Here is a 55,981-nt window from a genome sequence, read left to right on the forward strand (position 1 = left end):
CCCGGCTTCCACAAGGCCGAGGCGGCGTCCCGCGAACGCGCCACGGAACTGCTGGAGTTCGTCGGCCTCGGGGCCAAGGCCGACCACCTCGCGCGCAACCTGCCCTACGGCGAGCAGCGCAAGCTCGAGATCGCCCGCGCCCTCGCCAGCGAACCCGGACTGCTGCTCCTCGACGAGCCCACCGCCGGTATGAACCCCCAGGAGACCCGGGCGGCCGAGGAACTCATCTTCGCCATCCGCGACCGCGGGACCGCCGTCCTCGTCATCGAGCACGACATGCGGTTCATCTTCAACCTCTGCGACCGCGTAGCCGTCCTCGTCCAGGGCCAGAAGCTCGTCGAGGGCGACGCCGCCACCGTCCAGGGCGACGAGCGCGTCATCGCCGCCTACATCGGTGAACCCCTGGAGAACGACCCCGGCGCCGCCGAGGCCGCCGAAGTCGAGGCCGCCGAAGCCGCCGCCGAGGCCACCACGGACGCCGCGCCCGGCAAGGAGAACGACCGATGACCGCACTCCTCGAAGTCGAGGACCTCAAAGTCGCCTACGGGAAGATCCAGGCCGTCAAGGGCATCTCGTTCAAGGTCGAGGCCGGCGAGGTGGTCACCCTCATCGGCACCAACGGCGCCGGCAAGACCACCACGCTGCGTACGCTCTCCGGGCTCCTCAAGCCCGTCGGCGGCCAGATCAGGTTCAACGGCAAGTCGCTGAAGAAGATCCCCGCCCACAAGATCGTCTCCCTGGGGCTGGCCCACTCGCCCGAGGGCCGGCACATCTTCCCCCGCATGACCATCGAGGACAACCTCCGCCTCGGTGCCTTCCTGCGCAGCGACCGGGCGGGCATCGAGAGGGACATCCAGCGCGCCTACGACCTCTTCCCGATCCTCGGGGAGCGCCGCAAGCAGGCCGCGGGCACCCTCTCGGGCGGTGAGCAGCAGATGCTCGCCATGGGCCGCGCACTGATGTCCCAGCCCAAGCTGCTCATGCTGGACGAGCCCTCCATGGGCCTCTCGCCGATCATGATGCAGAAAATCATGGCGACCATCGCGGAGCTGAAGTCGCAGGGCACCACCATCCTGCTCGTCGAGCAGAACGCCCAGGCCGCCCTCTCCCTGGCCGACCACGGGCACGTCATGGAGGTCGGCAACATCGTCCTGTCCGGCAGCGGCCGGGACCTGCTCCACGACGAGTCGGTCCGCAAGGCCTACCTCGGCGAGGACTGACGCGACCGGCGGACCGTGCACACGGCTGAGGCCCGCGCCCCCGGACCGGGGACGCGGGCCTCACTCGTACGCCCGGGGACGGACCGGGGACCTGCCCTGGTTCAGTCCTGGATCAGCCCTTGGCCGCCTTCTTCTCCTCGGCGTCCTGGATGACCGCCTCGGCCACCTGCTGCATCGACATCCGACGGTCCATCGAGGTCTTCTGGATCCACCGGAAGGCGGCCGGCTCGGTCAGCCCGTACTCCGTCTGCAGCACGGACTTGGCGCGGTCCACCAGCTTGCGGGTCTCCAGCCGCTGGCTGAGGTCGGCGACCTCCTTCTCCAGCGCCTTCAGCTCCGTGAACCGCGACACGGCCATCTCGATCGCCGGCACGACGTCGCTCTTGCTGAACGGCTTCACGAGGTACGCCATGGCCCCGGCGTCCCGGGCCCGCTCCACCAGGTCGCGCTGCGAGAAGGCGGTCAGCATCAGCACCGGCGCGATGCTCTCCTCGGCGATCTTCTCGGCCGCGGAGATGCCGTCCAGCTTGGGCATCTTCACGTCCAGGATCACGAGGTCGGGCTTGTGCTCCCGGGCCAGCTCGACCGCCTGCTCCCCGTCACCGGCCTCACCGACGACGGAGTACCCCTCCTCCTCCAGCATCTCTTTGAGATCCAGCCGGATGAGCGCCTCGTCCTCGGCGATGACGACTCGGGTCGTCAGCGGAGGAACGTGCGACTGGTCGTCGTCGGTCACGTCGGCGGGCTGGGGCGACTCGGGGGCGGTCACGTGGGCTCCTCGTTCGGGGCAGGGGTACTGCTGACAAGAGCCTACCTAGCTCCTGTATGTTTGAGTCACCGAGGGGCTACACTGACCTTCGGTTCGAAGAGGCTCCGGTAGTCCAATCGGCAGAGACGATGCCCTCAAAAGGCATTCAGTGTGGGTTCGAGTCCCACCCGGGGCACTTTCGCCTTCGTTTCGAAGGCCCCCAGCGCGCAGAACGGTGACACCCGTTCAGCCGTCGTCCTCCCCGATGTGGTGGACCCGCACCAGATTGGTCGTGCCGGACACCCCCGGCGGGGAGCCTGCCGTGATCACCACGACGTCGCCCTTCTCGCAGCGGCCGTACCGCGTGAGCAGCTCGTCCACCTGATCCACCATCGCGTCCGTGGAGTCCGCGTGCGGGCCGAGGAAGGTCTCCACTCCCCAGGTCAGGCTGAGTTGCGAGCGGGTCGCCGGTTCCGGCGTGAAGGCGAGCAGCGGAATGGGCGAGCGGTAGCGGGACAGACGGCGCACGGTGTCGCCGGACTGGGTGAAGGCGACCAGGAACTTCGCACCGAGGAAGTCGCCGATCTCGGCGGCGGCACGGGCGACGGCACCGCCCTGGGTGCGGGGCTTGTTGCGTGCGGTCAGCGGGGGCAGCCCCTTGGCGAGGACGTCCTCCTCGGCCGCTTCGACGATCCGGGCCATGGTGCGCACGGTGTCGGTCGCGTGCTTGCCGACGCTGGTCTCGCCGGAGAGCATCACGGCGTCCGTGCCGTCGATGACCGCGTTGGCGACGTCGGAGGCCTCCGCGCGGGTGGGGCGGGCGTTGTCGATCATCGAGTCGAGCATCTGGGTGGCGACGATGACCGGCTTGGCGTTGCGCCGGGCGAGCTTGATGGCGCGCTTCTGGACGATCGGCACCTGCTCCAGGGGCATCTCGACGCCGAGGTCGCCCCGGGCGACCATGATGCCGTCGAAGGCGGCGACGATGTCCTCGATGTTCTCCACCGCCTGGGGCTTCTCGACCTTGGCGATGACCGGCAGCCGGCGGCCCTCCTCGTCCATGATGCGGTGGACGTCGAGGACGTCGCGCCCGCTGCGGACGAAGGAGAGGGCGACGACATCGAAGCCGTTGCGAAGCGCCCAGCGCAGGTCGTCCTCGTCCTTCTTCGACAGGGCGGGCACGGACACCGCGACGCCGGGGAGGTTCAGACCCTTGTGGTCGGAGACCATGCCGCCCTCGATCACCCTGGTGCGCACCCGGGGTCCGTCGACGCCGGTCACCTCCAGGCAGACCTTGCCGTCGTCGACGAGGACGCGTTCGCCCGGGGTGACGTCCTCGGCCAGCCCCGCGTAGGTGGTGCCGCAGACGTGGCGGTCGCCCTCGACGCCCTCCTCGACGGTGATGGTGAAGCTGTCGCCGCGTTCGAGGAGTACGGGTCCCTCACCGAAATGGCCGAGGCGGATCTTCGGACCCTGAAGGTCGGCGAGGGTGCCGACGCTGCGTCCGGTCTCGTCGGACGCCTTGCGGACCCGGCGGTAGCGCTCCTCGTGCTCGGCATGGGAGCCGTGGCTGAAATTGAAGCGGGCGATGTCCATGCCGGCGTCGACCAGGTCCTTGATCTGGTCGTACGAATCGGTGGCGGGACCAAGGGTGCAGACGATCTTTGCTCGGCGCATGGACCGAGCCTATGACTTACTGCCGGGTAGCGAACTGGCCACGCGTGACCACTCAACGACCTTTGAGTAAAGGGGTATTGACAAGTGTTGAAGTGTGCACCCGGCCGCTCCGATGAGCATGCGGCGAGCCCGTGTGGGCCGTCCGGGGGACCCGTGCGTCGGCCGTCGCCTCTTGACACGCGGCATGTTCAGGACAGAATCTACGCGCGTTGCCACTGTCTGCACGGGTCACCGAGGAGAGTCAGTCATGCCGTTGAACCGCCGCACCTTCCTGAGCAGGTCCGCCGTGACGGGAGCGGGGGTCGCGCTGGCCGGCGCCGCCGCGGCTCCGGCGGCCGAGGCGGCGGCCCCCGCGGCCCAGGGGCACCCGGGCGGGAAGCAGAAGCGGTACGCGCTGACCGTGCTCGGCACCACCGACCTGCACGGGCACGTCTTCAACTGGGACTACTTCAAGGACGCCGAGTACACGGACGCGGCGGGCAACGCCCAGGGCCTCGGCCGGATCTCCACCCTGGTGAACCAGGTGCGCGAGGAGAAGGGCCGCCACAACACCCTGCTGGTGGACGCGGGCGACACCATCCAGGGCACCCCGCTGACGTACTACTACGCCAAGGTCGACCCGATCACCGCCGAGGGCGGGCCGGTGCACCCGATGGCGCAGGCGATGAACGCCATCGGCTACGACGCCGTGGCGCTCGGCAACCACGAGTTCAACTACGGCATCGAGACGCTGCGCACGTTCGAGAAGCAGTGCGACTTCCCGCTGCTCGGTGCGAACGCGGTCGACGCGAAGACCCTGAAGCCCGCCTTCCCGCCCCACTTCATGAAGACGTTCCACGTGAAGGGCGCGCGGCCGGTGAAGGTGGCCGTGCTGGGGCTGACCAACCCGGGCATCGCGATCTGGGACAAGGCGTACGTGCAGGGGAAGCTGGCCTTCCCGGGGCTCGAGGAGCAGGCGGCCAAGTGGGTGCCGAAGCTGCGTTCCATGGGCGCGGACGTGGTGGTCGTCTCGGCGCACTCGGGCTCGTCGGGCACGTCCTCCTACGGTGACCAGGTGCCCTACGTCGAGAACGCGGCGGCCAACGTGGCGCGGCAGGTGCCGGGCATCGACGCGATCCTCGTCGGACACGCGCACGAGGAGATCGCGGAGCTGAAGGTCGTCAACGAGAAGACCGGGAAGACCGTCGTCCTGTCGGAGCCGCTGTGCTTCGCCGAGCGGCTCAGCGTGTTCGACTTCGAGCTGGTCTTCGAGCGGGGCCGCTGGCACGTGGAGTCGGTCAGGGCGTCGCTGCGCGACTCCAGCACGGTCGCCGACGACCCGGAGATCACGAAGCTGCTGGCGGACGAGCACGCGAAGGTCGTGGCGTACGTCAACCAGGTCGTCGGCACGGCCACCGAGACGCTGACGACGGTCGAGGCGCGGTACAAGGACGCCCCGATCATCGACCTGATCACCAAGGTGCAGGAGGACGTGGTCAAGGAGGCGCTGGCGGGCACGGAGTACGCCGGGCTGCCGGTCCTGGCGCAGGCCTCGCCGTTCTCCCGGACCTCCCAGATCCCGGCGGGCGACGTGACGATCCGGGACCTGTCGAGCCTGTACGTCTACGACAACACGCTGGTGGCGAAGCTGCTGACGGGTGCCCAGGTGCGGGCGTACCTGGAGTACTCGGCGGAGTACTACGTGCGGACGGCCGCCGGCGCGCCGGTGGACGTGGACAAGCTGACCAACGCGAACGGCCGCCCGGACTACAACTACGACTACGTGTCGGGGCTCGCCTACGAGATCGACATCGCGCAGGCCGCCGGGTCGCGGATCAGGAACCTCACGTACGGCGGTGCTCCGCTGGACGACGCGCAGCAGTTCGTGCTGGCGGTGAACAACTACCGGGCCAACGGCGGCGGCGCCTTCCCGCACGTGGCCTCGGCGAAGGAGCTGTGGTCGGAGTCGACGGAGATCCGCACCCGGATCGCGGAGTGGGCGACGGCCAAGGGCGTGCTGGACCCGAAGGACTTCGCGTCCGTGGACTGGTCGCTGACGCGCGACGGCGTGCCCGTGTTCTGATCCGCGTCCGCGGGCGTCCACGGCGTGTGCGGCGGGCGTGGCGGCCTCAGATCCCGTCCGCCAGCGGGGTGAGTTCCCGGTGGTGGTGTGCGGACGGGACCTGGGGCCGCCCGCTTTCCAGGCCGAAGGTGGTGAAGGCGGTGCGCCCGGGCAGCGGGTACGGCTCCTGCCCGGTGAGGTCGTTGAGGATGGTCGCGCTGCGCCAGGCGGCGAGGCCGAGGTCGGGGGTGCCCACGCCGTGGGTGTGCGTCTCGGCGTTCTGCACGTAGACGTTGCCGGTGACGCAGGGGTCGAGGACGAGACGGTGGCGGTCGTCGATGCGGGGGCGTTCCCGGCCGTCGCGCCGCATGTAGGGGTCGAGACCGGCGAGGAGGCGGCCGAGGGGGCGTTCGCGCTGGCCGGTGGCGAGGACGACGGCGTCGGTGGTGAGGCGGGAGCGGGTCTTCTGCTGTTCGTGTTCGAGGTGCAGCTCGACCCGGGTGGCGCCGATACGGCCGGCGGTGCGCACGTGGACGCCGGGGGTGACGGTGGTGTCGGGCCAGCCGCCGTCGAGGGTGCGGCGGTACAGCTCGTCGTGGATGGCGGCGGTGGTGTCGGCGTCGATGCCCTTGTGGAGCTGCCACTGGGCGGCGACGAGGCGGTCGCGCACCGGTTCGGCCAGGCCGTGGAAGTAGCGGGTGTAGTCGGGGGTGAAGTGCTCCAGGCCGAGCTTGGAGTACTCCATGGGGGCGAGGGCCCCGGTGCGGCCGATCCAGTGCAGCCGTTCGCGGCCGGCGGGGCGCCGGCGGAGCAGGTCGAGGAAGATCTCGGCGCCGGACTGGCCGGTGCCGATGACGGTGACGTGCCCGGCGGCCAGGAGCGTGTCGCGGTGGCCGAGGTAGTCGGCGGCGTGGACGACGGGGACGGCGGGGTCCTCGGCGAGCGGTCTGAACGGGTCGGGGACATGGGGCTCGGTGCCGACGCCGAGGACGACGTTGCGGGTGTGGGTGCGGCCGAGGGCCTCGGCCTCCCCGTCGGCGTCGAGCTGGGTGTAGTCGACCTCGAAGAGGCCGCGTTCGGGGTTCCAGCGCACCGCGTCGACCTGGTGGTGGAAGCGCAGGGCGGGCAGGTTCTCCGCGACCCAGCGGCAGTAGGCGTCGTACTCGGCGCGCTCGATGTGGAAGCGTTCGGCGAAGTAGAAGGGGAAGAGGCGTTCTCTGGCCCTGAGGTGGCTGAGGAAGGACCAGGGGCTGGCCGGGTCGACGAGGGTGACGAGGTCGGCGAGGAAGGGCACCTGGACGCGGGCGCCGTCGATGAGCAGGCCGGGGTGCCAGCGGAAGTCGGGGCGCTGTTCGTAGAAGACGGTGTCGAGGCCGGTGAGGGGGTCGGCGAGGGCCGCGAGGGAGAGGTTGAAGGGGCCGATGCCGATGCCGACGAGGTCGCGGGGCGTGTGCGGGGTGGCGTTCATCGGGGGGTGTGTCCTTCCACGAGGGTCAGGAGGGCGGCGAGGTCGTCCGGCCCGGTGCGGGGGTTCAGGAGGGTCGCCTTGAGCCAGAGCCGGCCGTCGGCGCGGGCACGGCCGAGGACGGCGCGGCCGGTGCCGAGCAGCGCGCGGCGTACGGCGGCGACGGCGTCGTCGGTGGCACCGGCGGGCCGGAACAGGACCGTGCTGATGGCGGGCGGGGCGTGCAGCTCGAACCCGGGGTGTGCGTCGACCAGGCCGGCGAACGCGTGGGCGAGGGAGCAGACCGCGTCGACGAGCGCGCCCAGTCCGCCGCGGCCCAGGGTCTTGAGGGTGACGGCGGCTTTGAGGACGTCGGGGCGGCGGCTGGTGCGCGGGGAGCGGTGGAGGAGGTCGGGCAGTCCCGCGTCGGTGTCGTCGTCGGCGTTGAGGTAGTCGGCGCGGTGGTGGAGGGCGGCGAGGTCGTCGGTGTCGCTGACGGTGAGGAGGCCGGCGGGGATCGGCTGCCAGCCGAGCTTGTGCAGGTCCAGGGCGACGGTGTCGGCGCCCTCCAGCCCCGCCAGCCGCGGACGGTGCCGGTCGCTGAAGAGGAGGCCCGCGCCGTAGGCGGCGTCGACGTGGAGGCGGGCGGCGTGGGCGCTGCAGCGGCCGGCGATCTCGGGGAGCGGGTCGATGAGCCCGGCGTCGGTGGTGCCGGCGGTGGCGGCGACGAGGTGGGGGCCGGGGACCTGGGTGAGCGCCTCGTCGAGGGCGGCGGGGTCGAGGGTGCCGGCGGGGGCGGGCACGACGACGGGTTCGGGCAGCCCGAGAAGCCAGGCGGCACGGGGCAGGGAGTGGTGGGCGTTCTCCCCGTGGACCAGCCGCAGGCTCGCGCCGTGCTTCTCCCGGGCGAGCAGGACGGCGAGTTGGTTGGACTCGGTGCCGCCGGTGGTGACGAGGGCGTCGACGGCGCCGGTCTCGCGGGCGAGGGCGCGGGTGACGAGGGCTTCCAGGGCGGAGGCGGCGGGGGCCTGGTCCCAGGAGTCGAGGGAGGGGTTGAGGACGCTCGCGGCGAGGTCGGCGGCGGCCGCGACGGCCAGCGGCGGGGCGTGCAGGTGCGCGGCGCACAGGGGGTGGGCGGGGTCGGCGGCGCCTTCGGCGAGGGCGGTGACCAGGACGCGCAGCGCCTCGGGGTCGCCCCGGTCGGGCAGGATGTCGCCGGCAGCGTCGGCCACCCGGGCGGCGACGGCGTCGGGACCGCCCGGGGGCAGTGGGCCGCCGCGGGCGGCGGTGCCGGCGCGCAGGGCGTCGAGCACGGTGTCGAGCAGGGGTCGCAGGGCGTCGGTGCCGTGCGGGCCCGAGGCGAGGGGCGGCAGGCCCATGAGCCGTCCTTGGGGCACGGGGACTGGGGTTCCAGCTTGTACGCACGGGTGCGCGTACGCCCGGACAGCTCAGTGATCCAACCCGAAAGGGGTATCCCGGCCGCCTTCCCACCGGCCCCACGGGCCCCGCGGCCGGTCCTCCCCCGCCCCGCCGGGTCCCGCGGCCGGCCCTCTCCCGCCCCGCCGGGTCCCGCGGCCGGCCCTCTCCCGCCCCGCCGGGGAGGACCGGCCGCGTTCGGGCTCAGTCGGTGTTCGCCTCCCGTACCCGCAGTGCGCGCGCCAGGTCGTCGAGCTGGTCGGTGAGCTTGCGGCGCAGGGCGGGGAGCGGGTCGGCGCCGGCGAGGCACTCCCGGCCCAGGCGGAGGGTGTCGGCGTCGACGGCGTGGGCGGGGAAGGCCCAGCGTCCGGCGGCGTCGGCGATGGCGGGGCCGCGGCGGGCGGCGAGGGCCACGGCCTCGGTGTAGTAGCGCGGTACGTAGTCGCGCACGAGGTCGGCCTGTTCGGGCTGCCAGAAGCCCTGGGCGGTGGCGGTGAACAGGTAGTTGGACAGGTCGTCGGCGGCGAACATGGCCTCCCAGGCGCGGGCCTTGGCCCCGGCGTCCGGCAGCGCGGCGCGGCAGCGGGCGGCGCCCTCCTGGCCGGTGGCGCTCGGGTCGTTCGCCAGCTCGGCGGCGATGGCGGCCTCGTCGGTGGCGCCGAGGACGGCGAGGCGGGTGAGGATGCGCCAGCGCAGCTCGGGGTCGAGTTCGGGGCCGCCGGGCACGGTGCCGTCGGCGAGCCAGGCGGCGATGGTGTCGGGGTGGGCGGCGGTGGAGATGCGGTGGCGTACGGCGATCAGGCGCAGGCCGGGGTGGTCGCCGTCCTCGGTGCGGCGGATGAGGTCGCGGCACAGTTCGGCGAGGGTGTTCAGGGCGGCGGGCCGCTGCTCGGGGGTGACGTAGCGGTCGGCGACCTGGCCGGCCGCGAAGGCGAGGACGCCGTCGACGAGCGCGAGGTCGGTCTCGTGCGGGAGGTGGGTGCGGGCGATGTCGAGGTAGGCCGCGGCCGGGAGTTCGCCGTCGCGGACGGCGTCCCTGAGGGCGTTCCAGACGACGGCCCGGGTGAGCGGGTCGGGCAGGCCGGACAGGCTCGCGCGCAGGGTGCGGAAGGAGTCGGCGTCGAAGCGGATCTTGGCGTAGCTCAGGTCGCCGTCGTTGAGGACGACCAGGGCGGGGAGCTTGCCGATGGGCCGGGGCGCGGTCTGGGGGACGTCGATGTCGAGGCGTTCGCGCGGGGTGAGGCGGCCCTCCTCGCCGGGGTCCTGGTCGTAGAGGCCGACGGCGATGCGGTGGGGGCGCTCGCCGGCGCGGTGGACGGTGAGGGCGCGGCTGCCGTTGTCGCCGGTGACGGCCGGGGTGAGGGTGTCGACGCCGGTGGTGCGCAGCCAGGCGTCGGCCCAGGCGTGGACGTCGCGGTCGGTGGCGGCGGCGAGGGAGTCGATGAAGTCGGCGAGGGAGGCGTTGGCGAACTTGTGCCGCTCGAAGTGGAGGTTGATGCCGGCCAGGAAGTCCTTCTCGCCGAGCCAGGCGACGAGCTGGCGCAGGGCGGAGGCGCCCTTGGCGTAGGAGATGCCGTCGAAGTTGAGCAGGGCGGAGGCGGTGTCCCGCACGTCCTCGGGGGCGACGGGGTGGGTGGAGGGGCGCTGGTCGGCGTCGTAGCCCCAGGCCTTGCGGGTGACGCCGAAGTCGGTCCAGGTGTCGGTGAAGCGGGTGGCCTCGGCGGTGGTCTGGTAGCCCATGTACTCGGCGAAGGACTCGTTCAGCCAGATGTCGTCCCACCAGCGCAGGGTGACGAGGTCGCCGAACCACATGTGGGCCATCTCGTGGGCGACGACCATGGCGCGGGTCTGGCGCTGGGTCTCGGTGACGGCGGAGCGGAAGACGAACTCGTCGCGGAAGGTGACCAGTCCGGGGTTCTCCATGGCGCCGGCGTTGAACTCGGGGACGAACGCCTGGTCGTAGGAGTCGAAGGGGTAGGGCTCGGTGAACTTCTCGTGGTAGCGGTCGAAGCAGGCCCGGGTGACGTCGAGGAGTTCGTCGGCGTCGGCGTCCAGGTGCGGGGCGAGCGAGCGGCGGCAGTGGAGGCCGAAGGGCAGGCCGCGGTGTTCGGTGCGCACGGAGTGCCAGGGGCCGGCGGCGACGGCGACGAGGTAGGTGGAGATCAGCGGGGTGGTGGCGGCCTTCCAGCGGCCGTCGCCGGTGTGCTCGGTGACGCCGTTGGCGAGGACGGTCCAGCCCTCGGGTGCGGTCACGGCGAGGTCGAAGACGGCCTTGAGGTCGGGCTGGTCGAAGGCGGCGTAGACGCGCTGGACGTCGTCGAGGAAGAGCTGGGTGTAGACGTAGGTCTCACCGTCGCTGGGGTCGGTGAAGCGGTGCATGCCCTCGCCCGTGCGGGAGTACCGCATGGCGGCCTCGACGCGCAGCTCGTGCTCGCCGGGGGCGAGGTTCTCCAGGGCGAGCCGGTTCCCGTCGAGGGCGGCCGGGTCGAGGGGGTGTCCGTCCAGGGTGACGGTGCGCAGTTCGGCGGGCTTGACCTCGACGAAGGTGTCCGCGGTGTCCGTCTCGCCGCGGACGGTGAAGCGGATGACGGTGCGGGAGTCGAAGGTCTCGTCCCCACGGGTGAGATCGAGGTCGATCGCGTAGTGGTGGACGTCGAGGAGCCGGGAACGGGTCTGCGCTTCGTCGCGCGTCAGTACGGACATGCACGACATGCTGCCTGATGCGGTGGGCGGGGCACAGCGGCGGTTCGCTACGCGCGGTATGTCCGGTCCGACCCGCCGGCCGCCGGACTCCCCCGGCGTGCGCCCCCGCGGACGGGGGCGCGGCCCGGCTCAGCCGGAGGACGGGACGCCGTCGGCGCCGTTGCCCTCGGCGATGCGCTCGTGGTGGTGGATCACCTCGGCGACGATGAAGTTGAGGAACTTCTCGGCGAACGCGGGGTCGAGCTTGGCGCTCTCGGCGAGGGCGCGCAGCCGGGCGATCTGCTGGGCCTCCCGGGCCGGGTCGGCGGGCGGCAGCCGGTGGCGGGCCTTGAGGTGGCCGACCTGCTGAGTGCACTTGAAGCGCTCGGCGAGCATGTGGACGACGGCCGCGTCGATGTTGTCGATGCTGTCCCGCAGCCGGGCCAGCTCCTCGCGGGCGGCGGGTTCGACGGCACCGGTACCGGTGTTGCTGGTGGTCATGGGCGCACACCCTACGGGCGCGGGCCGGGGCACCGCAGACCGTCTCAGGCGCTGAACGCCGTACGGTCCCCGTGCGGCTCCTACAGTGGGAGCAGGGCCCGGGAGACGGGGCTCGGGGAGCAGGGTCTGAGGCGTCTTGGGGGTAGGACGTGGCGAACGGCGGACCGGTCGAGCACGGGTTCCCGCACCTGGAGACGGTGCGGGAGGCGGTCACGGCGCTGTACCGGCGGCTGTCGTACGACACCGTCCAGACCTTCTCGGCCAGTGTGGCCCCGGTGGACGTGGCGTTCTGCGACACGGACGACCTGTACCTGGGCGCGCAGCGGGTGGCCCGCGAACTGGTGCGGCACTACCGGCTGCCCGACGCCCGCATGGTCGTCTCCTTCCGCGAGATGACCCACGCGGCCAACGTGGAACTGACGGCGGGACCGGAGTACTTCGTCGAGCTGAACGACCGCTTCCGCACCCACCGCCGGGACATCGGCGCGGCTCTCGCGCACGAGGTGATGCACGTCTACCTGCACCGGCTCGACCTGTCCTTCCCCTCCACCCGGGCCAACGAGATCCTCACCGACACGGCGGCGGCGTACCTGGGCGCGGGCTGGCTGCTCCTGGACGCCTACCGGGAGGACGGGGCGTCCTCGCAGAAGCTCGGGTACCTGACGCCGGAGGAGTTCGGTTACGTGCTGGCCAAGCGGGCGCTGCTGTTCGGCGAGGACCCCTCGGTGTGGTTCACGAGCCCGCAGGCGTACACGGCGTACGGCAAGGGGCTGGCCCGGGCGCGGCGGGACGCGCAGCAGCCGCCGCTCACGGCGGCCGGCTGGGCGGGCCGCCGCCGCTACGCCCGGGACCGCCGCCACGCGCAGGACCCGCACGCGGCCGGGCCGGAAGCGGACGGCCCGTACGCCTTCACGGCCCCGGCGCCGGGGCAGCTTCGGGTGTCGTTCCCCTGCCCGACCTGCCACCAGCGGATCAGGGTGCCGGTGCGGGGGCGGGTCCGGGCGCGGTGCGGGCTGTGCCGGACGGTGCTGGAGTGCGACACCTGAGGCGGGGCGCCGGGCGCGGGGACGCTGCTTCAATGCCCGTATGACACAGGCCGTGGAAGAACCCTGGGGCATCAGTGTGTTCGGCTCGGGCACGGTGCGGGCCGAGCCGTCGTTGGCGCGGGTGCGGCCGGCCGTGGACGTTCTGGAACCGTCGCCGGAGCAGGCCTTCCAGCGGGCCGGGGAGGCCGTGGTCCGGCTGCGGGAGGTGCTGCGGCGGCACGGGGTGCCGGACGCCTCGGTCTCGGGCTCCCGGCTCGGCCTCAGCTCGGAGTACGACGGTCACGGCGGTCGCCGGACGATGCTCGGGTACCGGTGCCAGGCCTCGTACGCGGTGGAGACCGAGGTCCTCGACGGTCTGGAGCGGCTGATCGCGGACGTGGTCGAGGCGGGCGCGCACCGGATCGACGGCGTCGAGTTCGACGTGCGCGACCGGCTCGCGCTGCTCGACGAGGCGCGGCGCAGGGCCGTCGCCGCGGCCCGCCGCAAGGCCGAGGTGTACGCGGAGGCGGCGGGCGCGCGGCTGGGGCCGGTCCTGCGCATCCAGGACGTGGAGCCGGAGCCCGTCGCCGCGTTCCGCGCCTCCGCGGGCGGCGGCCCGCCGGGCGCGCTGGCTCCGGGGGTGGTGGAGGTGTCCGCGCGGGTCGTGCTGGGCTTCTCCCTGCGGCACTGACCCGGCGCCCGGCCCCACCCCGCCTCCCCGACGGCGCACGGGCATTCGTTATTTTGTTCGCCGCCGTCCCCACCGGCTCACCGTCCGCCCGTCCCGAGGAGCCGGCCGTGGATTCCGGATCCACCGTCACCAGGTGCTACCGCCATCCCGCGGTCGAGTGCCACGTCCGCTGCACCGGCTGCGCGCGGTACATCTGCCCGGACTGCGAGCGCGCGGCGCCGGTCGGCCGCCGGTGTCCCGAGTGCGTGCGGGAGGGGGCGCGGCCGGCCCGGCGGGCCCGCACCCTCGGCGGGGGCCGGATCTCGACGACGCCCGTGGTGACGTACGCGCTGTTCGCGCTCACCGTGCTCGCGTACCTCGCGGAGGTGGTGCGGCCGGGGCTCGTGGACCGGTTCGCCCTGGTCGGGTCGCGGCTGGTCGATCCGGAGGGCACCCGCTACGTCGGCGACGGCCTGGTCCTGGGCTCCGCGCCCCTGCGGACGGAGGGTGTCGCCGGGGGCGAGTGGGAGCGGCTGCTCACCAGCGCCTTTCTCCACCAGTCGCCCTTCGAGGGCGCGTTCGGGATCCTGCACGTCACCGTGAACATGGTCGTGCTGTGGCAGTCGGGGCGGGTGGTGGAGCTGATGCTCGGCCGGGTCCGATTCCTCGCCCTGTATCTGCTCTCCGCGCTCGGCGGTTCCGTCCTGGAGCTGGTCCTCGCCGACCCCGGGCACGCCTCGGTCGGCGCGTCCGGTGCCGTCTGCGGCGTGGGGGCCGCCTCCTACGTGCTGCACCGCCGGCTGGGCGCCACCGCGGGCCGGGCCGACCGGCTGGCGGCGGGACTGCTGCTGTGGCTGGTGGTCTCCGCCTGGTTCGCCCCGTGGCAGGTGCCCGTCGGCGGCCTGCTGGCCGGCGGCGCGCTGGCCCTGGCCTTCGCGTACGCGCCCCGGGACCGGCGCCCGGTCGCGGTGCAGACCGGCGCTGCTGCCGCGCTGGCGGTGCTGCTGGCGGTGACGGCGGCGTGGAAGGTGTCCGAACTGACGGGCGGGAGCATTCCCCTGTGAGCGTCCCCCGCCGCGAGAGCTGCTGTCCCCCTAGGAGAGGTGTCCCCCTGTGAAACGTCCCGGAGTGCTGCTGCTCGGGGCCCTGCCCGTGATCGCCGCGGGCGTGTACTTCGCCGTGCCGGGCGACTCGGCGGACACGGCGGCCCCCGCGTCCCCGTCGTCCTCGGCCACCGCCCGGTCGGCCCGCGACGACGCCAAGGACCGGGCCGAGGAGGAGCGGGCGGCGGACGACGCGCTCATCGCCGATCTGCCGCCGGGGCTCGCCGCGCCGGCGAAGAAGGAGCTGGCCCAGCAGCTCGTGTCCAGCGCCGAGAACTCGACCACACGGTGGCGCACCGCCTACGGCAGCATCCAGGACGTCGGGGACGGCGACGGGTACACGGCGGGCATCGTCGGTTTCTGCACGGGCACCCACGACCTGCTCACCCTGGTGGAGCGCTACACCGAGGCCCACCCGGACAACGGTCTGGCGAGGTACCTGCCCGCGCTGCGCAAGGTGGACGGCAGTGACTCGCACGAGGGCCTGGATCCGGGCTTCACGGCGGCCTGGAAGGCGGAGGCCGAGGTTCCGGCGTTCCGCGCGGCCCAGGAGGAGGAGCGCGACCGGGTCTACTTCGACCCCGCGGTGCGCCTGGCCAAGCTGGACGGCCTGGGCACGCTCGGCCAGTTCGTCTACTACGACGCGATGGTCTTCCACGGCCCCGACACGGACCCCGGGGGCTTCTACGGGCTGCGCGAGCAGGCCATGGCCAAGGCGAAGACGCCGGGGCAGGGCGGCTCCGAGAAGGCCTACCTGGACACCTTCCTGGACGTCCGCGAGCAGGCCATGCGGGACAAGCGGCCGGGCATCGACACCTCGCGCGTCGACACGGCCCAGCGCCGGTTCCTCGCGGCCGGGAACCTGGAGCTGGCGACGCCGCTGGTGTGGGAGATGTACGGGGACACCTACCGGGTGCCCTGAGCATGCGACGGCGCCTGCCCTGGTCCGGTCGGGGACGAGGCAGGCGCCATCAGTGTTCCGCACGCCTTTGTGCGGGACGTTCTTCGGTTGTTCCGTCCGTCAGACCGCGAGGGCGCGGTCGGTCGGGCGGATCGGGGCCGGCAGGTCGCTGGCTCCGGTCAGGAAGCGGTCGGCGCCGCGCGCGGCCGAGCGGCCCTCGGCGATCGCCCAGACGATGAGCGACTGGCCGCGGCCGGCGTCACCGGCGACGAACACACCCGGCACGTTGGTCTGGAAGTCGGCGTCCCGGGCGATGTTACCCCGTTCGTCGAGCTCCAGGCCGAACTGGTCGACGAGGCCGTTCTCCTTGTCGGTGCCGGTGAAGCCCATGGCGAGGGTGACCAGCTGGGCCGGGATCTTCCGCTCGGTACCCGGCTTCGGGGTGAGCTTCCCGTCGACGAACTCGACCTCGCTCAGGTGCAGCCACTGGACGTTGCCGTCCTCGTCGCCCTCGAAGTGGGTGGTGGAGACGGCGTAGACGCGCTCGCCGCCCTCCTCGTGGGCGCTGGTGACCTTGTACAGCATGGGGAAGGTCGGCCACGGCTGGGAGACCGGGTTCCGCTCCTCGCCCGGCCGGGGCATGATCTCCAGCTGCGTGACGGAGGCGGCGCCCTGGCGGTGGGCGGTGCCCACGCAGTCGGCGCCGGTGTCGCCGCCGCCGATGACGACGACGTGCTTGCCCTCGGCGGAGATGGGGGCGGTGACGTAGTCGCCCTCCTGGACCTTGTTGGCCAGGGGCAGGTACTCCATCGCCTGGTGGATGCCCTTGAGTTCCCGGCCGGGGACCGGCAGGTCGCGGGCGGTGGTGGAGCCGGCGGCGATGACGACGGCGTCGTAGCGCTTCTTGAGGTCGGTCGCCTTGAGGTCGCGGCCGATCTCGACGCCGGTGCGGAAGCGGGTGCCCTCGGCGCGCATCTGCTCTATGCGCCGGTTGATGTGCCGCTTCTCCATCTTGAACTCGGGGATGCCGTACCGGAGGAGACCTCCGACGCGGTCCGCGCGCTCGTAGACGGCGACGGTGTGGCCGGCCCGGGTGAGCTGCTGGGCGGCGGCCAGGCCCGCCGGGCCCGAGCCGATGACGGCGACGGTCTTGCCGGACAGGCGCTCGGGGATGCGCGGGGCGACGTCCCCGGTCTCCCACGCCTTGTCGATGATGGAGACCTCGACGTTCTTGATGGTGACCGGCGGCTGGTTGATGCCGAGCACGCACGCCGACTCGCACGGGGCCGGGCACAGCCGGCCGGTGAACTCCGGGAAGTTGTTGGTGGCGTGCAGGCGCTCGGACGCCGCCGACCAGTCCTCGCGGTAGGCGTAGTCGTTCCACTCGGGGATCAGGTTCCCGAGCGGGCAGCCGTTGTGGCAGAACGGGATGCCGCAGTCCATGCAGCGGCTGGCCTGCTTGCTGATGATCGGCAGCAGGGAGCCGGGGACGTAGACCTCGTTCCAGTCCTTGACGCGCTCCTCGACGGGGCGGGTCCGGGCGACCTCGCGTCCGTGGTTCAGAAAGCCCTTGGGATCAGCCATTGGTCGCCGCCTCCATCATCTTCTCGGTGGTCTCGGTCTCGGAGAGACCGGCTCGCTCGGCGGCGTCCTTGGCGGCGAGCACTGCCTGGTACGTGCGGGGGATGAGCTTGCTGAAGCGCTCCACGGCGGCGGGCCAGTCGGCCAGCAGCTTCTGGGCGACCGTGGACCCGGTCTCCTCGGCGTGGCGGCGCACCACGTCGTGCAGCCAGTCCTTGTCGGCGTCGTCCAGTCGCTGGACCGCGTCGGCGTTGCCGGCGTTGACGTTGTCGGGGTCGAGGTCGACGACGTAGGCGATGCCGCCGGACATGCCGGCCGCGAAGTTGCGCCCGGTCTCGCCGAGGACGACCGCGTGGCCGCCGGTCATGTACTCGCAGCCGTGGTCGCCGACGCCCTCGGAGACGACCAGCGCGCCGGAGTTGCGGACGCAGAAGCGCTCGCCGACCTTGCCGCGCAGGAACATCTCGCCGCCGGTGGCGCCGTAGCCGATGGTGTTGCCGGCGATGGTGGAGTACTCCGCGAGGTGGTCGGCGCCCCGGTCGGGGCGGACGACGATCCGGCCGCCGGACAGGCCCTTGCCGACGTAGTCGTTGGCGTCGCCCTCCAGGCGCAGCGTGATGCCGCGCGGGACGAAGGCGCCGAAGGACTGGCCGGCGGAGCCGGTGAAGGTGATGTCGACGGTGTCGTCCGGCAGGCCGCCGCCGCCGAACTTCTTGGTGACCTCGTGGCCGAGCATGGTGCCGACCGTGCGGTTGATGTTGCGGATGGCGACCTGGGCGCGCACGGGGGCGGCCCGGGTGGCGTCCGGGGCGGCCAGCGCGTCGGCGGCGAGCTTGATGAGCTGGTTGTCGAGCGCCTTCTCCAGGCCGTGCTCCTGGCCGACGGCCTGGTGGCGCACCGCGCCCTCGGGCAGGTCCGGCACGTGGAACAGCGGCTCCAGGTCGAGGCCCTGCGCCTTCCAGTGGTCGACGGCGCGGGTCACGTCGAGGGTCTCGGCGTGGCCGACGGCCTCCTCGATGGAGCGGTAGCCCAGTTCGGCGAGGATCTCGCGGACCTCTTCGGCGATGAACCGGAAGAAGTTCACGATGTACTCGGCCTTGCCGGAGAACCGCTCCCTGAGGACGGGGTTCTGGGTGGCGATGCCGACCGGGCAGGTGTCCAGGTGGCAGACGCGCATCATGACGCAGCCGGAGACGACGAGCGGCGCGGTGGCGAAACCGAACTCCTCGGCGCCGAGCAGCGCGGCGATGACGACGTCGCGGCCGGTCTTGAGCTGGCCGTCGGTCTGGACGACGATGCGGTCGCGCAGGCCGTTGAGCAGCAGGGTCTGCTGGGTCTCGGCGAGGCCCAGCTCCCAGGGGCCGCCGGCGTGCTTGAGGCTCGTCAGGGGCGAGGCGCCCGTGCCGCCGTCGTGGCCGGAGATGAGCACCACGTCCGCGTGCGCCTTGGACACGCCCGCCGCGACCGTGCCGACCCCGACCTCGGAGACCAGCTTGACGTGGATCCGCGCCTGCGGGTTGGCGTTCTTGAGGTCGTGGATGAGCTGGGCGAGGTCCTCGATGGAGTAGATGTCGTGGTGCGGCGGCGGGGAGATCAGACCGACACCGGGGGTGGAGTGCCGGGTCTTGGCGACCCACGGGTAGACCTTGTGGCCGGGCAGCTGGCCGCCCTCGCCGGGCTTGGCGCCCTGGGCCATCTTGATCTGGATGTCGTCGGCGTTGACCAGGTACTCGGAGGTGACGCCGAAGCGGCCGGAGGCGACCTGCTTGATGCTGGACCGGCGCGCCGGGTCGTACAGGCGCTCCGGGTCCTCGCCGCCCTCACCGGTGTTGGACTTGCCGCCCAGCTGGTTCATGGCGATGGCGAGGGTCTCGTGCGCCTCCTGGGAGATGGAGCCGTACGACATGGCGCCGGTGGAGAAGCGCTTGACGATCTCGGAGACGGGCTCGACCTCGTCGAGGGGGACCGGCTGCCGGTCCGACCGGAAGCCGAACAGGCCGCGCAGCGTCATCAGCCGCTCGGACTGCTCGTTCACCCGCTCGGTGTACTTCTTGAAGATGTCGTACGTGCCCGAGCGCGTGGAGTGCTGGAGGCGGAAGACCGTCTCCGGGTCGAACAGGTGCGGTTCGCCCTCGCGGCGCCACTGGTACTCGCCGCCGATGTCCAGGGCGCGGTGGGCCGGCGCGATGCCGCTGGCCGGGTACGCCTTGGCGTGGCGGGCGGCGACCTCCTGGGCGACGACGTCGATGCCGACGCCGCCGATCTTGGTGGCGGTGCCGTTGAAGTACTTCTCGACGAAGGCCTCGTCCAGGCCGACGGCCTCGAAGACCTGGGCGCCCCGGTAGGAGGCGACGGTGGAGATGCCCATCTTGGACATGACCTTGAGGACGCCCTTGCCGAGGGCGTGGATCAGGTTGCGGATGGCCTGCTCGGCCTCCGTACCCGGCAGGAAGGTGCCCGCGCGGACCAGGTCCTCGACGGACTCCATGGCGAGGTACGGGTTGACCGCGGCGGCGCCGAAGCCGATGAGCAGGGCGACGTGGTGGACCTCGCGGACGTCGCCGGCCTCGACCAGCAGGCCCACCTCGGTGCGCTGCTTGGTGCGGATGAGGTGGTGGTGGACGGCGGCGGTGAGCAGCAGCGACGGGATCGGCGCGTGCTCGGCGTCCGAGTGGCGGTCGGACAGGACGATGAGCCGGGCGCCGTTCTCGATGGCGGCGTCGGCCTCGGCGCAGATCTCCTCGATGCGCGCGGCCAGGGCGTCGCCGCCGCCGTGCACGCGGTAGAGACCGGAGAGGGTGGCGGCCTTGAAGCCGGGCATGTCGCCGTCGGCGTTGATGTGGATGAGCTTGGCCAGCTCGTCGTTGTCGATCACCGGGAAGGGCAGCAGGACGCTGCGGCACGAGGCGGCCGTCGGGTCGAGCAGGTTGCCCTGGGGGCCGAGCGAGGAGCGCAGCGAGGTGACCAGTTCCTCGCGGATGGCGTCCAGCGGCGGGTTGGTGACCTGCGCGAAGAGCTGGGTGAAGTAGTCGAAGAGCAGCCGGGGACGCTCGGAGAGCGCGGCGATGGGCGAGTCGGTCCCCATGGAGCCGATCGGCTCGGCGCCGGCCTTGGCCATCGGCGCGAGGATGACGCGCAGCTCCTCCTCGGTGTACCCGAAGGTCTGCTGGCGGCGGGTGACCGAGGCGTGGGTGTGCACGATGTGCTCGCGCTCGGGCAGGTCGCTCAGCTCGATCTCGCCGGCTTCCATCCACTCGGCGTACGGCTGCTCGGCGGCGAGCTGGGCCTTGATCTCGTCGTCCTCGATGATGCGGTGCTCGGCGGTGTCCACGAGGAACATCCGGCCCGGCTGCAGGCGGCCCTTGCGGACGACCCGGGCGGGGTCGATGTCGAGGACGCCGACCTCGGAGCCGAGGACGACGAGGCCGTCGTCGGTGACCCAGTAGCGGCCGGGGCGCAGACCGTTGCGGTCGAGGACGGCGCCGACCTGGGTGCCGTCGGTGAAGGTGACGCAGGCGGGGCCGTCCCAGGGCTCCATCATCGTGGAGTGGTACTGGTAGAACGCGCGCCGGGCCGGGTCCATGGAGTCGTGGTTCTCCCACGCCTCCGGGATCATCATCAGCACGGAGTGCGGCAGCGACCGCCCGCCGAGGTGGAGCAGTTCCAGGACCTCGTCGAAGGAGGCGGAGTCCGAGGCGTCCGGCGTACAGACCGGGAAGATCCGCTCCAGGTCCGCGGAGGAGCCGAACAGGTCCGAGGCGAGCTGCGACTCGCGGGCGCGCATCCAGTTGCGGTTGCCCTTGACCGTGTTGATCTCGCCGTTGTGGGCGACGAAGCGGTACGGGTGGGCGAGCGGCCAGCTCGGGAAGGTGTTGGTGGAGAACCGGGAGTGCACGAGCGCGATCGCGGAAGCGAATCGGCGGTCGGACAGGTCCGGGAAGAACGGCTCGAGCTGCCCCGTGGTGAGCATGCCCTTGTAGACGATGGTCCGCGCGGACAGCGACGGGAAATAGACACCGGCCTCGCGCTCGGCGCGCTTGCGCAGCGCGAAGGCGCGGCGGTCCAGGACGATGCCCCGCGAGGCGCCGTCGGTGACGAAGACCTGGCGGAAGACCGGCATGGTCGAGCGGGCGGTGGCGCCGAGCATCTGCGGGGCGACCGGGACCTCGCGCCAGCCGAGGACGGTGAGGCCCTCCTCGCCGGCGATGGTCTCGATGCGGGCGACGGCGTCGTCGGTGCCCTCGGCCGGCAGGAAGGCGATGCCGACGGCGTACGCCCCGGCTTCGGGCAGGTCGAATCCGGCGACCTCGCGGAAGAAGGCGTCCGGCACCTGGGAGAGGATGCCCGCGCCGTCGCCCGAGTCGGGCTCGGAGCCGGTGGCGCCGCGGTGCTCCAGATTGCGCAGCACGGTGAGTGCCTGGTCGACCAGGGTGTGGGACGCCTCGCCGGTGAGGGTGGCGACGAAACCGACGCCGCACGCGTCGTGTTCGTTGCGGGGGTCGTACATACCCTGCGCGGCAGGGCGAGCATCCATGAAGGACCAGTTCTGGCCATTCGCGGAGTGCTGGGACGGCTGGCGCGGCGTACGCATCGGCTCTCCCGTCGTCGTCATCTGGCATGTGGCAAGTGCCGAGGGACGACGTTGGCCCTCTGCGAGGTACGTAAGCAGGTGCAAAATTTGGTGCAGGTTACATGATGGAGTGGTTCTCGGTAAACGGGACAATCCGTTCCAGCATGCGGACACCGACGGGGTGCGGTGGGGGTACCGCACCCGTGGTGGAGGCTGTGGGGACCGGAACGGGCAGATCGGTGTCCGTCGGTCCGGGGGCGCGGAGGGAGCGTCGTCGCCCACTCCGCGGATGCACGGCAGGCTTCATTGCCCACAGCGCTTACGGCTCATGCCCGGAGATTACGCGCTCGAAACCAGCGAGTAACGGCTGCGAGTGCGGGTACTTATGCGGACCACCGCATAAGTTCGAGCCGGGCTATCCTACGGCCGTTCCGAACAGGCTGCCCAGGAGATACGTCACACCGGCCGCCGCACCGCCCAGGGCGAGCTGCCGCAGGCCGCTGTACCACCAGCTCCGTGCCGTGACCTTGGCGACCACCGCACCGCACAGGAACAGCCCGGCCAGGGCGAGCAGCACCGCGGGCCACAGCGCGCCGGCGCCCAGCAGGAACGGCAGGACGGGGAGCAGGGCGCCCAGCGCGAAGGAACCGAACGAGGACACGGCCGCGACCAGCGGCGAGGGCAGGTCGGAGGGGTCGATGCCGAGCTCCTCGCGGGCGTGTATCTCCAGCGCCTGCTCGGGGTCACTGGAGAGCTGGCGGGCCACCTCGCGGGCCAGCTCCGGCTCGACCCCGCGCGCCTCGTAGAGCGCGGCCAGCTCGGCCTCCTCGTCCGCCGGGTGCTTCGTGAGTTCGCGGCGCTCCACGTCCAGCTCGGCCTCGACCAGCTCGCGCTGGGAGGCGACGGAGGTGTACTCACCGGCGGCCATGGAGAAGGCGCCGGCCGCCAGTCCCGCGAGTCCGCTGATCACCACGGTCTGCTGGCTCGCCGTACCGCCGGCGACGCCGGTCATCAGGGCGAGGTTGGAGACCAGTCCGTCCATGGCGCCGAAGACGGCCGGGCGCAGCCAGCCGCCGTTCACGTCGCGGTGGGTGTGGTTGTCGCGGTGCGCCTCGTGGAGCGGCGCCTCGGTCTCGATGATGGCCATGAGGGTTCCCCCGGAAGCTAGTTTGGACTGATTCCACTTTTTAACATCACCCAATCTACGCCGGTCACACCCATCCCGCCAGCAAGGAAAGGCTGGGCTTACCTGCGGTTTTGTGCCGAGCGGGTGACACCGGCCGCGGTTCGGCTGCGGTGTCCGACGCACCGGGGACAGATGTGCCGAGGGAGAGGAGAGGCCGCATGGCATCCACCGCCTGCATTCCCCCGGTCCCCGCGCCCCAGGGCACCGTCGGGCTCCGCGACCGGGCCCGGGGCGCCCTGCTCGGACTGGCCGTCGGTGACGCCCTCGGGGCACCGGCCGAGAACATGAAGCCCTCGGAGATCCGCGCCCGCTGGGGCCGCATCACGGGATACGTGGCCGACCGGCCCGCCGGGACCGACGACACCGAGTACGCGATCTTCTCGGGCCTGCTGCTGGCCCGCCACGGCGCGGCCCTCACCCCGGTCCACGTGGAGACGGCCTGGCACGAGTGGATCGCCGACCGGGAGGAGGGCCCGTTCCGGGGCGCGGGCTTCAGCGAGCGCGGCACCCTGGAGAACCTGCGCCGGGGGCTGGCCGCGCCGATCTCCGCCCAGCACCGGCACGCCTGGAGCGACGGCCTGGCGATGCGGGCCGCGCCGCACGGCGTGTTCGCGGCCGGGCGGCCCGCGGAGGCGGCCCGGCTGGCGGCGATCGACGGCTCGGTCAGCCACGAGGGCGAGGGCATCTACGGCGGCCAGGCGGTGGCGGCGGGCGTCGCGGCGGCGATGGCCGGGGCGTCGACCGTGGCGGTGGTGGCCTCCGCGCTGGCGGTCGTCCCGGACGACTCCTGGACGGCGCGCTGTCTGCGCCGCGCGATGACGGCGGCCCACCGCGGCGAACGGGCGGTGCGCTCCGCGGTGGTCATCGGCGGCTACCCGTGGACCGACCTGGCGCCCGAGGCCGTCGCCCTGGCCTTCGGCGCGTACGCGGCGGCCGACGGCGACTTCACGGACGCCGTGCTGACGGCCGTCAACATGGGCCGCGACGCCGACACCACGGCCGCGGTGGCCGGCGCCCTGGCCGGCGCGACCCGCGGCGTCCAGGCCGTCCCGGCCGACTGGGCCGCCGCCATCGGCCCGGTCCGCGGCACCTGCCTGCCGACGATGGCCGGCCACCACGTCCTGGAGGTGGCGGACCTGCTGACCCGGGCCGCACGGGAGGTACCGCCGGGACCGGAGCACGTACCGGGACTCACCGGGCGGAGCACCGGGCCCTCGGGCCCGCCGCCTGTGCCACCGGCGCTCCCGGACCCGCAGGGGACGGCGTCCGGAACCGGCGGCACGGCGTCCCGGAGGCCGGCGGGGGCACCCTCGGGAGCCCGGGAAGCACCGGTCCGGGAGCCGGAGCGCACGCCCCCGCACCCGGAGCCGGCGGCGCCGGGCACCGGGCGCGACCGGCCGGAGGCGCGTCGGGTGCGGGCGCACGCTCCGTCTCCCGTGCCGAGTGAGCCGCCCGGCGGCCCCGCCCCCACCGCGTGCCCTCCCGTCCCGGACACCGGCGCGGCGGCCGAGGCGGGGCCGTGAGCAGGGCGCGGGGCGGTGTCGGGGCGTCGGGGGTCACGGCGTACGTCGAAGGGCCCGGCGGACCGCGGCCGGACACCTCCGGCGGGAGCGGGCACCGGCCGGGGGCGGCGGACACGGCCGCGGGGACGGGGGCGGCCCGCGCGGTGCCGCTCGGCGACCGTGTCGAGGGGCTGCTGCTCGGGCTCGCCGCGGGGGACGCGGCCGGCTGGCCCGCCGCCCGCCACCGGGCCGCCCGGATGCCGGAGTGGACGCGCCGGCTCACCCGCGAGCTGGACACCTTCGCCGAGCAGAACGCGACCACCACCCTCCCCGTCCCCATCGCCCTCAACCAGCCCCCGGAGCCGCTGCGCCTCGGGCCCTCGGACGACGCCGAGTGGGCGGCGTTCGCGGCGGAGGCGGTGCTGCGGGCCGGGGACGACAGCCTGCTCGGGGACCTGAGCCGGGACCGCCGGATGCGGGCCGCGATCGACCTGACCTGGAACGCCGTCGCGAGCGAGGTCGCCGCGGCGGCCGACCGCGCCCCCGAGGTCGAGTCGGCGGTCCTGCCGCTGCGCGCCCGCATCTCGGTGCGGGCCGGGCTCGGCAACCTCGCCGCCGGCCTGCGCCCGCCCGCCACCGGCCACGACAACCCGCACTACTTCGACGACGCCGCCTGCGTACGGGCCTGCGTCCTGGCCGTCGCCCATCCCGGCGCCCCGCGGCCCGCCGCCGACCTCGCCGAGTTCGACGCCCGCTACACCCAGGACGGCGACGGCGTGCACGGCGCACGGGCCATGGCGGCGGCCCTGGCCCGCGCCCTCGACGGCGCCGACGTGGACGCCTGCGTCACGGCCGCGCTCGCCGAACTCCCCGAGGCGACGGAGATCGGCCGCAACGCCCGCCAGGCCCTGGCCCTCGCGGCGGACACCGAGAGCACCTTCGCCCTGGTCCCGCTCCTCGAACACCGCATCGTCGACCACGTCTACAGCTACGGCATCGCCGCCGCCGAGACCGTCCCCGTCGCCCTCGCCCTGGCCACCGCCGCCCGGGGCCGCATCGCCGAGGCGGTACCGGCGGCGGCCTGTCTGTCCCGCGTCGCGGACTCCGCCCCCGCGCTGGCCGGCGCCCTCACCGGCGCGCTCGGCGGCGGCGCCTCGGTCCCCGCGTCCTGGCGGGACGCCTGCCGCACCCTGCCCGGCTGCGTACTGCCCCGGCTCACCGGCACCGACCTGGTCGAGCTGGCCGCCGCCCTGCACGCCACGCAACCGTCCCCACCGGAAGGACGAGCCACCACGCCATGACCCCCACCACCCCGGACCACGGCATCACCGCGCCCCTCGACGAGCGCGTCACCGGCGCCCTCGTCGGCGCGGCCGTCGGCGACGCGCTCGGCGGCCCCGTCGAGGGCTACTCCCCCGAGCAGATCCTCGAACGCCACGGCGGCCGCGTCCACGGCGTCGTCGGCCCCTGGAACGGCGACGCCTGGCGCACCGCCCGCCCCGTCGCGCCGTACCACAAGGGCGACGGCCACGTCACCGACGACACCCTGATGACGCACGCGCTGGTCCGCGTCTACGGCACGGTCCGCGACCACCTCGACGCCTACGCGGTCGCCGAGCACCTGGTCCCGGACCTGATCACGAACCCGCGCTGGATCCCCGAGCTGGAGGCCGAGGCCCTTCCCCTCCAGCGGATCTTCCTCGCCGAGAAGTGGCTGGTCGCACGGATCCACTACGGCCACGTGGACCCGCGCGAGGCCGGAACCGGCAACATCGTCAACTGCGGTGCCGCGATGTACATGGCCCCGGTCGGCCTGGTCAACGCGGCGAACCCCGAGGCCGCCTACGCCGAGGCCCTGGACGTCGCGGGCGCGCACCAGTCGTCCTACGGCCGTGAGGCGGCCGGTGTCTTCGCGGCGGCGGTGGCCGCGGCGTGCGTGCCGGGGGCGGGTCCGGAGTCGGTGGTGGCCGCCTGCCTGGCCCTGGCCAAGGACGGCACCCGGGAGGCGATCGAGGCGGTGTGCGACGTGGCGGTGCGCCACTCGGAGTTCGAGTCGGCGCTCGCACCGCTGCGCGCGGCGGTCGCCCCGTACGACACCGTGGGCCCCGACTACCGCGCCCCCTCGCTCGGCGCCCGGCGCCCCTCCCGGCTGCACGCGATCGAGGAACTGCCGGTCGCCCTCGGGATGCTGCTCGTCTCCGGCGGCGACTTCCGGCACGCGGTCCTCGGCGCGGTCAACTACGGCCGCGACTGCGACTCCATCGCCACGATGGCGGGCGCGCTCGCCGGGGCACTGGGCTCGCCGGTGCCCGAGGACTGGGCCAAGGCCGTCGCGGAGGCCAGCCGTCTGGACCTGTGGGCGCCCGCGGCGACGCTCACCGGGGTCGCGCGGGAGGTCTTCGCGCGGGACGTGCGCCGACGCCGCGCGCACGAGGAGGCGTTCGCCGCGCTCGGGGGTGCGGGATGCTCCGGCTGACCTGGGTGCAGCCCGAGGACCTGGTCGGCCACGAACTGCGCCAGGCACGGCTGGAGGGCCGCGACGCCTCGGCGGTCGCGGCCCGCTGGCGGGCGGCGGGCGGCGACGAGGCCCCGCCCCGGGCGGGCGCCTCCGCCGGGCCCGTCCCTGCGCGCCTGCGCCGTCTGGCCGAGGACCTCCTGGACGAACTGGCTCGCCTGCCCCGCCCCTCGGCGGACGACGAGCCGACCGACCTCGGCCAAATCAGGGCACGGTGCCCCGACTGGCCGTCCCCGCGCCCCGCCGCCCGCGTCTCCCCCGCCCGCCTGGAGGCCGCCTGGCTCGGCCGCGCCGCCGGCTGCCTGCTCGGCAAACCCGTCGAGAAGCTGCCCCTGACCGGCATCCGCCGCCTCGGCCGGGCCGCCGGCAACTGGCCCCCGGCCGCCTACTTCACCGCCCGGGGCGTGCCCCGCGACCTGCTCGCCGCCCACCCCTGGAACCGCCGCTCCGCGTCCACCTCCCTCGCCGAGAACATCGACGGCATGCCGGAGGACGACGACCTCGACTACCCGCTCGTGAACCTCCTGCTCCTGCAGCGCCACGGCAGGGGCTTCCGCACCGAGGACGTGGCCCGCGTCTGGCTCGACGAACTCCCGCCCGGCCGCACCTTCACCGCCGAACGCCTCGCCCTGCGCAACCTCCTCACCGGCCTCGAACCCCCGGACACCGCCCGCCTGCGCAACCCCTTCCGCGAGTGGATCGGCGCCCTGATCCGCGCCGACGTGCACGGCTGGACCAACCCCGGCGACCCGGCCGCCGCCGCCGGACAGGCGCACCGCGACGCGACCCTGAGCCACACCGCCAACGGCGTCTACGCGGCCATGTTCGCGGCGGCCGTCATCGCCGCCGCGGCCCCCGACGACGCTCCCGACGTCCACGCCTGTCTGCGCGCCGGCCTCGCGGTCGTCCCGCCCGGCTCCCGTCTCGCCCGGGCGGTCCGGCACGCCGTACGGCTCGCGGGCGCGCACGACGACTTCGACGCGGTCGTGGACGAACTCCACGCCGTGCACTCCCCCGCGCACCACTGGGTGCACGCCGTTCCCAACACGGCCCTGATCGCCGCCGCGCTCACCCACGCGGACGGCGACTTCACCGGCTCGCTCGCCCGCGTCGTCTCCGGCGGCTGGGACACCGACTCCAACGGCGCCACCGCCGGCAGCGTCGCCGGACTGCTCGCCGGGTCCCCCGCCGCGCTGCCCGAGCACTGGACGGCCCCGCTGAAGAACCGCCTCGCCACCTCCGTCCGCGGCTTCGACGGCACCGGCTTCGACACCCTCGCCCACCTCACCCACCGGGAGGCCACCCGCCCATGCCCGAGCCCGCCGCCCCTCGCCCCGTCTCCGCTCCGCTGACCGGCCTGCGCGTCCTCGACCTCGCCACCCTCTTCGCGGGCCCCCTCGCCGCCACCATGCTCGGCGACTTCGGCGCCGAGGTCGTCAAGGTCGAGCACCCCACCCGGCCCGACCCCTCCCGGGGGCACGGCCCGTCGAAGGACGGGGTCGGCCTGTGGTGGAAGCTGCTGGGCCGCAACAAGCACACGATCACCCTGGACCTGTCGAAACCCGCGGGCCGCGCCACGCTGCTCCGGCTCGCCGCCACCGCCGACGTCGTCGTCGAGAACTTCCGGCCGGGCACCCTGGAGAAGTGGGGCCTGGGCTGGGAGGAGCTGTCCGCCGTCAATCCCCGCCTGGTCCTGACCCGGGTCACCGGCTTCGGCCAGTTCGGCCCGTACGCGCACCGCCCCGGCTTCGGCACCCTCGCCGAGGCCATGAGCGGCTTCGCGGCCATGACCGGCGAGCCGGACGCGCCGCCGACCCTGCCGCCCTTCGGCCTCGCCGACTCGATCGCCGCCCTCGCGACGGCGTACGCCGTGATGACGGCGCTGGCCGCCCGGGAGCGCACCGGCGAGGGCCAGGTCGTCGACATGGCGATCATCGAACCGATCCTGACCGTGCTGGGCCCGCAGCCCCTCTGGTACGACCAGCTCGGCCACGTCCAGCCGCGCACGGGCAACCGCTCGCAGAACAACGCGCCGCGCAACACCTACCGCACCGCCGACGGCACCTGGGTCGCGGTCTCCACCTCGGCCCAGTCCGTCGCCGAGCGGGTGATGCGGCTGGTGGGCCGCCCCGAGCTGATCGACGAGCCCTGGTTCGCCACGGGCGCGGAGCGCGCCCGGCACGCCGACGTGCTGGACGCGGCGGTCGGCGACTGGATCGCCCGGCACTCCCGCGCCGACGTGCTCGCCGCGTTCGAGAGGGCCGAGGCGGCGGTGGCACCGGTCCAGGACGTGCGGGACGTGATGAGCGACCCGCAGTACCGGGCGCTCGACACGATCACCACCGTCGACGACCCGGAGCTGGGCGCGCTGCGCATGCAGAACGTCCTCTTCCGGCTCTCCGCCACCCCGGGCGCCGTCCGCTGGGCGGGCCGCCCGCACGGCGCCGACACCGAGGAGGTGCTGACCGGGCTGGGGCTGACCCCGGCGGACGTGAAGGAGCTGCGGGAAGAGGGCGTCGTATGACCGCACCTCCGGCCGCGTCCCTGACCGCACCCCCGCTGACCTGGCTGTACGCCCCCGGGGACCGGCCCCGGGTGGTGGCCAAGGCGCTGGCCGCCGGAGCCGACGTGGTGGTGGTCGACCTGGAGGACGCGGTCGCCGCCGACCGCAAGGAGTACGCCCGCGACGCCACGGCCGAGCTGCTGACCGAGCCGCAGCCGGTGCCGGTGCACGTCCGCGTCAACGCCCTGGACGGGCCGCTCGCCGCCGGGGACCTGGCGGCGCTGGCCCGGCTTCCGGGGCTGGCCGGGCTGCGGCTGCCGAAGGTGACGGCGCCGGAGCAGGTCACCGGGGTCGCCGAGGTCACCGGCGGCCCGCCGCTGTACGCGCTGCTGGAGACGGCCCTCGGGGTCGAGCGGGCATACCGGATCGCCGGCGCCCATCCGGCGCTGCGCGGCATCGCCCTCGGGGAGGCCGACCTCAGGGCCGACCTGGGCGTGCGCGGGGACGCCGGCCTGGACTGGTCGCGCTCGCGCGTGGTCGTGGCGGCGCGGGCGGCGGGCCTGGCGCCGCCCTCCCAGACGGTGCATCCCGACACCCGGGACCTGGAGGGCCTGGCGGCGTCCTGCGCCCACGGCCGTGCCCTGGGGTTCCTGGGGCGGGCCGCGATCCACCCCCGCCAGCTGCCGATCATCGAGCGTGCGTATCTGCCGACCGAGCGGGAGCTGGAGGAGGCGGAGACGATCGTGAAGGCCGCCACGGTCCAGCCGGGCGCGCAGGCGCTGCCGGACGGCCGGTTCATCGACGCGGCGGTGGTGGCGACGGCCCGGCGCACCCTGTCGCTGGCCAGGCGGCCCGCCCTGTCCTGAGCCGTGCGCCCGGCAGACGCCGAGGGCGCCCGGGAGGTCCCGGGCGCCCTCGGCGGCGTGTTCGGCGGGCCGGTGATCAGCCCTTCTTGGCGGAGTCCGCGCCGTTCTTCACGGCCTCGCCGTCCTTCACGCCCTCGCCGTCCCGCGCGTCGGCCGCGGCGTCCGTGTCGCCGCCGTCCTCCGCGTCGCCGGCACCGGCTTCGCCGTCGGCACGGGTGTCGCCCCCGGTGCCCGCCTCACCGTCGGCGCCCGCCTCGCCGTCGGCACCGGTCTTGCCGTCGGCACCGGTCTTGCCGTCCGCGGGCTCCGCACCCGGCTCCACCACGGCCTCCCGGCCCGGCCGCTTGCGCGCCGAGACCACGATGTACACCACGGCGAGCAGGAACACGAGGAGCGCGGTCCAGTTGTTCAGGCGCAGACCGAGGATGTGGTGGGCGTCGTCGACGCGCATGTACTCGATCCAGAACCGGCCCGCGCAGTACGCCGCCACGTACAGGGCGAAGGCCCGCCCGTGGCCCAGTTTGAAGCGGCGGTCGGCCCAGATGACGAGCAGCGCGACGCCGATGCACCACAGCGACTCGTACAGGAAGGTCGGGTGGTAGGTGCCCGGCACCCGTCCGTCGGACGTCGAGGTGATCTCCACGGCCCACGGCAGGTCGGTCGCCTTGCCGTACAGCTCCTGGTTGAACCAGTTGCCCCAGCGGCCGATGGCCTGCGCGAGGGCGATGCCGGGGGCGACGGCGTCGGCGTACGCGGGCATCGGGACGCCCCGGCGCCGGGCCCCGATCCAGGCGCCCACCGCCCCGAACGCGATCGCGCCCCAGATGCCGAGCCCGCCCTCCCAGACCTTGAAGGCGTCGACCCAGTCCCGGCCCTCGCTGAAGTAGAGCTGGTAGTCCGTGATCACGTGGTAGAGGCGTCCGCCGACCAGACCGAAGGGAACGGCCCAGACCGCGATGTCGGCCACCGTGCCAGGCCGCCCGCCCCGGGCGATCCAGCGCTTGTTGCCGAGCCAGACGGCTACGAAGACGCCGATGATGATGCAGAACGCGTAGCCGCGCAGCGGGATGGGACCGAGGTACAGCACCCCGCGCGACGGGCTGGGAATGAAGGCAAGTTCCATGGCAGGGTCGACGCTACCGTGTCGGACGGGACGCGCGGCGGGCAGCCCGGCTACGGGTCCGTAACGAGCGGGCGCGCTACTTGTTGGCCTCCTCCACCATCTGCTTGAGCTTGGCCGGGGTCATGGAGCGGTCCTGGTAGATGTTCTTGCCGTCCAGGAGCACCGTCGGGGTGCCGCTGAAGCCGCCCGCCTGGAAGGCCTTGTTGGACTTCTCCACCCAGCTGTTGTGCTTGCCGTTCTTCACGCACTCCTGGAAGGGGGCGGTGTCGAGGCCGTCGACCTTGCCCGCCAGGCCGAGCAGCTTGTTCTCGTCGGCGAAGGTGTCCTCGGTCTCCGGCGGCTGGTTGTCGTACAGCACGTCGTGGTACGCGGGGAACTTCCCGGCGTCCTGGGCGCAGGCCGCCGCGTTGGCCGCCTTGCGGGAGCCGGTGCCGCCCATGTTGCCGTCGATGATCGTGGCCAGGTGGTACTCGACCTTGAGCTGTCCGGCGGCGGTCAGCTCGTGGACGGTGTCCCGGTACGCCAGCTCGAAGGCCTTGCAGGCCGGGCAGCGGAAGTCCTCCCAGACGGTGAGCTTCGACTTGGCGCTCTCCTTGCCGACGGGGATGGCGAGGCCGTCCTTGCCCTGCGCGCCCGACGGCGCCACGACCGGACCGCTCGACTCGCTGCCGTCGTCCTTGCCCGCGTTCGCGGCGATCACGCCGATCACCGCCGCGAGTCCCAGGACGCAGACCACGCTCGCGCCGACGATCAGCGCACGGCGGCGCTTGTCCCTGGACCTCTGCTTCTCGCGCTCGGCCGCCATCTTCTCGCGGGCGCTGCGCTTTCCCTGTCGGTTCTTCTCGCTCACACCCCGCAGAACGAACCGGGGAGGCGCAGCGCGCCTCCCCGGTCCCAGGTCCACCCGTACGAGGGACCTCTGTTCTGTGCCCGCCCGGCGGGCAGGGGCCCTCACGCCCGGCGGCGCACGCCCTTGGCCAGGTCGGCGGCGAGCGCGCGGACGCCCTCGACGCCGGCCGCGTCGTCGGGCGCGTCCAGCATCCTCTTGACGAAGGCCGAGCCGACGATCACGCCGTCGGCGAAGCCCGCCACCTCGGCCGCCTGGGCGGCGTTGGAGACGCCGAGGCCGACGCAGACGGGGGTGTCGGTGGTGGCGCGGGTGCGCCGCACCAGGTCCTCGGCCTGCGCGCCGACCGACTCGCGGGTGCCGGTGACGCCCATGAGGGAGGCGGCGTAGACGAAGCCGCTGCCGACCGCGGTGATCTCGGCGAGTCGCGCGTCCTTGCTGCTGGGCGCGACCACGAAGACCGTGGCGAGCCCGTGCTTGTCCGCGTGCTCCCGCCACGGCGCCGACTCCTGGACCGGCAGGTCGGGCAGGATGCACCCGGCGCCGCCCGCCTCGGCCAGCTCGGCGGTGAAGCGCTCCACGCCGTAGCGGTCGATGGGGTTCCAGTACGTCATGACGAGGATCGGCTTGCCGGTGGCCTCGTGCGCCTCGCGGACCGTGCGCATCACGTCGGCGATCCGCACGCCGCCGCGCAGGGCGATGTCGTCGGCGGTCTGGATCACCGGACCGTCGAGCACCGGGTCGCTGTGCGGCAGGCCCACCTCGACGACGTCGGCGCCGCCGTCGAGCGCGGCCTTGATCGCCTCGATGCCGCCGTCCACGGTCGGGAACCCGGCCGGGAGGTAGGCGATCAGGGCGGCGCGGCCCTCGGCCTTCGCCGCCGCGAGGGTGTCGTTCAGCAGTCCCGCGTTCCCGCTCACTTGGCGTCCCCCTCGATCTCGGCGGTGCCGGCGGCGTCCTCGGCGACCTGGGCGTCGGTGTCGTAGAGCCCGAAGTAGCGGGCGGCGGTGTCCATGTCCTTGTCGCCGCGGCCGGACAGGTTGACCACGATCAGCCCGTCCTTGCCCAGCTCCTTGCCGACCTCCAGGGCGCCGGCCAGCGCGTGGGCGCTCTCGATGGCCGGGATGATGCCCTCGGTGCGCGACAGCAGGCGCAGGGCCTGCATGGCGGCGTCGTCGGTGACCGCGCGGTACTCGCCGCGGCCGGAGTCCTTGAGGTAGGCGTGCTCGGGGCCGATGCCGGGGTAGTCCAGGCCGGCCGAGATGGAGTACGGCTCGGTGATCTGGCCCTCGTCGTCCTGGAGGACGTAGGACCGGGAGCCGTGCAGGATGCCGGGCTCGCCCGCGGTCAGGGTGGCCGCGTGCTCGCCGGTTTCGACGCCGTGCCCGGCGGGCTCGCAGCCGATGAGGCGGACGTCGGCGTCGGGGATGAAGGCGTGGAAGAGGCCGATGGCGTTGGAGCCGCCGCCGACGCAGGCGATCGCGGCGTCGGGCAGGCGTCCGGCCTGCTCCAGGAGCTGGCGCCGGGCCTCGACGCCGATGACCCGGTGGAAGTCGCGGACCATCGCCGGGAAGGGGTGGGGGCCCGCGACGGTGCCGAACAGGTAGTGGGTGCGGTCGACGTTGGCGACCCAGTCCCGGAAGGCCTCGTTGATCGCGTCCTTGAGCGTCCGGCTGCCGGACTTCACGGCGATGACCTCGGCGCCGAGCATGCGCATGCGGGCCACGTTGAGGGCCTGGCGGCGGGTGTCGATCTCGCCCATGTAGATGGTGCAGTCGAGGTCGAAGAGGGCGCAGGCGGTCGCCGTGGCCACACCGTGCTGGCCGGCGCCGGTCTCGGCGATGACGCGGGTCTTGCCCATGCGCTTGGTGAGCAGGGCCTGGCCGAGCACGTTGTTGATCTTGTGCGAGCCGGTGTGGTTCAGGTCCTCGCGCTTGAGGAAGACCCGGGCGCCGCCGGCGTGCTCGGCGAAACGGGGGACCTCGGTGAGGGAGGACGGGCGGCCCGTGTAGTGGACGAGGAGGTCGTCCAGCTCGCGGGCGAACTCCGGGTCGGACTTGGCCTTGTCGTACTCGACGGCGACCTCGTCGACCGCCGCGACGAGGGCCTCGGGGATGAACTTGCCCCCGTACGCGCCGAAGTAGCCCTCGGCGGAGGGGACTTGACCCTCCGGGTCGGGGATGAAGAAGTTGCTGGGCATGCGTGTACCTCACGGTAAGTGTCTGGTGGTGACTCATCGCCGTGGGGGGCGGGTGTCGTGTGCCGGCCACCGGCCCGTCGTGGCCGGTGGGGCCCACGCGCCGAGGTGGCAGATGCGGTACGGCCCCGCGCCCCTAGGCCGGCTGGTGCCATCGCATGCCGTTGACCTGCCCGGGTTCGTCGCCGATGACGTACCGCACGCGCCGGCCGTGCACCCGCCGGGCGGGCGCGCGGCAGCCCCGGGGCCGGCAGCCGCGCGCGAGGCGGGCGTACGGGTCCCGGGGGGCCGGAGCGAGTGCGGGGGTCATCGGTCGTCAGCCTACCGGGGGGTCAGCCCCGCCCGTGGCGGAGTGCCGGGTGTTCGCCGGCCGCCACCAGGTCGGAGACCGCCGTCTTCGGGTCGCGGCCGGTGACCAGGGACTCGCCGACCAGGACGGCGTCGGCGCCCTCGTTGGCGTAGGCGATGAGGTCGTGCGGGCCGCGGACGCCGGACTCGGCGACCTTGACGATGTGCGCGGGGATCTCCGGGGCGACCCGCTCGAACGTGCCGCGGTCGACCTCGAGCGTCTTCAGGTTGCGCGCGTTGACGCCGATGACCTTGGCGCCGGCGTCCACCGCGCGCTCGACCTCGTCCTCGTCGTGCACCTCGACGAGCGGGGTGAGCCCGATGGACTCGGCGCGCTCGATCAGCGACTCGAGGGCCGGCTGTTCGAGGGCCGCGACGATCAGCAGCGCCAGGTCGGCGCCGTGCGCGCGGGCCTCCCACAGCTGGTACGAGGTGACGATGAAGTCCTTGCGCAGCACGGGGATGTCCACGCGCGCCCGGACCGAGTCCAGGTCGGCGAGCGAGCCGCCGAAGCGGCGCTGCTCGGTGAGGACGGAGATGACGGCGGCGCCGCCGGCCTCGTAGTCGGCGGCGAGTCCGGCCGGGTCGGCGATGGCCGCGAGCGCGCCCTTGGACGGGCTGGAGCGCTTGACCTCGCAGATGACCTTGACGCCGTCACCGCGCAGCGCGGCCACGCCGTCCTGGGCGGGACGGGCCTTGGCCGCGCGCTCCTTGAGCTCGTCGAGGCCGACGCGCGCCTGCCGCTCCGCGAGGTCGGCACGGACTCCGTCGATGATCTCGTCGAGCACACTCACGCGAGCGGCCCCCTTTCAGACGGCAAACGTGTGGTCACTGTGATGGTATCCGCAGCCGGGCACCGGCCCCGAATCCACCGGATCACCGTCCCGCCAAGTGGACGTCTCACGGCGGTCACGGCAGGAGCCAGCCGCCGAACGGCAGGTTGCGGACCACCGTGAAGACCAGCAGCAACGTCCCCAGCGTCCACAGGTGGACCGGCCCGAGGTCGACCCGCACCGGGCGGCCTTGGGCAGCGCGGACCACCCAGACGGTCCACAGGACGGCGAAGCCCAGGTAGGCGAGGACGGCGGGCGCGTTGGCGTGCAGGGCGGCCGTCAGGTCGCCGTGCACGAAGGCGTGGGCGCTGCGCAGGCCGCCGCACCCCGGGCAGTAGACGCCCGTGAAGCGCAGCAGGGGGCAGACGGGGTAGTGGCCGGGCTCGTAGGGGTCGACGCTCCCCACGTAGGCGAAGGCACCGGCGACGGCCGCGAGCACCCCGGCGGGGACGGCCAGGCGCAGGGCCGTGCCGCGGAACCGGGTGGTGCCGCCGGTCCGGCTGGGTTTCCCGCTCTCGACGTCCACGCCCGCATTCTGCCCCCGGCCGCTCCCGCGCGCACATGAGGGGCGGTTCCGGCACCCGTGTGCCGGTCCGCCCCTCAGGAGGTCCGTGTCCGCGCCGTCGGTCAGCCCTTGGCGCCGGCCTGCGCGTGCTCGCCGGAAACCTGGTGCACGGAGTGGTTCTGCTTCGGCTGGCCGAGGCCCATCATCTTCATGATGTAGCCGACGACACCGCCGAGGAGCACGACCGCGATGCCGGCCCAGAAGCCCCACGGCTGGGCGGCCACCATGAACATGCCCGCGATGCAGAAACCGATGAAGGCGATGATGACACCGGTCCAGGCGGCCGGGGTGTGACCGTGGCTGCTGCCCGCCATTGCTTGCTCCTCGTTGCTGTGTGCCATGTCTGAGCAGGACGCTCGCACCCATTGTCCCGCACGGGGGCACGCGCCGTGAGCGGGGGTGCTCCGGCGGGTGAACGCGGGTGGGCCGGCGGTCAGGCGCCGGTGGGGTCCTCGCCGCGGTCGATGGCCTTCCACAGGTCCTCGGGACGGTCCGGGTCGACGGTCCGGGGCCTGCGGCGCGGGCGCGGGCTGCCGTCGCGCTCGTAGCGGCCGGACATCGCGGGCCACAGGCGGCCGTAGCGCAGCGCGAGCAGCCCGGCCAGCAGGAGCAGGGCGCCGCCCACGGCCGCCACGTAGGGCCAGGCGGTGTGGGAGAGCGCGTCGACGGTGGCCGAGGTGTCGCCGGCCGCCTTGGCCGCCTGGTCGTCCAGGGCGGAGCCGTCGGAGGCGCCGGACAGGGCGGCGGCGACGGTGCCCGCGCCGCTGAGCGCGAGCACGGCGGCGACGGCGAAGCGGCCGGCCCGGCGGACGGCGAAGACGGCGACGAGCGCGGCGAGGCCGACTATGGCGAGCGCCGCGGGTACGCCCGTGACGTCGCTGCCCTTGGCGGTCAGCGGGAAGGCGCCGCCGGCCACGGTCGCGGTGCCCTCCGCCCATTCCTGCCGGGTGGCGAGCAGGGCGACGGCGGCGCCGAGCGCGCCGCACAGCAGGGCGACGGCGAGGCTCCGGCGGCCGGCCCGGGCGGGTCCTGCGGCTGGGGTACGGGGGTGAGGAACGGCTGTCACGTACTCCACTATCACCCGAACCCCGGGCGATCCGTCACCCGGGGTTCCCCTGCCCGACGTGAGAATCGCCCCACCGCTCCCGCCGGCCGGTCCCTACCGCGCCAGCCGGTTGGCCGTGTGCACGGCCCGCAGTACCGCCGCCGCCTTGTTGCGGCACTCGGTGTCCTCGGCGACCGGGTCGGAGTCGGCGACGACTCCCGCACCCGCCTGGACGTAGGCCGTGCCGTCGCGCAGCAGGGCCGTGCGGATGGCGATGGCGGTGTCGGAGTCGCCGGCGAAGTCCAGGTAGCCGACGCAGCCGCCGTACAGGCCGCGCCGGGAGGGTTCGAGTTCGTCGATGATCTGCAGGGCGCGCGGCTTGGGCGCGCCGGAGAGGGTGCCGGCCGGAAAGCAGGCGGTGAGGACGTCGAAGGCGGTGCGGCCGGCGGCGACCCGCCCGGTGACCGTCGAGACGATGTGCATGACGTGCGAGTACCGCTCGACGGACATGAAGTCGACGACCTCGACGGAGCCGGGTTCGCAGACGCGTCCGAGGTCGTTGCGGCCGAGGTCGACGAGCATCAGGTGCTCGGCGCGCTCCTTGGGGTCGGCGAGCAGTTCCTCGGCGAGGGCCTGGTCCTCCCGCGGGGTGGCGCCGCGCGGGCGGGTGCCGGCGATGGGGTGCACCATCGCGCGCCCGTCCTCGACCTTGACCAGCGCCTCGGGGGACGACCCGACCACGTCGAAGCCGTCGAGGCGCAGCAGGTACATGTACGGCGAGGGGTTGGTGGCGCGCAGCACCCGGTACACGTCCAGGGCGCTCGCCGTGCAGGGCGTCTCGAAGCGCTGGGAGGGGACGACCTGGAAGGCCTCGCCCGCGCGGATGCGCTCCTTGATGTCCTCGACGGCGTCCTGGTAGTCGGGGCCGCCCCACAGCGCGGTGTACTCGGGCAGCTCGGAGGGCGGCAGCGCGGCCGGGGGCTGGGCGACCGCGCGGGTGAGGTCGCACTCCATGGCGTCCAGGCGGGCGATCGCGTCGGCGTAGGCCTCGTCGACGCCGGTGGCCAGGTCGTTGTGGTTGATCGCGTTGGCGATCAGCAGGACCGAGCCCTCCCAGTGGTCCATGACGGCGAGGTCGCTGGTGAGCAGCATGGTCAGCTCGGGCAGCCCGAGGTCGTCGCGCTCCCCGGGGCCGACCTTCTCCAGGCGGCGCACGATGTCGTAGCCGAGGTAGCCGACCATGCCGCCGGTGAAGGGCGGCAGGCCGAGGTCGTCGGCGAGGTCGCGCGGGGTGTGCAGGGCCTCGACGGTGGCGCGCAGCGCGGCGAGCGGGTCGCCGTCGGTGGGGACGCCGACGGGCGGGGTGCCCTGCCAGTGGGCCTGCCCGTCCTTCTCGGTGAGGGTGGCGGCACTGCGGACGCCGACGAAGGAGTACCGGGACCACTGGAACGCCGCGCGTCCGTTCTCCGCGGACTCCAGCAGGAAGGTGCCGGGGCGCTCCGCGGCCAGCTTGCGGTACAGGGCCACGGGGGTGTCGCCGTCGGCGAGGAGCTTGCGGCTGACCGGGATCACCCGGCGGTCGGCGGCCAGCTTGCGGAAGGTGTCGAGGTCCATGTCAGGGGTGGCGTCCATGGCGGCAGACCCTACTGATCCGTGCCGGGGGCGCCGGTGGCGGCGGGATCCCCGGCGAGCAGCACGTCGGCGTCGAAGCAGGTCCGGGCGCCGGTGTGGCAGGCGGCGCCGACCTGGTCGACCTTGACGAGCACGGTGTCGGCGTCGCAGTCCAGGGCCACGGACTTCACCCACTGGACGTGCCCGGAGGTGTCGCCCTTGACCCAGTACTCCTGCCGGCTGCGCGACCAGTAGGTGCAGCGTCCGGTCGTCAGCGTGCGGTGCAGCGCCTCGTCGTCCATCCAGCCGAGCATCAGCACCTCCCCGGTGTCGTACTGCTGGGCGATGGCGGGCACGAGGCCGTCGGCGCCGCGCTTGAGCCGGTCGGCGATCTCCGGGGCGAGCGGGCTGGGGCGCCCGGGGCCGCTGGTGGGGGAGCTGCTGGTCATGTGCCCATTGTGCCGCGCGGGACGGACACGCCCCGGGGATGTCCATTGGGCGGACCCGGCCGGGCGCCGTAGGCTGACTCCATGTCGACTTTCGCCAAGCGTGAACGACTTCTGCTCGCCGACCTGTTGGAGACGGCGGGCCCGGACGCCCCGACCCTGTGCGAGGGCTGGCGGACCCGTGACCTGGCCGCGCACGTGGTGGTGCGCGAGCGCCGTCCGGACGCCGCCGGGGGCAGCCTGATCAAGCCGTTGGCGTCCCGCCTCGACCGGGTGATGGAGGAGTACGGCGCGAAGCCGTACGAGGAGCTGCTCCAGCTCATCCGCACGGGTCCGCCGCGCTTCTCCCCCTTCCAGCTCAAGCAGGTCGACGAGGCGGCGAACACGGTGGAGTTCTACGTCCACACCGAGGACGTCCGCCGTGCCCGGCCCGACTGGTCGCCGCGCGAGCTGGACCCGGTCTTCCAGGACACCCTGTGGGCCCGCCTGGAGCGCGCCGCCCGCCTGATGGGCCGCGGCATCCCGACGGGCCTGGTGCTGCGTCGTCCCAACGGCCAGACGACGGTCGCGCACCGGGGCACGCCGGTGGTGACGGCCACGGGCGAGCCGTCCGAGCTGCTGCTGTTCGCGTACGGCAGGCAGGACGCCGCGAAGGTGGAGCTGGAGGGCGAGCAGGAGGCGATCGCCACGCTGCGGGAGACCAAGCGGCTCGGGATCTGACCCCGGGGCCGCTCACTTCGGCAGCTCGGCCCGTCGCACCCCCGGCGCGCACAGGGCCACGATGCCGCCGAGCCCGCAGACGACGCCGCTGACGGCGAAGACCGGGCCGGTGCCCCACACCCCGATGGCGGCGGCCGACAGCGGCATGCTCAGCGGCGCGATCCCGAGGCTGACAATGCCGCCGACCGCGGTGACGCGCCCCAGGTAGGCGGGGTCGGACTGGGTCTGCAGCAGGGCTCCGCACATGGCGCCGCTGAGCCCCGTGAGCAGGCCGATGAGCAGCGCGGTGCCGACGGCCGCGGGGAGGCCGGGCGCGTGGGCCAGGGCGGCGATCGCCCCCGCGCCGGGGATGATCGCGCCGGCGGCGACGCACCCGGCGCGCGGCAGGCGTCCCCGTACGGTCAGCAGCAGGGCGGCGACCGCGGCGCCCGTGCCGAATCCGGCGAGCACCCAGCCCATCCCGGAGGCGCCCCAGCCCCGCTCGTCCGCGAGGAGGGTGAGGCCCACGTTGAGCGGGCCGACGAAGCCGAGGTCCCCGAGGGCGATGGCGACCATGAGCGGGCCGAGGACGCGGTGCCGGCGGACGTAGCGGAGCCCGCCCATGAGGTCGCGCCAGGCGGTGGTCCCGCCCGCGGCGCTCGCGTCGTCGGCCGGCAGGGTCCGCATCCGGACGGAGACCAGCAGCGGCACGGACACGGCGATCAGCAGCCCGGCGAACGCGAAGGCGGCCGCCGCGCCGCCGACGGCCACGCCGAGTCCGCCGAGCGGGGCGCCCACGACGGAGGCGAAGCGCACGGCGAGGCCGCGCATGCCCTGGACGCGGGCGAGCTGGTCCCGGCCGGTGATCCGCGCCGGCAGGGCGCCCACGGCCGGCATGAACACGGCGTCGACGGTGCCGAAGACGAGGGCGAGCAGGGCGAGGAGCCACAGCCCGGGGTCGGTCGTGAACAGCAGGGCGGCGACGGCGAGGACCGCGCCGCACCGTACGGCGTCACTGCCGATGACGACCCGGCGCGGTCCGAGCCGGTCGGCCACCACTCCGCCGCCGAGCATGAGCAGGGCGCGGGGCACGGCGCTGACGGCGGTGACGAGACCGGCCTGCGCGGGGGTGCCGTTCTGCACGGCGGCCCAGGACAGCGCCAGGTAGAAGACCATGTCGCCGACCATGGAGGTGGTGTAGGCGGCGACCCAGCGCAGGACGTTGCCGTCGCGGTGGGCGGGGACGGAGGCGGCGGGTATCGGTGCGTCCGGCACGGACGTGGTCGCCTCAGACACGGAAGGGGAATCCGTAGACGTGCAGCGCGACGTTCTCGCGCCCCTCGGTGTCACCGGCGGCCTCGGCCGCCCGGCCCCGCGCGTCGTACTTCCGTGCCAGGGCGAGCAGTTCCTCGCCCAGTTCCTTCAGGTCGGCGGGGGTCAGGCGCAGCAGTGACTCGTTGTCGGGGGCGGCGGAGTTCCACTCGGGTCCCCAGGTGGGGCGTTCGTCGAGGTAGCGGCGGTACATGTCGGCGCGCTGGTCGTGGAAGAGCCGGGTGGCCGCGAGGTGGGCGGCGGCCCGCTCGGGGGCGTCGCGGAAGTTCTCGTTGCGGATGGTGACCCCGTCCGAGGACGGCTGCCACCACCGCTCCCTGCCGTCCGCGCTCTGCGGTTCGGCCTGCTCGACCAGCCCGTGCTCGGCCAGCTTGCGCAGGTGGTAGCTGACCAGGGAGACGGCCTCGTCCACCTGCTCGGCGAGCTGGGAGGCGGTCGCGGTGCGCGCGACGCACAGGCCCCGGTAGAGCTGCATGCGCAGCGGGTGGGCGAGGGCCTTGAGGGTGCCCAGGTCGGTGATGGGGTGGCTCTCCTGACTCGGCATGCGGCCAGGCTAGATTACGAAAGGAAAATTGCGCAATGGATGTTGCACAACTTTCCTTTCGCATCTCGGTCTCTCGCTACCGGACGGGGTGACCCGCCTCCCGCAGGGCGGCCTTCACCTCGCCGATCCGCAGGTCCCCGAAGTGGAAGACCGACGCCGCCAGGACCGCGTCCGCGCCCGCCTCGACCGCCGGGGCGAAGTGGGCGAGGCTGCCCGCGCCGCCCGAGGCGATCACGGGGACGCTCACGTGCTTGCGGACGGCCGCCAGCATCTCCAGGTCGTAGCCGTCCTTCGTGCCGTCCGCGTCCATCGAGTTGAGCAGGATCTCCCCCGCGCCCAGCTCGGCGGCCCGGTGCGCCCACTCCACCGCGTCGATGCCGGTACCGCGCCGGCCGCCGTGGGTGGTCACCTCGAAGGTGCCCGCCTCGGTGCGGCGCGCGTCCACCGACAGGACCAGCACCTGCCGGCCGAACCGCTCGGCGATCTCGCGGATCAGGTCGGGGCGGGCGATGGCGGCCGTGTTCACGCCCACCTTGTCGGCACCGGCCCGCAGCAGCTGGTCGACGTCCTCGGCGGTGCGCACCCCGCCGCCGACGGTGAGCGGGATGAACACCTGCTCGGCGGTGCGGCGCACCACGTCGTAGGTCGTCTCGCGGTTGCCCGACGAGGCGGTGATGTCCAGGAACGTCAGCTCGTCGGCGCCCTCGGCGTCGTACACCTTGGCCATCTCGACGGGGTCGCCCGCGTCGCGCAGGTTCTGGAAGTTGACGCCCTTGACGACCCGCCCGTCGTCCACGTCCAGGCAGGGGATGACTCGGACCGCCAGGGTCATGAATCCACGGCTCCTCTATACGCTTCCACTTCGACCGACACCAGCACCCGCGAGTCGACGAAACCCTCCACGACCAGCAGGGTCGTGGCCGGGCGCACGGAGTCGAACAGCTCCTTGTGGGCACGGCCCACCTCGTCGACGTCGCGGGTGTGTGCCAGGTACACACGGGTCCGGACCACGGACTCGATGCCGAGTCCGAACTCGCCGATCGCCTCGACCGCGGTGCCGAAGGCCACCTTGGCCTGCTCGTACGGGTCGCCCTCGCCGTACAGCACCTCGCCCTTGAAGGCGGTGGTGCCCGCCACGACGACCCGGTCGCCCGCCGCCACGGCCCGTGCGAAACCGAAGGACTCTTCCCAGGGACTTCCGCTCTGCACGCGCCGTACGGCTTCGGACGTCATGACGACACAGCCTCCAGGGCCTCTTCCAGGGTGAACGCCTTCGCGTAGAGGGCCTTCCCGACGATGGCCCCCTCGACACCGGCCGGGACGAGCCCGGCGATCGCGCGGAGGTCGTCCAGGGACGACACTCCGCCGGAGGCCACGACCGGGCGGTCGGTGGCCGCGCACACGTTCTTCAGCAGCTCCAGGTTGGGGCCCTGGAGGGTGCCGTCCTTGGCGATGTCGGTGACGACGTACCGGGCGCAGCCCTCCCCGTTGAGGCGGTCCAGCGTCTCGTAGAGGTCGCCGCCGTCGCGGGTCCAGCCGCGGCCCCGGAGCGTGGTGCCCCGTACGTCCAGGCCGACCGCGATCCTGTCGCCGTGCTCGGCGATGACCTTGGCGACCCACTCGGGGGTCTCCAGGGCGGCGGTGCCGAGGTTCACCCGGGTGCAGCCGGTGGCGAGGGCGGCGGCGAGGGTGTCGTCGTCGCGGATGCCGCCGGACAGCTCCACCTTGATGTCCATCGCCTTGGCGACCTCGGCGATCAGCGCGCGGTTGTCCCCGGTGCCGAACGCCGCGTCCAGGTCGACCAGGTGCAGCCACTCGGCGCCGGAGCGCTGCCAGGCGAGGGCGGCCTCCAGCGGGGAGCCGTAGGAGGTCTCGGTGCCGGACTCGCCGTGCACGAGGCGGACGGCCTGGCCGTCGCGGACGTCGACGGCGGGGAGGAGTTCGAGCTTGCTCATCTCTACAGGGTCTCGATCCAGTTGGTGAGGAGCTGGGCTCCGGCGTCGCCGGACTTCTCGGGGTGGAACTGTGTGGCCCACAGCGCGCCGTTCTCCACGGCGGCCACGAAGGGCTTGCCGTGCGTGGACCAGGTGACCCGGGGCGCGGCGAGCAGCGGGTTGTGCGCCTCCTGGGTCCACTCGTGGACGGCGTAGGAGTGCACGAAGTAGAGGCGGGCGTCGGCGTCGAGGCCGGCGAAGAGCTGGGAGTCGGCCGGTGCGTCGACCGTGTTCCAGCCCATGTGGGGCACGACGTCGGCCTGGAGCGGTCCGACCGTGCCGGGCCACTCGTCCAGACCCTCGGCCTGGACACCGTGCTCGATGCCGCGCGAGAAGAGGATCTGCATGCCGACGCAGATGCCCATGACCGGGCGCCCGCCCGACAGCCGGCGGTCGACGATCCAGTCGCCGCGGGCGGCCTTGAGGCCGTCCATGCAGGCGGCGAAGGCGCCGACGCCGGGGACCAGCAGCCCGTCGGCGTTCATCGCCTTGTCGTAGTCGCGGGTGATCTCGACGTCGGCGCCCGCGCGCGCGAGGGCGCGCTCGGCGGAGCGGACGTTGCCGAAGCCGTAGTCGAAGACGACGACCCGCTTGGAGTTCACCGGGGTCAACTCCACACCTCCAGCCTCAGGACGCCCGCGAGCAGACACATGCCGGCGCCGATGGAGAGCAGCACGATCAGGCCCCTGGGCATCTGCTGCTTGGCGAAGGAGTAGATGCCGCCGGCCAGGAAGAGGCCGACGACGATCAGTGCGGTGGACGTACCGTTCATGGGTTACAGCGCGCCCTTCGTGGAAGGCAGGATGCCGGCCGCGCGCGGGTCGCGCTCCGAGGCGTAGCGCAGGGCCCGGGCCAGCGCCTTGAACTGGCACTCCACGATGTGGTGCGCGTTGCGTCCGTAGGGCACGTGCACGTGCAGGGCGATCTGGGCCTGGGCGACGAAGGACTCCAGGATGTGCCGGGTCATCGTCACGTCGTACTCGCCGATCATCGGCGCCATGTTCTCGGGCTCGGTGTGCACGAGGTAGGGGCGGCCGGACAGGTCGACGGTGACCTGGGCGAGGGACTCGTCCAGCGGGACCGTGCAGTTGCCGAAGCGGTAGATGCCCACCTTGTCGCCGAGCGCCTGCTTGAAGGCGGCGCCCAGCGCGAGGGCGGTGTCCTCGATGGTGTGGTGGGAGTCGATGTGCAGGTCGCCGTCGGTCTTCACGGTCAGGTCGAACAGACCGTGCCGGCCGAGCTGGTCGAGCATGTGGTCGTAGAAGCCGACGCCGGTGGCGATGTCGGTCTTGCCGGTGCCGTCGAGGTCGATCTCGACGAGGACCGAGGTCTCCTTGGTCGTGCGCTCCACGCGTCCCACGCGGCTCATGTGTTCTGCTCCTTCTTGACTTCACGTACCGCGTCGAGGAACGCGTCGTTCTCCTCCGGGGTGCCGGCGGTGACCCGCAGCCATCCCGGTACGCCGTTGTCCCGGACCAGGACGCCCCGGTCGAGGATCTTCCGCCAGGTTTCGTGGGAGTCCGCGAACCGCCCGAACTGGACGAAGTTGGCGTCGGACTCGGTCACCTCGTAGCCGACGGCCCGCAGTTCGGCGACGAGCCGGTCCCGCTCGGCCTTGAGCTGCTCGACGTACTTCAGCAGCGTGTCCGTGTGCTCCAGGGCCGCCAGCGCGGTCGCCTGGGTCACGGCCGACAGGTGGTACGGCAGCCGTACGAGCTGGACGGCGTCGACGACGGCCGGGTGCGCGGCGAGGTAGCCCAGGCGCAGGCCCGCCGCGCCGAACGCCTTCGACATGGTGCGGGAGATCACCAGGTTCGGCCGCCCGTCCAGCAGCGGCAGCAGCGAGGCGCCGTGGCTGAACTCGACGTACGCCTCGTCGACGACGACCATGCACGGCTTCGCCGCCCGGGCCGCCTCGTACACGGCGAGGACCGTCTCGGCCGGGACCGCGTTGCCGGTGGGGTTGTTGGGGGTCGTGACGAAGACGACGTCCGGGCGGTGCTCGGCGATGGCCCGCTCGGCGGCGGGCACGTCGATGGTGAAGTCCTCGCGGCGCGGCCCGGAGATCCAGCCGGTGCCGGTGCCGCGCGCGATGAGCCCGTGCATCGAGTACGACGGCTCGAAGCCGATCGCGGTGCGGCCGGGGCCGCCGAAGGTCTGCAGCAGTTGCTGGATGACCTCGTTGGAGCCGTTGGCCGCCCAGACGTTGCGCACGTCCAGCGGGTGCCCGGAGGTGTCGGTCAGGTACGCGGCGAGCCTCGTGCGCAGCTCGACCGCGTCCCGGTCGGGGTAGCGGTTGAGGTCGCGGGCGGCCTCGCGGACGCGCTCGGCGATCCGCTCGACCAGCGCCTCGGGCAGCGGGTAGGGGTTCTCGTTGGTGTTCAGCCGTACCGGCACGTCCAGTTGGGGAGCGCCGTAGGGGGACTTGCCGCGCAGCTCGTCCCGTACGGGGAGATCGTCGATGCCGAACGTCACTTGCTTTCCGGGACCTTCCACTCGAACCTCGCCTTGATCGCCGCGCCGTGCGCGGGCAGGTCCTCCGCCTCGGCCAGGGTCACGACGTGCCGCGCGACCTCGGCGAGCGCGTCGCGCGTGTAGTCGACGACGTGGATGCCGCGCAGGAAGGACTGCACGGACAGCCCGGAGGAGTGGCAGGCGCAGCCGCCGGTGGGCAGGACGTGGTTGGACCCGGCCGCGTAGTCGCCGAGCGAGACGGGCGCCCAGGGGCCGACGAAGATCGCGCCCGCGTTCTTGACCCGGTCGGCGACGGCGGCGGCGTCGGCGGTCTGGATCTCCAGGTGCTCCGCGCCGTAGGCGTCGACCACGCGCAGCCCCTCGTCCAGGCCGTCGACGAGGACGATCGCGGACTGGCGGCCGGCCAGGGCCGGACGGATCCGGTCCTCGACGTGCTTGGTGGCCTCGACCTGCGGCCGCAGCTCCTTCTCCACCGCGTCCGCCAGCTCCGCGGAGTCGGTGACCAGGACGGCGGCGGCCAGCGGGTCGTGCTCGGCCTGGCTGATCAGGTCGGAGGCGACGTGCACCGGGTCGGCGGTCGCGTCCGCCAGGACGGCGATCTCGGTCGGACCGGCCTCGGCGTCGATGCCGATCTTCCCGGTGAAGAAGCGCTTGGCGGCGGCGACCCAGATGTTCCCGGGGCCGGTGACCATGTTGGCGGGCGCGCAGGACTCCGTGCCGTACGCGAACATCGCGACGGCGGTGGCGCCGCCGGCCGCGTAGACCTCGTCGACGCCGAGCAGGGCGCAGGCGGCCAGGATGGTGGGGTGCGGGATGCCGCCGAACTCGGCCTGCGCGGGCGAGGCGAGCGCGATCGAGCCGACACCGGCCTCCTGCGCGGGCACCACGTTCATGACCACGGACGACGGGTAGACCGACCGGCCGCCGGGCACGTAGAGCCCGACCCGCTCGACCGGCACCCACTTCTCGGTGACCGACCCGCCGGGCACGACCTGCGTGGTGTGCGTGGTGCGGCGCTGCTCGCGGTGGACGAGGCGGGCACGGCGGACGGACTCCTCGAGCGCGGCGCGCACGGCCGGGTCGAGGCCCTCCAGCGCGCGGGTCAGCTCCTCGGCCGGGACACGCACCTGTTCCAGCCGGACGCCGTCGAACTGCTCGGTGAAGTCGATCAGCGCCGCGTCCCCGCGATGATGCACGGCCTCGCAGATCGGACGCACCTTCTCCAGGGCGACCGAGACGTCGAAGTCGGCTCGGGGCAGCAGGTCGCGCAGGGCGGGGCCCTCGGGGAGGGCGTCGCCGCGCAGATCGATTCGGGAGATCACGGAACCAATTCTCTCAGACCCGCGTCGGGCACGGTCCGCGCGTATCAGTGGCTGATACGCAACGCGACGGACCGCACCGCCCAGGGTGAACTCGCGCGATCCGTGCTCACTTTGAGTGTTCGGAAGGTCACCCAGCGGGCATGAACGGTTGTACGAAGGGTGAGCGACCGACGAGTAGACGGGGAGGGAGTGAACCACTGTGACCGACGGGGCCGGCCATCGTGACGGAGCGCTGCCGGACGACCTGACCATCGCCGAGACCGGAATGTGGCAGGCCTTCCGCAACGGCAGTGTGTACGACCTGAGCAGCGGCGACGCGCTCGTCGACGACCCGCACGGCATGCGCCCGTGGGGACCGGAGCGCACGGTGCGGGCGCGCATCGTGTGCTGGCTGCTCCTCGACGGCCCGCCGGCGCTCGCGGGCCGGGTGTCCTCGCTGCAGCTGGTCGGCGTGCGCATCAGCGACACGATGGACCTGGCGGGCGGCACGGTGGTGCCGTACGTGGAGCTGCGGCGCTGCCGCTTCGACCGGGAGGTGCTGCTGCCGGAGACCCGGTTCACGACGGTGCGGCTGGTGGACTGCGCGGTGCCGCGCCTGGAGGCGGCCCGGCTGCACACCGAGGGCGACCTGCACCTGCCGCGCTCCCGCTTCCCGGGCGGCATCCGGCTCACGGACGCGCAGATAGGCACCGACCTGCTGCTCAACCAGGCGGTCGTGCACCGGGACCGCAGCGGCCGTGCCATCGCCGCGGACGGTCTGACGGTCGGGCAGGACCTCCAGGCCGAGATGCTGGAGTCGCACGGCGAGGTGAGTCTGCGCAGCGCCCAGGTCGGCGTGTCGCTGAGCCTGCGCGGGGCCCGCCTCCTCAACCCGTACACGCGGCACGCGCTGAACGCCCCGCAGCTCACGGTGGAGCGCACGCTGTACCTGACCCCGGCGGGCCTGGGCAGCCCCTTGCTGCGCGGCACCACCCCCGCGCAGGGCACCCGCATCCAGCGCTTCGAGTGCGAGGGCGGGGTGCGCCTCGACGACGGGCGGTTCGGCGACGCCCTGGACCTGGAGCACGCGCGGTTCACCTTCACCGACGACCAGGAGCTGTCGCTGCGCCGGGTGCAGACGCCCGAGCTGCGTTTCCTGGGCGAGCGTCCGGCGCGCGGGCGGGTGGTGCTGTCGGGGGCACGGGTGGTCAACCTGATGGACCGCGCGGACAGTTGGCCGGGTCCGGGGCGGCTGCACATGGGCGGCTTCGCCTACGAGAACCTGGTGCCGCGCGGGCCGTTCCCGCTGGCGAAGCGGCTGCGCTGGGTGGGCGCCGCGACCGCCGAGTACCACCCGGAGCCGTACGAGCGGCTCGCCGCCGTGCTGCGGGCCGGCGGCGAGGACGAGGACGCCCGCGAGGTGCTGCTCGCCAAGCACCGGCGGCGGCGCGAGAGCCTGCCCCTGGCCGCGAAGCTGGTGGGGTACGCGCAGGACTGGACGGTCGCCTACGGCTACCGGCCCGGCCGGGCGGCGGTGTGGATGGCGGTGCTGTGGGCGGCCGGCTCGCTCGCCTTCGCCCGCGCGGACCCGCCCGCGCCGCAGAGCGGCGAACACCCGCAGTGGAACCCGTCCCTCTACGCCCTGGACCTGCTCCTCCCGGTGATCGACCTCGGCCAGGTGGGCTTCTGGCAGCTCCACGACGGCTGGCAGTGGCTGTCGACGGCCCTGGTCCTGCTGGGCTGGGTCCTGGCGACGACGGTGGCGGCGGGCGCGACCCGCCTGCTCCGCAGGAACTGACCGCTCCGCACGGCGCCCCGGACAGCCCGCGGACCCGGCCGGCGCGGTGCGGAGCCCGGCGGGAACCCGACCGGCGGAAGCCTGGGCGGGCCGCACAACCATCCCGGACCCTCGACCGTCGTACTGGCCATGCTGCGCGCGTTCCTGCGGGCCGCCGCCCGGGCCCGCTCCCGGTCACCGCGGCCCGCCCCCGACGACGACGTGCTCCTCGACGCCCCCGACGACCGACTCGCCCCCGCCCTCGTCGCCGCGGCCCGCGGTGAGCACGGCCCCGCGGCCGGTCTCCTCGCCGGCACCCGCGAGCACGCCGAGTGGGACCACCGCGACCGCTACGCAACCCGGCTCGCCGCCTTCGCCCGCTCCCGCTCCGAGTGGCTCGACGCCTGGCGCGCCACCGCCCCGGAGGACCCCGACGCCCTGCTGGTGGCGGCCCGGCTGGCGGTCCGCCGGCGCTGGGACTCACCTGCCCGCGCCGAACTCCTGCGCCAGGTCGTGCCCGCCGTCGTCGCCGCCGCCGAGGCGGCCGGCCCCGTCGACCCGGTGCCGTGGCGGACCGCGCTGGACGCCGCCCGGGGCGCGGGCGCCGCGCACCCCGAGTTCGAGCGGCTGTGGGAACAGGCGGTCCGCCGCTCCCCGCACCACTACGGCAGCCACGTCTCCGCCCTGGAGTACCTGGCCGACACCTCGCCCGGTGCCCACGGCGAGTGCCTGGACTTCGCGGAGACGGCCGCCCAGGACGCCCCCGAGGACGCGCTCGTGCGGGCCCTGCCCCTGCGCGCGGCCTTCACCTGCCTGACGGCCCCCGGCACCGCCGTCCGCGCGCACCGCCCCCGTCTGGACGCCGCCGCCGACCGTGCGGCCGCCCTGTCGGCCGCCCACCCGCCGGCCGACCCCTGGGCCGCGGAGCTGCGGAACCTGCTCGTCTACGTCCTCGTACGCCTGGGACGCCACCAGGACGCCGCGGAGCAACTGCGGCTGACCGGCCCGTACGTGACGTCCTTCCCGTGGGACCGGGACGCCGACGAGCCCGACCCGCTCGGCCGTTTCCTCCAGGTGCGCGCGGACGTCCATGCGCACCTGGGAGCGGGCGCCCATTAGGCTTCTGCGTCGTGACCACCGTCCGGCTCCCCCTCTTCCCCCTGAACTCGGTCCTGTTCCCGGGGCTGGTGCTTCCGCTCAGCGTCTTCGAGGAGCGCTACCGCGCCATGATGCGCGAGCTGCTGAAGACCCCGGAGGACGAACCACGCCGGTTCGCCGTCGTGGCGATCCGCGACGGCCACGAGGTGGCCCGGACCGCCCCCGGCCTGCCCGATCCGACGGCGACCGTCGAGCACGGGCCCACGGCCGGCTTCGGGGCCGACCCGCTCAAGGCGTTCCACAAGGTGGGCTGCGTCGCGGACGCCGCGACGATCCGCGAGCGGGCCGACGGCACCTTCGAGGTGCTCGCGACCGGCACCAGCCGGGTGCGCCTGACCTCCGTGGACGCCTCGGGCCCCTTCCTGACCGGCGAGCTGGAGCCGCTGCCCGAGGAGCCGGGCGACGAGGCGGGTGCCCTGGCCGAGGGGGTGCTGCGGTCCTTCCGGCAGTACCAGAAGCGGCTGGCGGGGGCCCGTGAGCGGTCGCTGGCGACCGGCTCCGACCTGCCGGACGAACCGGGTGTGGTCTCCTATCTGGTCGCCGCCGCGATGGTGCTGGACACGCCGACGAAGCAGCGTCTGCTCCAGTCCCCGGACACCGCGTCGCGGCTGCGGGACGAGCTGAGACTCCTGCGCTCCGAGACCTCCATCATCCGTACGCTGCCGTCCCTGCCGGCGTCGGACCTGACGCGCGGCCCGACGAGTCTCAACTGAGGTAGTGGCCCGCATGGCGAAGAAGCCGAGCAAGGCGAACAAGAAGCAGCAGTCCGGCGGCACCCCCGCGACGGTGGCGCTCACGGCGGCCGGGGTGACGTACACGGTCCACGCCTACGCACACGACCCGGCCCACCCGTCCTACGGCGAGGAGGCGGCCGAGGCGATGGGCGTCTCCCCGCAGCGGGTGTTCAAGACGCTGGTGGCGGAGGTCGACGGCGCGCTGACGGTCGCGGTGGTGCCCGTGGCGGGGCAGCTCGACCTCAAGGCGCTGGCGGCCGCGGTCGGCGGCAAGCGCGCCGCGATGGCCGACCCGGCCCTGGCGGAGCGCACCACGGGCTACGTGCGCGGCGGCATCTCCCCGCTGGGCCAGCGCAAGCGGCTCACGACGGTCCTGGACGCCTCGGCCACGGCCCACCCCACGATCTGCGTCTCGGCGGGCCGCCGCGGCCTGGAGGTCGAACTCTCCCCCACGGCCCTGACCACGCTCACCGACGCGACCCTGGCCCCCATCGCCCGCACCTGACCGCGGCCGCGGACCCTCGTGCTTCCCCCTGGCGCCTGAGGGCCCGGGAGGCACCCCGGGGGCGGCACGGGTGGGTGAAGCGGCGCCGCGCGACGCCGGGCCGCGCACCCACTCCGCCGCACGCACCCCGCCGTAGGCACTCACGCACCGGGGCCTACTTGCCCCCGTCCCCGTACGCCCCCGGCCCCTGGGGATACTGCCCCGCCGCCGGCGCCGGCCAGGGGTCCGGCTCCGGGTCCCGGGGCCCGAACAGCCCCGTCAACCCCAGATGCACCACCAGCGCCGCGAACGACCACGCCAGCAGCGCCCCCTTCGCCCCCAGCTTCAGCGGCGCGGAGAACGTGACCCCCTTGCCCACCTCCTTGGCGTGCGCGATCACGTCCTGCGTCGGCCCGAGCCACACCCCGAGCCGCCACGCCACCAGCGACCCCAGCAGCCCGCCGGCGCCGAGGGCCACGACCAGCGGCACACCCCCGCTCCGCCGCAGCAGGAAGACCGCGACCGCGCTCACCGCACCGAACGCCAGAGCGAGCAGCGTGAACGTTCCGTCGACGCCGATCGCCTGCTCGCCCTCGGAGTCCTTGAGGTAGACGACCCAGCTGCCGCCGGCCGCGTCGCCCACCAGCGGCACGCTCGGCGCCAGCTTCCACCACAGCACGCCGAGCAGCGCACCGAAGAGCGCGACCACCACCGCGGTCACGACGGCCTGCCGCACTTCCTTCAACATCCCGGGGCCGTCCTGTTCGCCATGAGGGTCACCGTGAGGGTCGTACGCACCGGCGGGCGGCGGCACCGCCCCGCCCGGGTACGACGAGTGTTCGTTCGGCGGCGGTGGCGGGCTCAAGGGTGCGGTCACCGTGCCATCGTGCCAAACCCGCCCGTGCGGCGCGTCACCGGACGGCGGCCCGGCGGTACGCCCAGGTGGCCACGGCCAGCGAGATCACCCCGACCACGGCGCACACCGCGAGGTCGCCGAGGACGTAGCCCCAGTCGGGCCGTCCGCCGAACGTGCGGGCGAAGGCCTCCACACCGTACGTGGACGGCAGCAGGTCCCGGGCCAGGCGCACCACCTGCGGCATCCGTTCGGGCGGCAGTACGCCGAGCAGCAGGGCCGCGGACATGCCGAGCTGGCCCAGCAGCGTGGCGAACTCGGGCCTCGGCGCGAGCAGGCCGAGCGCCGCGCCCAGTCCGGCGAGCGCGGCGCCCGCCAGCGGGATCACGGCCAGCAGCACCCACAGGTGGGTCATCGGCAGCCCGAACAGCAGGCAGCCGACGACCGCCGTCACCACGGTCCCGGGCGCGGTGAAGGACGCGTACGCGCCCGCCGCCCCCAGCACCACCGCGGCGGGCGGCACCGGCAGCGTCGCGTAGTGGTCGAGCCCGCCGCTGGCACGCAGTTGCCCGAAGTACTGGGCGAGGAGGTTGAGCGCGACGAAGGCCACGACGAGCACGGCCGACCCGGCTACCACGGCCCGCGCCTCGCCGCCGCCGTCCACGACGCCGCGCATCAGGATCATGATGCCGATCGACTGGAAGGTCGCCACGAACAGCAGCGGGATGCGCGCGACGCGGGCCCGGGAGAGCTGCGCCCGGTACACGGCCACCAGGGAGGGCCACAGCCGCGCCCTGGGCCCCAGGTCGGCCGGCCCGGCCGCGTGCCGCTCCTCGGCCGCCGGGGCAGCCCCGTGCAGGGCATCGGCGGGTACGGCACTCACGTCGCGCTGCTTCCCTTCGTCAGGGTCGTTCTCGCTGGAGGCGTTCGAAGCCTTGGCCCGAACGGGTGGGTTCACCTCGACGGGTACGGATGCTGCCGCCGGTGTTCTCACCGCTCGTGTGCTCACGCCCTCACCAGCCCCTGTCGCGCGGCGCCGCCCAGCGCCAGGTACACGTCCTCCAGGCTGGGCGTGGCCAGGGTGAAGTCGTCCAGGGCGGCGAAGGCGGCGCCGCCGGTGACGGTGGCGACGACCGCGCGGGCCTCCTCGGGGGCCAGCCGCAGCGTCCAGCGGCGCCCCGACTCGGCGGCGCGGTCGCGCAGGGCGGCGACCTCCGGGACGTGCAGCGGCGCGCTCTCGCGCCACACCAGGTCGACGCGGACCTCCCCGGCGACCCCCTCCTTGAGCCCGGAGGGCGTGTCGCAGGCGATCACGCGGCCCCGGTCGAGGACGGCGACCCGGTCGAGGACGGTCTCGGCCTCGATGACGTTGTGGGTGACGAGCAGGACGGTGGTGCCGTGCTCGGCGCGCCTCCGGTCGACGGCCGACCAGACCGCGCGCCGGGCCACCGGGTCCATGCCGGTGGTCGGCTCGTCCAGCACGAGCAGCGGGCGCTGCCCCACCAGCGCGGCGGCGAAGCAGGCCAGGCGGCGCTGGCCGCCGGAGAGCTTCTTGAGCGGGCGGCCGGCGAGTCCGGTCAGGCCCAGTTCCTCCAGCACGGCGTCCCGCTCGGCGCGGGCCCGGCGCACCTCCAGACCGCGCAGCCGTCCGGTGGTCTCGGCGGCGAGCGACACGGTCAGCTCGTCCAGGGCGCTGGACTCCTGGCCCAGGTAGGCGAGGATCCGCGCGGCCCGCTCCGGGTGGCGCACGATGTCGTGCCCGAGGATCTCCACGCTGCCCGCGTCGGGCCGCATCAGCCCGGTGAGCTGGCGTACCAGGGTGGACTTGCCGGCGCCGTTCGGTCCGAGCAGGCCGAAGATCTCACCGCGGCGGATGTCCAGGGTGACGGCGTCGGTGGCGCGTACCTCGGGGGCGGCCGGAGTACCGCGCCGGCCGCGCACGGCCGGGTAGGTCTTGGTCAGTTCGCGCACCACGCACACGGCATCGCCACCGGGTCGAGATGCCTGTGCCGCGCGCTTACTCACAAGGGACGAGAGTACGGGGTCGGTCCCTCCGGCCCGTCCCCGGGTCCGCCCATAAGTGTCGATTCAGCCGGGTGGAGCGGGAGCGTGCCGGGGGCGGGCCCGGAGCGCCTCACTCCGCCGCGGGCGTGCGTTCGGTCGCCGTCCGCACGTCGACCTCCCGCCAGAAACCGGCCCGGATCGCGTACCGGTCGTGTTCGTCGATCTGGTCGTCCTTGTGCGCCAGCAGCCCGAAGCGGGCCGCGTAGCGCAGCAGCTCGCCGTCGACGCGGTGCGGGATGCGGGGGTACATCCCGGACAGTTTCTGCAGGTGGCCGTGGTCGCCGAGGCGTTCGAGCCAGCGGCGGGCGAAGACCTGCCCGACCTCGTACGGGTCGCCGCCGACCGTGGTGATGTCCTCCTCGCGGTCGGCCCAGCGCTGCTCGGCCGTGGTGAGCTGGGCGAGCGTCGGCAGCGAGGCGGCCTCGGCGGGCTCGGCGGCGGTCCGGTCGACCCAGCCCTTGTCGGAGGACCAGCGCAGGGTGGCGTTGGCCGGCTGCGGGGCGGGGTGGGCGCCGGGGGCGCGCAGGGCGGCGAGGTCCTTGGGGGTGGGGACGCCCTTGGCGGGCGGCACCCGCTCGTCGGCGGCGCCCTGCCCGGCGCCGGCCTCGGTGGGGTGCTCGGGCGCCTCGGCGGGCCGCCGGCCGGTGCCGGAGAGGGCCGACTCGGGCAGCGGCGCGGAGAGGATCGCGGCGATCTCGGGGCGGGGCACGGGCGGCGGCGCGCAGATGCCGCCGACCTCCTTGGCGCGTACGGCCTTGGTGATCCACGTACGGTCCAGGACGCGGCGTTCGTCGGCCTCGGCGACCAGGTCCTCGGACTGGTTGTAGTCCCCGTCGGCGGCCTGGACGGCCCACAGGTGGACGGCGACCCCGTGCTCCTTGGCTGCCATCATGCCCGGCAGCAGGTCGCCGTCGCCGGTGACCAGGACGACGTCGGAGCAGGCGCGGTTGCGGGCCAGCTCGGTCAGTTCGGCGTGCATGGCGGCGTCCACGCCCTTCTGCGCCCACCGTCCGTCACTGCGCGTGAGGGCGCCGAGCCGGACGGTGACCCGGGGCATCACGCGCAGGCGGCGGTGCTCGGGCTGCGGGACGCGGTCGGGGGCGCCGTCGAACCAGTAGATGCGCAACAGGGGCTGCTGCGTGTCGGACTCGGCGCGGTCGCGCAGTCCCTGGATGAGGGCGGCGTGATCGACGGTGATGCGCGAGCGCGAGGGCTCTCCTGCCAGGAGACTCGCGGCGGCCCCCAGCAGATACCCGGCGTCCACCAGGACGATGCAGCGGTCCACGCGATCCACCCTCTTTCCGGGAGGTTTGCTTCGGGCTTCCTTCGAGTCTGCCCGACCGCGCGGAGGTTAACGGCCCGAACTCGATCTTCGGCGTGGCGTTTCGGCACTCCGCACT

At 73.6% G+C, this 55,981-nt stretch carries 52 protein-coding genes and 1 tRNA gene (1 of these 53 running past the window's edge); 19 read left to right on the forward strand and 34 right to left on the reverse strand.

What is annotated here, in order from left to right; translation table 11 throughout:
- Window positions 1-507, forward strand: partial view of an ABC transporter ATP-binding protein gene (locus Sdi02f_RS30955; protein WP_030402237.1) — the 3' portion only. It extends 405 nt beyond the left edge of the window; only the last 507 of its 912 coding nucleotides appear in the window; its start codon lies beyond the left edge, outside the window; its stop codon occupies window positions 505-507.
- On the forward strand, window positions 504-1,220 hold the full coding sequence (locus tag Sdi02f_RS30960) for an ABC transporter ATP-binding protein (RefSeq protein ID WP_030402236.1): 717 nt from the start codon (window positions 504-506) through the stop codon (window positions 1,218-1,220). The genes Sdi02f_RS30955 and Sdi02f_RS30960 overlap by 4 nt, the downstream gene beginning before the upstream one ends.
- Before the next feature lie 112 nt (window positions 1,221-1,332).
- Here the strand turns inward: Sdi02f_RS30960 and Sdi02f_RS30965 are convergent, their stop codons facing one another.
- The gene (locus tag Sdi02f_RS30965; protein ID WP_030402235.1) at window positions 1,333-1,989 is read right to left on the reverse strand and encodes an ANTAR domain-containing response regulator; all 657 of its coding nucleotides are present in this window, start codon (window positions 1,987-1,989) and stop codon (window positions 1,333-1,335) included.
- A gap of 101 nt (window positions 1,990-2,090) precedes the next feature.
- Here Sdi02f_RS30965 and Sdi02f_RS30970 point away from each other — a divergent pair.
- Window positions 2,091-2,164 (forward strand) — tRNA-Leu (locus Sdi02f_RS30970).
- A 50-nt stretch (window positions 2,165-2,214) separates the two neighbouring features.
- On the opposite strand, the gene pyk is transcribed toward Sdi02f_RS30970, so the two are convergent.
- On the reverse strand, window positions 2,215-3,645 hold the full coding sequence (gene pyk / locus Sdi02f_RS30975; protein ID WP_031083761.1) for a pyruvate kinase: 1,431 nt from the start codon (window positions 3,643-3,645) through the stop codon (window positions 2,215-2,217).
- Between the two features lie 247 nt (window positions 3,646-3,892).
- Here pyk and Sdi02f_RS30980 point away from each other — a divergent pair, with 247 nt between their 5' ends.
- The gene (locus tag Sdi02f_RS30980) at window positions 3,893-5,707 is read left to right on the forward strand and encodes a bifunctional metallophosphatase/5'-nucleotidase (protein ID WP_108934408.1); all 1,815 of its coding nucleotides are present in this window, start codon (window positions 3,893-3,895) and stop codon (window positions 5,705-5,707) included.
- Between the two features lie 46 nt (window positions 5,708-5,753).
- Here Sdi02f_RS30980 and Sdi02f_RS30985 read toward each other — a convergent pair whose 3' ends face one another.
- From Sdi02f_RS30985 to Sdi02f_RS31000, 4 genes are all read right to left on the reverse strand, one after another.
- Window positions 5,754-7,154: a lysine N(6)-hydroxylase/L-ornithine N(5)-oxygenase family protein gene (locus Sdi02f_RS30985; RefSeq protein ID WP_108934409.1), complete on the reverse strand. Its 1,401-nt coding sequence runs from the start codon at window positions 7,152-7,154 to the stop codon at window positions 5,754-5,756.
- Window positions 7,151-8,509 carry a pyridoxal phosphate-dependent decarboxylase family protein gene (locus Sdi02f_RS30990; protein ID WP_030402231.1) on the reverse strand — a complete coding sequence of 453 codons (1,359 nt, stop codon included), beginning with the start codon at window positions 8,507-8,509 and terminating at the stop codon, window positions 7,151-7,153. The genes Sdi02f_RS30985 and Sdi02f_RS30990 overlap by 4 nt, the downstream gene beginning before the upstream one ends.
- Before the next feature lie 241 nt (window positions 8,510-8,750).
- Window positions 8,751-11,249: an aminopeptidase N gene (pepN, locus tag Sdi02f_RS30995; protein WP_030402230.1), complete on the reverse strand. Its 2,499-nt coding sequence runs from the start codon at window positions 11,247-11,249 to the stop codon at window positions 8,751-8,753.
- Window positions 11,250-11,378: 129 nt separating this feature from the next.
- The gene (locus tag Sdi02f_RS31000) at window positions 11,379-11,729 is read right to left on the reverse strand and encodes a chorismate mutase (RefSeq protein WP_030402229.1); all 351 of its coding nucleotides are present in this window, start codon (window positions 11,727-11,729) and stop codon (window positions 11,379-11,381) included.
- Between the two features lie 149 nt (window positions 11,730-11,878).
- On the opposite strand from Sdi02f_RS31000, the gene Sdi02f_RS31005 reads away from it, so the two are divergent.
- From Sdi02f_RS31005 to Sdi02f_RS31020, 4 genes are all read left to right on the forward strand, one after another.
- On the forward strand, window positions 11,879-12,775 hold the full coding sequence (locus Sdi02f_RS31005; RefSeq protein ID WP_030402228.1) for a hypothetical protein: 897 nt from the start codon (window positions 11,879-11,881) through the stop codon (window positions 12,773-12,775).
- A 40-nt stretch (window positions 12,776-12,815) separates the two neighbouring features.
- The gene (locus Sdi02f_RS31010) at window positions 12,816-13,445 is read left to right on the forward strand and encodes an SIMPL domain-containing protein (protein WP_053639158.1); all 630 of its coding nucleotides are present in this window, start codon (window positions 12,816-12,818) and stop codon (window positions 13,443-13,445) included.
- Between the two features lie 107 nt (window positions 13,446-13,552).
- Window positions 13,553-14,488, forward strand: coding sequence for a rhomboid family intramembrane serine protease (locus Sdi02f_RS31015; protein ID WP_108934410.1), 936 nt, complete (start codon window positions 13,553-13,555; stop codon window positions 14,486-14,488).
- Window positions 14,489-14,537: 49 nt separating this feature from the next.
- Complete coding sequence (locus Sdi02f_RS31020; protein ID WP_030402225.1) at window positions 14,538-15,449, forward strand: chitosanase; 912 nt, start codon at window positions 14,538-14,540, stop codon at window positions 15,447-15,449.
- 99 nt (window positions 15,450-15,548) lie between these two features.
- On the opposite strand, the gene Sdi02f_RS31025 is transcribed toward Sdi02f_RS31020, so the two are convergent.
- The 3 genes from Sdi02f_RS31025 to Sdi02f_RS31035 all read right to left on the reverse strand — a co-directional run bounded on the left by Sdi02f_RS31025 (window position 15,549) and on the right by Sdi02f_RS31035 (window position 22,726).
- Window positions 15,549-17,012, reverse strand: a complete 1,464-nt coding sequence (locus Sdi02f_RS31025) for a glutamate synthase subunit beta (RefSeq protein ID WP_030402224.1) — start codon at window positions 17,010-17,012, stop codon at window positions 15,549-15,551.
- Window positions 17,005-21,543 (reverse strand): glutamate synthase large subunit, encoded by a 4,539-nt coding sequence (gltB, locus tag Sdi02f_RS31030; protein WP_063788326.1) that lies wholly within the window; start codon window positions 21,541-21,543, stop codon window positions 17,005-17,007. Before gltB ends, Sdi02f_RS31025 begins: the two co-directional genes overlap by 8 nt.
- A gap of 451 nt (window positions 21,544-21,994) precedes the next feature.
- A complete protein-coding gene (locus Sdi02f_RS31035) occupies window positions 21,995-22,726 on the reverse strand; it encodes a VIT1/CCC1 transporter family protein (RefSeq protein WP_030402222.1) in 732 nt (243 codons plus the stop codon).
- Between the two features lie 197 nt (window positions 22,727-22,923).
- Here Sdi02f_RS31035 and Sdi02f_RS31040 point away from each other — a divergent pair, with 197 nt between their 5' ends.
- Genes Sdi02f_RS31040 through Sdi02f_RS31065 form a run of 6 tightly spaced genes read left to right on the forward strand, consistent with a single transcriptional unit; the run spans window position 22,924 to window position 30,151 of the window.
- Window positions 22,924-24,288 carry an ADP-ribosylglycohydrolase family protein gene (locus Sdi02f_RS31040; RefSeq protein WP_245962252.1) on the forward strand — a complete coding sequence of 455 codons (1,365 nt, stop codon included), beginning with the start codon at window positions 22,924-22,926 and terminating at the stop codon, window positions 24,286-24,288.
- Window positions 24,285-25,568: an ADP-ribosylglycohydrolase family protein gene (locus Sdi02f_RS31045; RefSeq protein WP_053639178.1), complete on the forward strand. Its 1,284-nt coding sequence runs from the start codon at window positions 24,285-24,287 to the stop codon at window positions 25,566-25,568. The genes Sdi02f_RS31040 and Sdi02f_RS31045 overlap by 4 nt, the downstream gene beginning before the upstream one ends.
- Window positions 25,565-26,743 (forward strand): ADP-ribosylglycohydrolase family protein, encoded by a 1,179-nt coding sequence (locus Sdi02f_RS31050; protein WP_108934411.1) that lies wholly within the window; start codon window positions 25,565-25,567, stop codon window positions 26,741-26,743. Before Sdi02f_RS31045 ends, Sdi02f_RS31050 begins: the two co-directional genes overlap by 4 nt.
- Window positions 26,731-28,134 carry an ADP-ribosylglycohydrolase family protein gene (locus tag Sdi02f_RS31055; RefSeq protein WP_055469480.1) on the forward strand — a complete coding sequence of 468 codons (1,404 nt, stop codon included), beginning with the start codon at window positions 26,731-26,733 and terminating at the stop codon, window positions 28,132-28,134. The genes Sdi02f_RS31050 and Sdi02f_RS31055 overlap by 13 nt, the downstream gene beginning before the upstream one ends.
- A complete protein-coding gene (locus Sdi02f_RS31060) occupies window positions 28,092-29,306 on the forward strand; it encodes a CaiB/BaiF CoA transferase family protein (RefSeq protein ID WP_053663000.1) in 1,215 nt (404 codons plus the stop codon). The genes Sdi02f_RS31055 and Sdi02f_RS31060 overlap by 43 nt, the downstream gene beginning before the upstream one ends.
- Before the next feature lie 20 nt (window positions 29,307-29,326).
- The gene (locus tag Sdi02f_RS31065; protein ID WP_031083743.1) at window positions 29,327-30,151 is read left to right on the forward strand and encodes an HpcH/HpaI aldolase/citrate lyase family protein; all 825 of its coding nucleotides are present in this window, start codon (window positions 29,327-29,329) and stop codon (window positions 30,149-30,151) included.
- Window positions 30,152-30,227: 76 nt separating this feature from the next.
- Here the strand turns inward: Sdi02f_RS31065 and lgt are convergent, their stop codons facing one another.
- The 11 genes from lgt to hisI form a co-directional block, all read right to left on the reverse strand.
- Complete coding sequence (lgt, locus tag Sdi02f_RS31070; protein ID WP_108934412.1) at window positions 30,228-31,274, reverse strand: prolipoprotein diacylglyceryl transferase; 1,047 nt, start codon at window positions 31,272-31,274, stop codon at window positions 30,228-30,230.
- Window positions 31,275-31,350: 76 nt separating this feature from the next.
- A complete protein-coding gene (locus tag Sdi02f_RS31075) occupies window positions 31,351-32,124 on the reverse strand; it encodes a DsbA family protein (protein WP_167458282.1) in 774 nt (257 codons plus the stop codon).
- Window positions 32,125-32,225: 101 nt separating this feature from the next.
- Window positions 32,226-33,041, reverse strand: coding sequence for a tryptophan synthase subunit alpha (gene trpA / locus Sdi02f_RS31080; protein ID WP_108934414.1), 816 nt, complete (start codon window positions 33,039-33,041; stop codon window positions 32,226-32,228).
- Complete coding sequence (gene trpB, locus Sdi02f_RS31085; RefSeq protein WP_108934415.1) at window positions 33,038-34,321, reverse strand: tryptophan synthase subunit beta; 1,284 nt, start codon at window positions 34,319-34,321, stop codon at window positions 33,038-33,040. Before trpB ends, trpA begins: the two co-directional genes overlap by 4 nt.
- A 133-nt stretch (window positions 34,322-34,454) precedes the next feature.
- Window positions 34,455-34,628 carry a tryptophan biosynthesis modulator TrpM gene (gene trpM / locus Sdi02f_RS31090; protein ID WP_037799710.1) on the reverse strand — a complete coding sequence of 58 codons (174 nt, stop codon included), beginning with the start codon at window positions 34,626-34,628 and terminating at the stop codon, window positions 34,455-34,457.
- 22 nt (window positions 34,629-34,650) lie between these two features.
- Complete coding sequence (trpC, locus tag Sdi02f_RS31095; protein ID WP_030402211.1) at window positions 34,651-35,460, reverse strand: indole-3-glycerol phosphate synthase TrpC; 810 nt, start codon at window positions 35,458-35,460, stop codon at window positions 34,651-34,653.
- A 115-nt stretch (window positions 35,461-35,575) separates the two neighbouring features.
- Entirely contained in the window at window positions 35,576-36,025 is a 450-nt protein-coding gene (locus tag Sdi02f_RS31100) for a DUF2752 domain-containing protein (RefSeq protein WP_030402210.1), read from the reverse strand.
- A 101-nt stretch (window positions 36,026-36,126) separates the two neighbouring features.
- Window positions 36,127-36,378: an HGxxPAAW family protein gene (locus Sdi02f_RS31105; RefSeq protein ID WP_030402209.1), complete on the reverse strand. Its 252-nt coding sequence runs from the start codon at window positions 36,376-36,378 to the stop codon at window positions 36,127-36,129.
- Window positions 36,379-36,497: 119 nt separating this feature from the next.
- Entirely contained in the window at window positions 36,498-37,139 is a 642-nt protein-coding gene (locus Sdi02f_RS31110; RefSeq protein ID WP_030402208.1) for a TIGR02234 family membrane protein, read from the reverse strand.
- Between the two features lie 84 nt (window positions 37,140-37,223).
- The gene (locus Sdi02f_RS31115; RefSeq protein ID WP_031083735.1) at window positions 37,224-38,723 is read right to left on the reverse strand and encodes an anthranilate synthase component I; all 1,500 of its coding nucleotides are present in this window, start codon (window positions 38,721-38,723) and stop codon (window positions 37,224-37,226) included.
- Between the two features lie 29 nt (window positions 38,724-38,752).
- Window positions 38,753-39,169 carry a phosphoribosyl-AMP cyclohydrolase gene (gene hisI, locus Sdi02f_RS31120; protein WP_030402206.1) on the reverse strand — a complete coding sequence of 139 codons (417 nt, stop codon included), beginning with the start codon at window positions 39,167-39,169 and terminating at the stop codon, window positions 38,753-38,755.
- Between the two features lie 81 nt (window positions 39,170-39,250).
- Here hisI and Sdi02f_RS31125 point away from each other — a divergent pair, with 81 nt between their 5' ends.
- Complete coding sequence (locus tag Sdi02f_RS31125) at window positions 39,251-39,886, forward strand: TIGR03085 family metal-binding protein (RefSeq protein ID WP_030402205.1); 636 nt, start codon at window positions 39,251-39,253, stop codon at window positions 39,884-39,886.
- 12 nt (window positions 39,887-39,898) lie between these two features.
- Here Sdi02f_RS31125 and Sdi02f_RS31130 read toward each other — a convergent pair whose 3' ends face one another.
- The 10 genes from Sdi02f_RS31130 to hisD all read right to left on the reverse strand — a co-directional run bounded on the left by Sdi02f_RS31130 (window position 39,899) and on the right by hisD (window position 47,532).
- Window positions 39,899-41,161 (reverse strand): MFS transporter, encoded by a 1,263-nt coding sequence (locus tag Sdi02f_RS31130; protein WP_030402204.1) that lies wholly within the window; start codon window positions 41,159-41,161, stop codon window positions 39,899-39,901.
- A complete protein-coding gene (locus Sdi02f_RS31135; RefSeq protein ID WP_030402203.1) occupies window positions 41,154-41,741 on the reverse strand; it encodes an ArsR/SmtB family transcription factor in 588 nt (195 codons plus the stop codon). Before Sdi02f_RS31135 ends, Sdi02f_RS31130 begins: the two co-directional genes overlap by 8 nt.
- A gap of 76 nt (window positions 41,742-41,817) precedes the next feature.
- Entirely contained in the window at window positions 41,818-42,573 is a 756-nt protein-coding gene (gene hisF / locus Sdi02f_RS31140; RefSeq protein WP_053639150.1) for an imidazole glycerol phosphate synthase subunit HisF, read from the reverse strand.
- Entirely contained in the window at window positions 42,570-42,974 is a 405-nt protein-coding gene (locus Sdi02f_RS31145) for a RidA family protein (RefSeq protein ID WP_030402201.1), read from the reverse strand. The genes hisF and Sdi02f_RS31145 overlap by 4 nt, the downstream gene beginning before the upstream one ends.
- A complete protein-coding gene (gene priA / locus Sdi02f_RS31150; protein ID WP_030402200.1) occupies window positions 42,971-43,696 on the reverse strand; it encodes a bifunctional 1-(5-phosphoribosyl)-5-((5-phosphoribosylamino)methylideneamino)imidazole-4-carboxamide isomerase/phosphoribosylanthranilate isomerase PriA in 726 nt (241 codons plus the stop codon). The genes Sdi02f_RS31145 and priA overlap by 4 nt, the downstream gene beginning before the upstream one ends.
- A gap of 2 nt (window positions 43,697-43,698) precedes the next feature.
- Window positions 43,699-44,346 (reverse strand): imidazole glycerol phosphate synthase subunit HisH, encoded by a 648-nt coding sequence (gene hisH / locus Sdi02f_RS31155; protein WP_108934416.1) that lies wholly within the window; start codon window positions 44,344-44,346, stop codon window positions 43,699-43,701.
- Complete coding sequence (locus Sdi02f_RS35985) at window positions 44,343-44,507, reverse strand: CG2302 family histidine operon protein (RefSeq protein ID WP_030402198.1); 165 nt, start codon at window positions 44,505-44,507, stop codon at window positions 44,343-44,345. Before Sdi02f_RS35985 ends, hisH begins: the two co-directional genes overlap by 4 nt.
- A gap of 3 nt (window positions 44,508-44,510) precedes the next feature.
- A complete protein-coding gene (hisB, locus tag Sdi02f_RS31160; protein WP_007448566.1) occupies window positions 44,511-45,104 on the reverse strand; it encodes an imidazoleglycerol-phosphate dehydratase HisB in 594 nt (197 codons plus the stop codon).
- Entirely contained in the window at window positions 45,101-46,210 is a 1,110-nt protein-coding gene (locus Sdi02f_RS31165; RefSeq protein ID WP_108934417.1) for a histidinol-phosphate transaminase, read from the reverse strand. The genes hisB and Sdi02f_RS31165 overlap by 4 nt, the downstream gene beginning before the upstream one ends.
- Window positions 46,207-47,532 carry a histidinol dehydrogenase gene (gene hisD, locus Sdi02f_RS31170; protein ID WP_030402196.1) on the reverse strand — a complete coding sequence of 442 codons (1,326 nt, stop codon included), beginning with the start codon at window positions 47,530-47,532 and terminating at the stop codon, window positions 46,207-46,209. The genes Sdi02f_RS31165 and hisD overlap by 4 nt, the downstream gene beginning before the upstream one ends.
- A gap of 199 nt (window positions 47,533-47,731) precedes the next feature.
- Between hisD and Sdi02f_RS31175 the strand changes: the two genes are divergently transcribed.
- The 4 genes from Sdi02f_RS31175 to ybaK all read left to right on the forward strand — a co-directional run bounded on the left by Sdi02f_RS31175 (window position 47,732) and on the right by ybaK (window position 51,685).
- Complete coding sequence (locus Sdi02f_RS31175; RefSeq protein ID WP_030402195.1) at window positions 47,732-49,309, forward strand: hypothetical protein; 1,578 nt, start codon at window positions 47,732-47,734, stop codon at window positions 49,307-49,309.
- A 129-nt stretch (window positions 49,310-49,438) separates the two neighbouring features.
- On the forward strand, window positions 49,439-50,407 hold the full coding sequence (locus tag Sdi02f_RS31180; RefSeq protein WP_108934418.1) for a hypothetical protein: 969 nt from the start codon (window positions 49,439-49,441) through the stop codon (window positions 50,405-50,407).
- A gap of 11 nt (window positions 50,408-50,418) precedes the next feature.
- Window positions 50,419-51,159: an LON peptidase substrate-binding domain-containing protein gene (locus Sdi02f_RS31185; protein WP_030402193.1), complete on the forward strand. Its 741-nt coding sequence runs from the start codon at window positions 50,419-50,421 to the stop codon at window positions 51,157-51,159.
- A gap of 13 nt (window positions 51,160-51,172) precedes the next feature.
- On the forward strand, window positions 51,173-51,685 hold the full coding sequence (gene ybaK, locus Sdi02f_RS31190; RefSeq protein WP_030402192.1) for a Cys-tRNA(Pro) deacylase: 513 nt from the start codon (window positions 51,173-51,175) through the stop codon (window positions 51,683-51,685).
- A 154-nt stretch (window positions 51,686-51,839) separates the two neighbouring features.
- Here ybaK and Sdi02f_RS31195 read toward each other — a convergent pair whose 3' ends face one another.
- The 4 genes from Sdi02f_RS31195 to Sdi02f_RS31210 form a co-directional block, all read right to left on the reverse strand.
- On the reverse strand, window positions 51,840-52,541 hold the full coding sequence (locus tag Sdi02f_RS31195; RefSeq protein ID WP_030402191.1) for a hypothetical protein: 702 nt from the start codon (window positions 52,539-52,541) through the stop codon (window positions 51,840-51,842).
- 34 nt (window positions 52,542-52,575) lie between these two features.
- The gene (locus tag Sdi02f_RS31200; RefSeq protein ID WP_030402190.1) at window positions 52,576-53,400 is read right to left on the reverse strand and encodes an ABC transporter permease; all 825 of its coding nucleotides are present in this window, start codon (window positions 53,398-53,400) and stop codon (window positions 52,576-52,578) included.
- A gap of 122 nt (window positions 53,401-53,522) precedes the next feature.
- Entirely contained in the window at window positions 53,523-54,497 is a 975-nt protein-coding gene (locus Sdi02f_RS31205) for an ABC transporter ATP-binding protein (RefSeq protein ID WP_030402189.1), read from the reverse strand.
- A 154-nt stretch (window positions 54,498-54,651) separates the two neighbouring features.
- The gene (locus Sdi02f_RS31210; protein WP_030402188.1) at window positions 54,652-55,866 is read right to left on the reverse strand and encodes an NYN domain-containing protein; all 1,215 of its coding nucleotides are present in this window, start codon (window positions 55,864-55,866) and stop codon (window positions 54,652-54,654) included.
- Window positions 55,867-55,981: the final 115 nt, after the last annotated feature.

Source organism: Streptomyces ardesiacus (assembly GCF_003112575.1).
Classification (GTDB): domain Bacteria; phylum Actinomycetota; class Actinomycetes; order Streptomycetales; family Streptomycetaceae; genus Streptomyces; species Streptomyces ardesiacus.

Coding starts and splice junctions, on each gene's coding strand:
- Sdi02f_RS31105 (WP_030402209.1), bottom strand. CDS start 36,378: ATGGCGGGCAGCAGCCACGGTCACACCCCGGCCGCCTGGACCGGTGTC.
- priA (WP_030402200.1), bottom strand. CDS start 43,696: ATGAGCAAGCTCGAACTCCTCCCCGCCGTCGACGTCCGCGACGGCCAG.
- Sdi02f_RS31040 (WP_245962252.1), top strand. CDS start 22,924: ATGGCATCCACCGCCTGCATTCCCCCGGTCCCCGCGCCCCAGGGCACC.
- Sdi02f_RS30985 (WP_108934409.1), bottom strand. CDS start 7,154: ATGAACGCCACCCCGCACACGCCCCGCGACCTCGTCGGCATCGGCATC.
- Sdi02f_RS31135 (WP_030402203.1), bottom strand. CDS start 41,741: ATGCCGAGTCAGGAGAGCCACCCCATCACCGACCTGGGCACCCTCAAG.
- Sdi02f_RS31060 (WP_053663000.1), top strand. CDS start 28,092: ATGCCCGAGCCCGCCGCCCCTCGCCCCGTCTCCGCTCCGCTGACCGGC.
- Sdi02f_RS30980 (WP_108934408.1), top strand. CDS start 3,893: ATGCCGTTGAACCGCCGCACCTTCCTGAGCAGGTCCGCCGTGACGGGA.
- hisB (WP_007448566.1), bottom strand. CDS start 45,104: ATGAGCCGCGTGGGACGCGTGGAGCGCACGACCAAGGAGACCTCGGTC.
- Sdi02f_RS31055 (WP_055469480.1), top strand. CDS start 26,731: ATGCTCCGGCTGACCTGGGTGCAGCCCGAGGACCTGGTCGGCCACGAA.
- Sdi02f_RS31125 (WP_030402205.1), top strand. CDS start 39,251: ATGTCGACTTTCGCCAAGCGTGAACGACTTCTGCTCGCCGACCTGTTG.
- trpM (WP_037799710.1), bottom strand. CDS start 34,628: ATGACCCCCGCACTCGCTCCGGCCCCCCGGGACCCGTACGCCCGCCTC.
- hisI (WP_030402206.1), bottom strand. CDS start 39,169: ATGACCAGCAGCTCCCCCACCAGCGGCCCCGGGCGCCCCAGCCCGCTC.
- Sdi02f_RS31115 (WP_031083735.1), bottom strand. CDS start 38,723: ATGGACCTCGACACCTTCCGCAAGCTGGCCGCCGACCGCCGGGTGATC.
- Sdi02f_RS31180 (WP_108934418.1), top strand. CDS start 49,439: ATGCTGCGCGCGTTCCTGCGGGCCGCCGCCCGGGCCCGCTCCCGGTCA.
- pyk (WP_031083761.1), bottom strand. CDS start 3,645: ATGCGCCGAGCAAAGATCGTCTGCACCCTTGGTCCCGCCACCGATTCG.
- ybaK (WP_030402192.1), top strand. CDS start 51,173: ATGGCGAAGAAGCCGAGCAAGGCGAACAAGAAGCAGCAGTCCGGCGGC.
- Sdi02f_RS31050 (WP_108934411.1), top strand. CDS start 25,565: ATGACCCCCACCACCCCGGACCACGGCATCACCGCGCCCCTCGACGAG.
- Sdi02f_RS30960 (WP_030402236.1), top strand. CDS start 504: ATGACCGCACTCCTCGAAGTCGAGGACCTCAAAGTCGCCTACGGGAAG.
- Sdi02f_RS35985 (WP_030402198.1), bottom strand. CDS start 44,507: ATGAACGGTACGTCCACCGCACTGATCGTCGTCGGCCTCTTCCTGGCC.
- pepN (WP_030402230.1), bottom strand. CDS start 11,249: ATGTCCGTACTGACGCGCGACGAAGCGCAGACCCGTTCCCGGCTCCTC.
- Sdi02f_RS31145 (WP_030402201.1), bottom strand. CDS start 42,974: ATGACGTCCGAAGCCGTACGGCGCGTGCAGAGCGGAAGTCCCTGGGAA.
- Sdi02f_RS31000 (WP_030402229.1), bottom strand. CDS start 11,729: ATGACCACCAGCAACACCGGTACCGGTGCCGTCGAACCCGCCGCCCGC.
- trpB (WP_108934415.1), bottom strand. CDS start 34,321: ATGCCCAGCAACTTCTTCATCCCCGACCCGGAGGGTCAAGTCCCCTCC.
- Sdi02f_RS31010 (WP_053639158.1), top strand. CDS start 12,816: ATGACACAGGCCGTGGAAGAACCCTGGGGCATCAGTGTGTTCGGCTCG.
- gltB (WP_063788326.1), bottom strand. CDS start 21,543: ATGGATGCTCGCCCTGCCGCGCAGGGTATGTACGACCCCCGCAACGAA.
- Sdi02f_RS31035 (WP_030402222.1), bottom strand. CDS start 22,726: ATGGCCATCATCGAGACCGAGGCGCCGCTCCACGAGGCGCACCGCGAC.
- lgt (WP_108934412.1), bottom strand. CDS start 31,274: ATGGAACTTGCCTTCATTCCCAGCCCGTCGCGCGGGGTGCTGTACCTC.
- Sdi02f_RS30990 (WP_030402231.1), bottom strand. CDS start 8,509: ATGGGCCTGCCGCCCCTCGCCTCGGGCCCGCACGGCACCGACGCCCTG.
- hisF (WP_053639150.1), bottom strand. CDS start 42,573: ATGACCCTGGCGGTCCGAGTCATCCCCTGCCTGGACGTGGACGACGGG.
- Sdi02f_RS31025 (WP_030402224.1), bottom strand. CDS start 17,012: ATGGCTGATCCCAAGGGCTTTCTGAACCACGGACGCGAGGTCGCCCGG.